The 54,593-nt window shown below is 67.3% G+C and carries 63 protein-coding genes (1 of these 63 cut by a window edge); 21 read left to right on the top strand and 42 right to left on the bottom strand.

Annotation, left to right across the window (positions count from 1 at the left end; all coding sequences use genetic code 11):
• Nucleotides 1–84 carry the beginning of a DUF4229 domain-containing protein gene (locus LGY53_RS38335; protein ID WP_225731585.1) on the bottom strand. 264 nt of this gene lie to the left of the window's left edge, so only the first 84 of its 348 coding nucleotides appear in the window; it begins with the start codon at nucleotides 82–84; its stop codon lies beyond the left edge, outside the window.
• Nucleotides 85–266: 182 nt separating this feature from the next.
• Here LGY53_RS38335 and LGY53_RS38340 point away from each other — a divergent pair, with 182 nt between their 5' ends.
• From LGY53_RS38340 to LGY53_RS38350, 3 genes are all read left to right on the top strand, one after another.
• Nucleotides 267–476 (top strand): BldC family transcriptional regulator, encoded by a 210-nt coding sequence (locus LGY53_RS38340; RefSeq protein ID WP_040783886.1) that lies wholly within the window; start codon nucleotides 267–269, stop codon nucleotides 474–476.
• A 157-nt stretch (nucleotides 477–633) separates the two neighbouring features.
• Nucleotides 634–840: a hypothetical protein gene (locus tag LGY53_RS38345; protein ID WP_225731586.1), complete on the top strand. Its 207-nt coding sequence runs from the start codon at nucleotides 634–636 to the stop codon at nucleotides 838–840.
• Nucleotides 841–1,060: 220 nt separating this feature from the next.
• Nucleotides 1,061–2,002, top strand: coding sequence for a hypothetical protein (locus LGY53_RS38350; RefSeq protein WP_225731587.1), 942 nt, complete (start codon nucleotides 1,061–1,063; stop codon nucleotides 2,000–2,002).
• 50 nt (nucleotides 2,003–2,052) lie between these two features.
• On the opposite strand, the gene dmpI is transcribed toward LGY53_RS38350, so the two are convergent.
• Nucleotides 2,053–2,235: a 4-oxalocrotonate tautomerase DmpI gene (gene dmpI, locus LGY53_RS38355; RefSeq protein WP_225731588.1), complete on the bottom strand. Its 183-nt coding sequence runs from the start codon at nucleotides 2,233–2,235 to the stop codon at nucleotides 2,053–2,055.
• Nucleotides 2,236–2,413: 178 nt separating this feature from the next.
• Here dmpI and LGY53_RS38360 point away from each other — a divergent pair, with 178 nt between their 5' ends.
• The 5 genes from LGY53_RS38360 to LGY53_RS38380 all read left to right on the top strand — a co-directional run bounded on the left by LGY53_RS38360 (nucleotide 2,414) and on the right by LGY53_RS38380 (nucleotide 6,568).
• The gene (locus tag LGY53_RS38360; protein WP_225731589.1) at nucleotides 2,414–2,959 is read left to right on the top strand and encodes a flavoprotein; all 546 of its coding nucleotides are present in this window, start codon (nucleotides 2,414–2,416) and stop codon (nucleotides 2,957–2,959) included.
• A 204-nt stretch (nucleotides 2,960–3,163) separates the two neighbouring features.
• The gene (locus tag LGY53_RS38365; RefSeq protein ID WP_225731590.1) at nucleotides 3,164–3,613 is read left to right on the top strand and encodes a hypothetical protein; all 450 of its coding nucleotides are present in this window, start codon (nucleotides 3,164–3,166) and stop codon (nucleotides 3,611–3,613) included.
• A gap of 38 nt (nucleotides 3,614–3,651) precedes the next feature.
• A complete protein-coding gene (locus tag LGY53_RS38370) occupies nucleotides 3,652–4,089 on the top strand; it encodes a hypothetical protein (RefSeq protein ID WP_225731591.1) in 438 nt (145 codons plus the stop codon).
• Between the two features lie 312 nt (nucleotides 4,090–4,401).
• Complete coding sequence (locus tag LGY53_RS38375) at nucleotides 4,402–5,349, top strand: decaprenyl-phosphate phosphoribosyltransferase (protein WP_225731592.1); 948 nt, start codon at nucleotides 4,402–4,404, stop codon at nucleotides 5,347–5,349.
• Nucleotides 5,350–5,563: 214 nt separating this feature from the next.
• Nucleotides 5,564–6,568, top strand: a complete 1,005-nt coding sequence (locus tag LGY53_RS38380) for a hypothetical protein (RefSeq protein WP_225731593.1) — start codon at nucleotides 5,564–5,566, stop codon at nucleotides 6,566–6,568.
• 98 nt (nucleotides 6,569–6,666) lie between these two features.
• Here LGY53_RS38380 and LGY53_RS38385 read toward each other — a convergent pair whose 3' ends face one another.
• The 8 genes from LGY53_RS38385 to hemL all read right to left on the bottom strand — a co-directional run bounded on the left by LGY53_RS38385 (nucleotide 6,667) and on the right by hemL (nucleotide 13,435).
• On the bottom strand, nucleotides 6,667–6,957 hold the full coding sequence (locus LGY53_RS38385) for a PIN domain-containing protein (RefSeq protein ID WP_308103066.1): 291 nt from the start codon (nucleotides 6,955–6,957) through the stop codon (nucleotides 6,667–6,669).
• Nucleotides 6,958–7,050: 93 nt separating this feature from the next.
• Nucleotides 7,051–7,257 carry a hypothetical protein gene (locus LGY53_RS38390; protein WP_225731594.1) on the bottom strand — a complete coding sequence of 69 codons (207 nt, stop codon included), beginning with the start codon at nucleotides 7,255–7,257 and terminating at the stop codon, nucleotides 7,051–7,053.
• A gap of 57 nt (nucleotides 7,258–7,314) precedes the next feature.
• Nucleotides 7,315–8,283, bottom strand: coding sequence for a c-type cytochrome biogenesis protein CcsB (ccsB, locus tag LGY53_RS38395; RefSeq protein ID WP_225731649.1), 969 nt, complete (start codon nucleotides 8,281–8,283; stop codon nucleotides 7,315–7,317).
• 2 nt (nucleotides 8,284–8,285) lie between these two features.
• The gene (locus LGY53_RS38400) at nucleotides 8,286–9,947 is read right to left on the bottom strand and encodes a cytochrome c biogenesis protein ResB (protein ID WP_225731595.1); all 1,662 of its coding nucleotides are present in this window, start codon (nucleotides 9,945–9,947) and stop codon (nucleotides 8,286–8,288) included.
• Nucleotides 9,944–10,774, bottom strand: coding sequence for a cytochrome c biogenesis CcdA family protein (locus tag LGY53_RS38405; protein WP_225731596.1), 831 nt, complete (start codon nucleotides 10,772–10,774; stop codon nucleotides 9,944–9,946). The genes LGY53_RS38400 and LGY53_RS38405 overlap by 4 nt, the downstream gene beginning before the upstream one ends.
• Nucleotides 10,771–11,397 (bottom strand): TlpA disulfide reductase family protein, encoded by a 627-nt coding sequence (locus tag LGY53_RS38410; protein WP_167478203.1) that lies wholly within the window; start codon nucleotides 11,395–11,397, stop codon nucleotides 10,771–10,773. Before LGY53_RS38410 ends, LGY53_RS38405 begins: the two co-directional genes overlap by 4 nt.
• A complete protein-coding gene (locus tag LGY53_RS38415; protein ID WP_167479861.1) occupies nucleotides 11,394–12,011 on the bottom strand; it encodes a histidine phosphatase family protein in 618 nt (205 codons plus the stop codon). The genes LGY53_RS38410 and LGY53_RS38415 overlap by 4 nt, the downstream gene beginning before the upstream one ends.
• An 89-nt stretch (nucleotides 12,012–12,100) precedes the next feature.
• Nucleotides 12,101–13,435, bottom strand: a complete 1,335-nt coding sequence (gene hemL, locus LGY53_RS38420) for a glutamate-1-semialdehyde 2,1-aminomutase (RefSeq protein WP_225731597.1) — start codon at nucleotides 13,433–13,435, stop codon at nucleotides 12,101–12,103.
• A 167-nt stretch (nucleotides 13,436–13,602) separates the two neighbouring features.
• Between hemL and LGY53_RS38425 the strand changes: the two genes are divergently transcribed.
• A complete protein-coding gene (locus LGY53_RS38425) occupies nucleotides 13,603–13,974 on the top strand; it encodes a hypothetical protein (RefSeq protein ID WP_167478205.1) in 372 nt (123 codons plus the stop codon).
• 4 nt (nucleotides 13,975–13,978) lie between these two features.
• Here the strand turns inward: LGY53_RS38425 and LGY53_RS38430 are convergent, their stop codons facing one another.
• From LGY53_RS38430 to hemB, 5 genes are all read right to left on the bottom strand, one after another.
• Nucleotides 13,979–14,221 carry a hypothetical protein gene (locus LGY53_RS38430; RefSeq protein ID WP_225731598.1) on the bottom strand — a complete coding sequence of 81 codons (243 nt, stop codon included), beginning with the start codon at nucleotides 14,219–14,221 and terminating at the stop codon, nucleotides 13,979–13,981.
• Between the two features lie 153 nt (nucleotides 14,222–14,374).
• A complete protein-coding gene (locus LGY53_RS38435) occupies nucleotides 14,375–14,608 on the bottom strand; it encodes a hypothetical protein (RefSeq protein ID WP_225731599.1) in 234 nt (77 codons plus the stop codon).
• 36 nt (nucleotides 14,609–14,644) lie between these two features.
• The gene (locus tag LGY53_RS38440; RefSeq protein WP_225731600.1) at nucleotides 14,645–14,911 is read right to left on the bottom strand and encodes a hypothetical protein; all 267 of its coding nucleotides are present in this window, start codon (nucleotides 14,909–14,911) and stop codon (nucleotides 14,645–14,647) included.
• On the bottom strand, nucleotides 14,908–15,390 hold the full coding sequence (locus tag LGY53_RS38445; protein ID WP_225731601.1) for a DUF3093 family protein: 483 nt from the start codon (nucleotides 15,388–15,390) through the stop codon (nucleotides 14,908–14,910). Before LGY53_RS38445 ends, LGY53_RS38440 begins: the two co-directional genes overlap by 4 nt.
• A gap of 331 nt (nucleotides 15,391–15,721) precedes the next feature.
• Nucleotides 15,722–16,699, bottom strand: a complete 978-nt coding sequence (gene hemB / locus LGY53_RS38450) for a porphobilinogen synthase (RefSeq protein WP_225731602.1) — start codon at nucleotides 16,697–16,699, stop codon at nucleotides 15,722–15,724.
• 170 nt (nucleotides 16,700–16,869) lie between these two features.
• Between hemB and LGY53_RS38455 the strand changes: the two genes are divergently transcribed.
• The 3 genes from LGY53_RS38455 (at nucleotide 16,870) to LGY53_RS38465 (ending at nucleotide 19,042) form a co-directional block, all read left to right on the top strand.
• Complete coding sequence (locus LGY53_RS38455; RefSeq protein ID WP_225731603.1) at nucleotides 16,870–17,658, top strand: hypothetical protein; 789 nt, start codon at nucleotides 16,870–16,872, stop codon at nucleotides 17,656–17,658.
• 136 nt (nucleotides 17,659–17,794) lie between these two features.
• On the top strand, nucleotides 17,795–18,658 hold the full coding sequence (locus LGY53_RS38460; protein WP_225731604.1) for a tetratricopeptide repeat protein: 864 nt from the start codon (nucleotides 17,795–17,797) through the stop codon (nucleotides 18,656–18,658).
• A 111-nt stretch (nucleotides 18,659–18,769) separates the two neighbouring features.
• A complete protein-coding gene (locus tag LGY53_RS38465) occupies nucleotides 18,770–19,042 on the top strand; it encodes a hypothetical protein (protein WP_225731605.1) in 273 nt (90 codons plus the stop codon).
• A gap of 13 nt (nucleotides 19,043–19,055) precedes the next feature.
• Here the strand turns inward: LGY53_RS38465 and LGY53_RS38470 are convergent, their stop codons facing one another.
• The 5 genes from LGY53_RS38470 to LGY53_RS38490 all read right to left on the bottom strand — a co-directional run bounded on the left by LGY53_RS38470 (nucleotide 19,056) and on the right by LGY53_RS38490 (nucleotide 24,445).
• Nucleotides 19,056–20,618, bottom strand: coding sequence for a bifunctional uroporphyrinogen-III C-methyltransferase/uroporphyrinogen-III synthase (locus LGY53_RS38470; RefSeq protein WP_167478213.1), 1,563 nt, complete (start codon nucleotides 20,616–20,618; stop codon nucleotides 19,056–19,058).
• Entirely contained in the window at nucleotides 20,615–21,664 is a 1,050-nt protein-coding gene (gene hemC / locus LGY53_RS38475; RefSeq protein WP_225731606.1) for a hydroxymethylbilane synthase, read from the bottom strand. The genes LGY53_RS38470 and hemC overlap by 4 nt, the downstream gene beginning before the upstream one ends.
• Nucleotides 21,661–23,052 (bottom strand): glutamyl-tRNA reductase, encoded by a 1,392-nt coding sequence (locus tag LGY53_RS38480; RefSeq protein WP_225731607.1) that lies wholly within the window; start codon nucleotides 23,050–23,052, stop codon nucleotides 21,661–21,663. Before LGY53_RS38480 ends, hemC begins: the two co-directional genes overlap by 4 nt.
• Nucleotides 23,053–23,055: 3 nt before the next feature.
• Nucleotides 23,056–23,946 (bottom strand): redox-sensing transcriptional repressor Rex, encoded by an 891-nt coding sequence (locus LGY53_RS38485; RefSeq protein WP_225731608.1) that lies wholly within the window; start codon nucleotides 23,944–23,946, stop codon nucleotides 23,056–23,058.
• 238 nt (nucleotides 23,947–24,184) lie between these two features.
• Complete coding sequence (locus LGY53_RS38490) at nucleotides 24,185–24,445, bottom strand: glutaredoxin family protein (RefSeq protein ID WP_225731609.1); 261 nt, start codon at nucleotides 24,443–24,445, stop codon at nucleotides 24,185–24,187.
• A 111-nt stretch (nucleotides 24,446–24,556) separates the two neighbouring features.
• Here LGY53_RS38490 and LGY53_RS38495 point away from each other — a divergent pair, with 111 nt between their 5' ends.
• On the top strand, nucleotides 24,557–25,585 hold the full coding sequence (locus tag LGY53_RS38495) for an HAD family hydrolase (RefSeq protein WP_374111296.1): 1,029 nt from the start codon (nucleotides 24,557–24,559) through the stop codon (nucleotides 25,583–25,585).
• Between the two features lie 10 nt (nucleotides 25,586–25,595).
• On the opposite strand, the gene LGY53_RS38500 is transcribed toward LGY53_RS38495, so the two are convergent.
• The 8 genes from LGY53_RS38500 to LGY53_RS38535 all read right to left on the bottom strand — a co-directional run bounded on the left by LGY53_RS38500 (nucleotide 25,596) and on the right by LGY53_RS38535 (nucleotide 33,241).
• Nucleotides 25,596–26,627 carry a lysophospholipid acyltransferase family protein gene (locus LGY53_RS38500; protein WP_225731610.1) on the bottom strand — a complete coding sequence of 344 codons (1,032 nt, stop codon included), beginning with the start codon at nucleotides 26,625–26,627 and terminating at the stop codon, nucleotides 25,596–25,598.
• Nucleotides 26,624–27,682 carry an NAD-dependent epimerase/dehydratase family protein gene (locus LGY53_RS38505; protein WP_225731611.1) on the bottom strand — a complete coding sequence of 353 codons (1,059 nt, stop codon included), beginning with the start codon at nucleotides 27,680–27,682 and terminating at the stop codon, nucleotides 26,624–26,626. The genes LGY53_RS38500 and LGY53_RS38505 overlap by 4 nt, the downstream gene beginning before the upstream one ends.
• A 273-nt stretch (nucleotides 27,683–27,955) precedes the next feature.
• Nucleotides 27,956–28,057 carry a 30S ribosomal protein bS22 gene (locus LGY53_RS38510; RefSeq protein WP_003402602.1) on the bottom strand — a complete coding sequence of 34 codons (102 nt, stop codon included), beginning with the start codon at nucleotides 28,055–28,057 and terminating at the stop codon, nucleotides 27,956–27,958.
• Nucleotides 28,058–28,253: 196 nt separating this feature from the next.
• Nucleotides 28,254–28,508: a helix-turn-helix domain-containing protein gene (locus tag LGY53_RS38515; protein ID WP_225731612.1), complete on the bottom strand. Its 255-nt coding sequence runs from the start codon at nucleotides 28,506–28,508 to the stop codon at nucleotides 28,254–28,256.
• 204 nt (nucleotides 28,509–28,712) lie between these two features.
• Nucleotides 28,713–29,537: a pyrroline-5-carboxylate reductase gene (gene proC, locus LGY53_RS38520; RefSeq protein WP_167478219.1), complete on the bottom strand. Its 825-nt coding sequence runs from the start codon at nucleotides 29,535–29,537 to the stop codon at nucleotides 28,713–28,715.
• A gap of 24 nt (nucleotides 29,538–29,561) precedes the next feature.
• Complete coding sequence (locus tag LGY53_RS38525; RefSeq protein WP_225731613.1) at nucleotides 29,562–30,452, bottom strand: sugar phosphate isomerase/epimerase; 891 nt, start codon at nucleotides 30,450–30,452, stop codon at nucleotides 29,562–29,564.
• Nucleotides 30,453–30,467: 15 nt separating this feature from the next.
• A complete protein-coding gene (locus LGY53_RS38530) occupies nucleotides 30,468–32,210 on the bottom strand; it encodes a hypothetical protein (RefSeq protein WP_225731614.1) in 1,743 nt (580 codons plus the stop codon).
• Entirely contained in the window at nucleotides 32,207–33,241 is a 1,035-nt protein-coding gene (locus tag LGY53_RS38535) for a Ppx/GppA phosphatase family protein (RefSeq protein ID WP_167478221.1), read from the bottom strand. The genes LGY53_RS38530 and LGY53_RS38535 overlap by 4 nt, the downstream gene beginning before the upstream one ends.
• A 65-nt stretch (nucleotides 33,242–33,306) precedes the next feature.
• Here LGY53_RS38535 and LGY53_RS38540 point away from each other — a divergent pair, with 65 nt between their 5' ends.
• Nucleotides 33,307–34,155 (top strand): hypothetical protein, encoded by an 849-nt coding sequence (locus tag LGY53_RS38540; protein WP_374111298.1) that lies wholly within the window; start codon nucleotides 33,307–33,309, stop codon nucleotides 34,153–34,155.
• Between the two features lie 106 nt (nucleotides 34,156–34,261).
• The gene (locus LGY53_RS38545) at nucleotides 34,262–34,597 is read left to right on the top strand and encodes a hypothetical protein (protein WP_225731615.1); all 336 of its coding nucleotides are present in this window, start codon (nucleotides 34,262–34,264) and stop codon (nucleotides 34,595–34,597) included.
• Nucleotides 34,598–34,634: 37 nt separating this feature from the next.
• On the opposite strand, the gene LGY53_RS38550 is transcribed toward LGY53_RS38545, so the two are convergent.
• The 3 genes from LGY53_RS38550 to LGY53_RS38560 form a co-directional block, all read right to left on the bottom strand.
• Nucleotides 34,635–35,324, bottom strand: coding sequence for a response regulator transcription factor (locus tag LGY53_RS38550; protein ID WP_014988578.1), 690 nt, complete (start codon nucleotides 35,322–35,324; stop codon nucleotides 34,635–34,637).
• Nucleotides 35,321–36,556, bottom strand: a complete 1,236-nt coding sequence (locus tag LGY53_RS38555; protein ID WP_167478223.1) for a cell wall metabolism sensor histidine kinase WalK — start codon at nucleotides 36,554–36,556, stop codon at nucleotides 35,321–35,323. Before LGY53_RS38555 ends, LGY53_RS38550 begins: the two co-directional genes overlap by 4 nt.
• 159 nt (nucleotides 36,557–36,715) lie before the next feature.
• Complete coding sequence (locus LGY53_RS38560; protein WP_225731616.1) at nucleotides 36,716–37,120, bottom strand: helix-turn-helix domain-containing protein; 405 nt, start codon at nucleotides 37,118–37,120, stop codon at nucleotides 36,716–36,718.
• 89 nt (nucleotides 37,121–37,209) lie between these two features.
• Here LGY53_RS38560 and LGY53_RS38565 point away from each other — a divergent pair, with 89 nt between their 5' ends.
• Entirely contained in the window at nucleotides 37,210–37,875 is a 666-nt protein-coding gene (locus tag LGY53_RS38565) for an NADPH-dependent F420 reductase (RefSeq protein ID WP_225731617.1), read from the top strand.
• 68 nt (nucleotides 37,876–37,943) lie between these two features.
• On the opposite strand, the gene LGY53_RS38570 is transcribed toward LGY53_RS38565, so the two are convergent.
• From LGY53_RS38570 to LGY53_RS38605, 8 genes are all read right to left on the bottom strand, one after another.
• Nucleotides 37,944–39,986, bottom strand: a complete 2,043-nt coding sequence (locus LGY53_RS38570; RefSeq protein WP_225731618.1) for a CocE/NonD family hydrolase — start codon at nucleotides 39,984–39,986, stop codon at nucleotides 37,944–37,946.
• 204 nt (nucleotides 39,987–40,190) lie between these two features.
• Nucleotides 40,191–42,242, bottom strand: a complete 2,052-nt coding sequence (locus LGY53_RS38575) for a CocE/NonD family hydrolase (protein WP_225731619.1) — start codon at nucleotides 42,240–42,242, stop codon at nucleotides 40,191–40,193.
• Nucleotides 42,243–42,468: 226 nt separating this feature from the next.
• Nucleotides 42,469–43,203 (bottom strand): S1 family peptidase, encoded by a 735-nt coding sequence (locus tag LGY53_RS38580; RefSeq protein WP_225731620.1) that lies wholly within the window; start codon nucleotides 43,201–43,203, stop codon nucleotides 42,469–42,471.
• Between the two features lie 289 nt (nucleotides 43,204–43,492).
• Nucleotides 43,493–44,233 carry a phosphoglyceromutase gene (locus LGY53_RS38585; RefSeq protein WP_167478233.1) on the bottom strand — a complete coding sequence of 247 codons (741 nt, stop codon included), beginning with the start codon at nucleotides 44,231–44,233 and terminating at the stop codon, nucleotides 43,493–43,495.
• Between the two features lie 121 nt (nucleotides 44,234–44,354).
• Complete coding sequence (locus LGY53_RS38590) at nucleotides 44,355–45,260, bottom strand: ROK family protein (RefSeq protein WP_225731621.1); 906 nt, start codon at nucleotides 45,258–45,260, stop codon at nucleotides 44,355–44,357.
• Between the two features lie 54 nt (nucleotides 45,261–45,314).
• Complete coding sequence (locus tag LGY53_RS38595; protein WP_374111301.1) at nucleotides 45,315–45,791, bottom strand: YbjN domain-containing protein; 477 nt, start codon at nucleotides 45,789–45,791, stop codon at nucleotides 45,315–45,317.
• A 23-nt stretch (nucleotides 45,792–45,814) separates the two neighbouring features.
• The gene (mshA, locus tag LGY53_RS38600) at nucleotides 45,815–47,203 is read right to left on the bottom strand and encodes a D-inositol-3-phosphate glycosyltransferase (protein ID WP_225731623.1); all 1,389 of its coding nucleotides are present in this window, start codon (nucleotides 47,201–47,203) and stop codon (nucleotides 45,815–45,817) included.
• A 108-nt stretch (nucleotides 47,204–47,311) separates the two neighbouring features.
• Entirely contained in the window at nucleotides 47,312–48,133 is an 822-nt protein-coding gene (locus tag LGY53_RS38605) for an alpha/beta fold hydrolase (RefSeq protein WP_225731624.1), read from the bottom strand.
• 65 nt (nucleotides 48,134–48,198) lie between these two features.
• Here LGY53_RS38605 and LGY53_RS38610 point away from each other — a divergent pair, with 65 nt between their 5' ends.
• Together LGY53_RS38610 and mscL are read left to right on the top strand one after the other, a co-directional pair.
• Complete coding sequence (locus LGY53_RS38610; protein ID WP_225731625.1) at nucleotides 48,199–48,933, top strand: SDR family NAD(P)-dependent oxidoreductase; 735 nt, start codon at nucleotides 48,199–48,201, stop codon at nucleotides 48,931–48,933.
• Nucleotides 48,934–49,064: 131 nt separating this feature from the next.
• The gene (gene mscL / locus LGY53_RS38615; protein ID WP_225731626.1) at nucleotides 49,065–49,511 is read left to right on the top strand and encodes a large conductance mechanosensitive channel protein MscL; all 447 of its coding nucleotides are present in this window, start codon (nucleotides 49,065–49,067) and stop codon (nucleotides 49,509–49,511) included.
• 57 nt (nucleotides 49,512–49,568) lie between these two features.
• Here the strand turns inward: mscL and LGY53_RS38620 are convergent, their stop codons facing one another.
• On the bottom strand, nucleotides 49,569–50,807 hold the full coding sequence (locus LGY53_RS38620; RefSeq protein WP_225731627.1) for an Ig-like domain-containing protein: 1,239 nt from the start codon (nucleotides 50,805–50,807) through the stop codon (nucleotides 49,569–49,571).
• Between the two features lie 68 nt (nucleotides 50,808–50,875).
• On the bottom strand, nucleotides 50,876–51,958 hold the full coding sequence (locus LGY53_RS38625; RefSeq protein ID WP_225731652.1) for a UDP-N-acetylmuramate dehydrogenase: 1,083 nt from the start codon (nucleotides 51,956–51,958) through the stop codon (nucleotides 50,876–50,878).
• Between the two features lie 48 nt (nucleotides 51,959–52,006).
• Here LGY53_RS38625 and LGY53_RS38630 point away from each other — a divergent pair, with 48 nt between their 5' ends.
• The 3 genes from LGY53_RS38630 (at nucleotide 52,007) to LGY53_RS38640 (ending at nucleotide 53,921) form a co-directional block, all read left to right on the top strand.
• Complete coding sequence (locus tag LGY53_RS38630; protein WP_225731628.1) at nucleotides 52,007–52,492, top strand: DUF2505 domain-containing protein; 486 nt, start codon at nucleotides 52,007–52,009, stop codon at nucleotides 52,490–52,492.
• A 143-nt stretch (nucleotides 52,493–52,635) separates the two neighbouring features.
• Nucleotides 52,636–53,154 (top strand): DUF2505 domain-containing protein, encoded by a 519-nt coding sequence (locus tag LGY53_RS38635; protein WP_225731629.1) that lies wholly within the window; start codon nucleotides 52,636–52,638, stop codon nucleotides 53,152–53,154.
• Nucleotides 53,124–53,921 carry a class I SAM-dependent methyltransferase gene (locus LGY53_RS38640; RefSeq protein WP_225731630.1) on the top strand — a complete coding sequence of 266 codons (798 nt, stop codon included), beginning with the start codon at nucleotides 53,124–53,126 and terminating at the stop codon, nucleotides 53,919–53,921. Before LGY53_RS38635 ends, LGY53_RS38640 begins: the two co-directional genes overlap by 31 nt.
• Nucleotides 53,922–53,942: 21 nt before the next feature.
• On the opposite strand, the gene LGY53_RS38645 is transcribed toward LGY53_RS38640, so the two are convergent.
• Nucleotides 53,943–54,518 (bottom strand): hypothetical protein, encoded by a 576-nt coding sequence (locus LGY53_RS38645; RefSeq protein WP_225731631.1) that lies wholly within the window; start codon nucleotides 54,516–54,518, stop codon nucleotides 53,943–53,945.
• Nucleotides 54,519–54,593: the final 75 nt, after the last annotated feature.

Below are 54,593 nucleotides of genomic sequence, written 5' to 3' on the forward strand. Positions count from 1 at the left end.
GAGCGCGAGATTGCGGGCCAACCGCCTGCCCGCACCAGCGGGTTGCCGTTCGGGAGCACCTTGCGGTGGAGTTGCGTCACTCACGCCGACCAGCCTATGCGAAGCTGTTGCTCCGCCTCGCTCGGCTCCGCCGGTCGAGGTCGAACGCGTATCCGTTTTGTCTATTACTTCCCCTTTACCAACTGTAGGTAGTTCGAGTACCTGGGGGTCTCAGTGCAACGATGACGCCACTGATGAGGGAACTGTCGAGAACGGAGAGGTTTGCTATGACTGCGATCACCGTCGGCGGCCAGGACACTCTGCTGACACCCGGCCAAGTGGCTGCCCTGTTCCACGTCGATCCCAAGACCGTCACCCGTTGGGCCCATGCCGGGCGCCTCGGGTCGCTGCGCACACCGGGCGGACACCGTCGGTTCCGCGAATCCGAAGTCCTGCAACTGCTCAAGTCGCTGACCACGGAGGCAACCGCGCGCTGACGCCACATCGGCGCGGGCCCGTCGTGCCGGGGCCCGCGCCGATGTGGCGTACCTGCGAGGGACAGGTGCGCCGCGGAGTGGAATCACCACAGATTACGTGTCTGCGGTGTGCGTACCCCACTCACGCGGCTACCCTCGATAGCAGGAGGTGAGCGACGTGACGTACCTGTTGGCACTCATCGCGGTGGTAACCGTCGCGGTGTTGTGCTGGAAGGCGTTCGGCCCCGACAAGGCGGCCGGACCCACCGTCCCACACACGCGTTCATCCAGGCGCAAGCGCGTCATGGGGCCCGATGACGACCCCGAATTCCTCTGGCGCATCTCGCGCCAGCATCGCGACGGCGACGGTTCCAGCGACCGCTGAGCGATCGTTGCGCACATCGGGCGATGTCGTGCGTCCGCAGCAATTACCCGCTGTGACAACCGAATACGTAAATACTCCTTGACGGACCGGCTCCCGATACCGGTCCGTTTATTTTGCCGACGGTTCTCGAGAATCGAAACGATTTGCCGTGCAGTGGGATTCGAGCGGCGCACACTTCAGGAACGGCGGGACCCACCCGTTCCTGATCACAGGGGAAGAAATGTCCGATCCCATACCCCGAACCGACGAATCCGCGCCGCCCACCGACGATCCGGAGATACCCGCGCCGCCGGAGGAAACCGCCCCGACCGCCGCGGAAGAGGAGCAGCGAAAGCAGACCGCTGACGCGACATATGCCAGACAACTCGCCGTCTACGAGCGAATGGTCGAAAGAGGTAAACAGCGCGCGGCAGCTATGCGCGCCGCGGCACTGGCAGGCACCGGGGAGTTGGCTGAGAAGACCAGAAAATCGCGCTACCGGCAGTCCATCTTCGACGCCGAATACAGCCACACCTCGATACCCAAGAAGGAGTCGACCACCGGCCGGGCCGTGAAATCCCTTTGGCGGGGCAAGCGGCGGTGGGACGACGACAGCTCCGGCTACTCGACCACGCCGCTACCGGACCGGGGCGAGTTCTACCTGTGGGAATGCGTGCGCGAATGGCATGCGGACCGGCCCGACGATGACAATGAGGAACTGCACGTCTCCGACGTCTGCACCCACCTTTATCAAATGGCACACACCGGAACCGGGCCGCTGCCGCGGCTGCGATTCATGCAGGTGCAGTCGGCCGAGGCCAATGCCGAACTGGATTTCTACGGGTACATGGGGACAAAGAATCCGACCGGCCTCGGGGTGGCGCTCGGTCTACGACCCGAAGGGTCCGATGATTACTACGCGCTGCTCGGCGCGGCCAATGCGAATGCCGCGGTATTCATGGTGATCGACAGCGGGCACGAACTCGGGATCTCCGGAATCAGCGGTATCGAAGTCCGCACCGGACTGGACATCCGGTACTACTTCACCCCGCGTGCGCAGGGTCTCGGCGCGGGAAGTTCCTCGTCGTCGAGTTCGTCCTCATCAGATTCGTCATCGAAATCCGGGACCAGTTCGAGCATGACCTCGGAAGGTATGGGGCACCATTCGGAATCCAGTTCCTGAACATGCGACGGGGCCCGCGCTTCGAGCGCGGGCCCTATCCGATTCGCCGACTACTTGTCCGCGGTCAACACCCCGCCGACACCCCAGCTGTCCGCAGGGGTCTCGTGAATCCACACCTGCACGGCCTCGGCCGGAATCTCCAGCGCCTCGACGAACGCGTCCGTGATCTTGCGAACCAGATCCCGCTTCAGCTCGATGGTGCGCGGTCCCTGCTGCACGGTAACGATGGGCATGATCTTCCTCCTCAGTGAAAACTCTTGTACTCCAGCGGTTTTCGATTTTCAGTCGCTCGAACTCCGCTGTACACAGTTCACTCCGATTCGAGCCGCCGAACAATGACCACTCCGTGTATGCAGTGATCACGAATCGTGATGAACGAACATCGACGACTTCAACTGCCACCATGGGGCAATGAACGATCAGGGAAGCCCGGTCCTCTATGCCATCGTCACCGGTTCGCCCGCCGCCCGCGACGTCGGCGAACTCGTCGACCTCGCCCAGGCCGACGGCTGGGACGTCTGCGTGATCGCCTCACCCGACGGGCGACGGTTCATCGACGTCGACGCGCTCGTCGCCCAGACCGGGCACCCGGTGCGCACCCAGTACAAGGATCCGGGCACGCCGGACGTGCTTCCGCCGGCCGACGCGATGATCGCCGCCCCGATCACCTGCAATTCGTTGGCCAAGTGGGCGGCGGGCATCTCGGACACCCTGCCGCTCGGCCTGCTGGTCGAAGCGGTCGGTCTGGCCCTGCCGGTTGTCGCCGTTCCATTCTCCAGCCGGGCACACCTGAGCTTCCCGGCGATCCAGAACGCCATGCGCAGCCTCTCCGACTGGGGCGTAACGGTTCTCGGCGACGACACCCACGAGCCAGGTTCCGACGAGATCCCAATCCTGCCGTGGGACAAGGCATGGCAGGCGCTACACGCCAACCCGCGACTCACGATCGACAAGTAATCGGCCCGAAAGGTCTGGGCGACAACACGAACCACCGAGCACGATGTCCTGACGCCCACTCACCACGTACCCAGCACCGTTGGGTCCCAAGGATTTGAGAATTGATGGAACCGAACGGCCACCCGCGGCGTCCAACAGTAGTGCAGGGATCCTTCCGAGTGGATTCCGTTTCAAATGAACACCTTTCAACCAGGGGGAAGCCAAATGACGGGCAACACGAAGAGCGTCATCGGTATCGCGGGCGGTGTGCTGATGGTTCTGATTACCGCATCCGTCACGTCACCCGCGGCAGGGGCACAGCCGGGTCAGGGAAATGCGAACTGCCATGTGCAGGCCAATAATCCACACAATTCCAAGGGGACACCTTCAGACATCGTCGGCAAAGGAACCGTCAGCTGCAACCAAGCCATCGACTCCGTATTCATCGAGGTCGAATTGCAGCGGAACGAGGGCGGACAGTGGAAGAAGGTGAGCGGCGGATCGAACAACAAGACCGGCCCCAAAGCAAACGAGAGGCTTGTCGCTCAAGCGACAACGCTTTGCGCTAAGGGCGAGTACCGAACTGCGGCCCGGGGTGGCGGCGTCTACGGTGGAGTACCATCCTCGTCCAAGGCTTGGGAATATTCGCAGTCTGTCACGAATCCTTGCGGGTAACAGCGACGAGAACGTATGCGAGCGGACCGGGAGATCAGGTGGGCGGGACGGAATGGGAGATGTTCTGTTCGGAGGTCGCTGCGATCGTCGAGCGCTACGGCGTCACCATGTACACGTTTCCAGGTGTCGTCACCGTTTCATCCGACGGGCCCGCCTCGGTTGAAGATCAAGCGAGCGGGGCCAACCCCGCTGTCAGCCTCACGGATATGGGTGATTCCGCGGTGCGCATCGAAACCGGATGGTGTATCCGAGCCGTCGCCGACTACGAGATCGATGAGGAACCGTCCCAAGCGATTTCGGCCGTGGAGGCGATAATTCTGGGCAGGGCGGAGGAATACGTCATCACCGACGAAAATAGTCGCTGGGTCGGCTACGGCTGGCGCATCTGGGGTGACGGATTCGAAATGACCCAGGCCGCACAGCAAACTCGCGGCCATAAGGCGGTCCGCCGTCTCCAGGCCTGGCGATCTCAATGATGATCGTCAGCCACCGAGACCAAACCCATTGGCGCGGAGGCAATTACGGCGGGCACGTGAGCGCGGTATCGACGACGATCAATAGATCGTATCCCGATCCAGTTCTTCTCGAACGATCTCCTTGGCCCGCTCACCCAGGTCAGGTTCGGCAGTCCGTCGGATCTTGCCGAAAGATTGACCCGAGACACATGAGCGGGTCTCTGGGAGTATGTCGACGGCGGTGTTGCGGTCGTCACAACGTGGCTCTGCCGAAGCATAGTGCCAGCCGCTGAAAGAGATTCGTCCACCGCCGCAGGAAGCAGTCACGTTGTTATGAGCGAAGAGCCGACCACCATCGAACTCGACGAGGCCGTCCTCACCGGACCGCCCAAGACCCTGGCCGGCGGCCTGGTCAAAGCTGTGCGGCCACGTCAGTGGGTGAAGAACGTCCTGGTATTGGCGGCACCGCTGGCCGCGGGGACGATTCCGGGAACCGACACCTTTGCCATCTCCGACCTCACCCGCGACCTGCACATCGGTATCGCGTTCGTGGTGTTCTGCCTGGCAGCCTCGGGCATCTACCTGGTCAATGACTCCTTCGACGTCGAGGCCGACCGGGCGCATCCGATCAAGCGCTTCCGGCCGATCGCCGCCGGTGTGGTGCCGGTGAATCTGGCCTACGCGGTGTCGGTGGTGTTGCTGACCGGCTCGATCCTCCTTTCGTTCGTGGCGACATGGCAGCTGGCCCTGGTGATGGCGGTCTACATCGGCATCCAGCTCGCGTACTGCTTCGGGCTCAAACATCAGGCAGTGCTCGATATCTGCATCGTGTCCTCGGGCTTCCTGCTGCGCGCGGTCGCCGGTGGTGCGGCGGCCAATATCCATCTGTCACAATGGTTTCTGCTGATCGCGGCCTTCGGCTCACTGTTCATGGCCGCAGGCAAGCGCTACGCCGAGCTGAAGATCGCCCTCGACACCGGCGCCAAGATCCGCAAGTCGCTGCAGTTCTACACGCCCACCTATCTGCGCTTCGTCTGGACCCTGTCGGGTACGGCGGTCGTCGTCTTCTACGGGCTCTGGGCGTTCGAGGCCGATCACAAAGACAACCCTTGGTTCGCAGTCTCGATGATTCCCTTCACGATCAGCATCCTGCGGTACGCCGTCGACGTCGACGGGGCCGGAGCCGGTGAACCCGAAGAGATCGTGCTGAGCGACCGCACTCTGCAGGTATTGGCCCTGGCGTGTGTCGCAGCAATCGGTCTGGCCGTCTACCTGACCTGAGCAGACCACTCGGCGCCTGGTCGCACCACGAGCGGTCCGCACGACAACCTGAAATCGGCAGGTGCGTGCGTTGGAAGACCGTGCCGCTCAACTGATCTGAGCGGTTGATCGACGCGCGCCATGCGGCATTGTGTTGCGTTGCGCCGCGGGCGTGACCCCGTCCATGGTGGATTTTCCGTTGCTGTGGCAGGGGCGTTTTGTGATGATCGTCGGCATGGTTGAGGGGGTGATGAGTCCCGACGAGGCGTTGGTCGCGCTGCACACGTCGTTGGACGCACGCTATCGACCGGAGTCGGTGGCGTTACTCGCCTGGTATTGCTTGAAGGATGTTCTGGGGGAGGCCGAGCGCAGCAGGTTGGCTCGGGTCGCGCGTGCCGCAGGCCGGTGGAACGGATTGAGTTCCATGACAGAGGATTTCGCGCGGCCGGTGGATGGTTCTCGGCAAGTCGCGGCCATCAGCCGGTTGTTCGGGGTCGAGTCGGGTGTCGATGCCGATGCTCCCGCCTCCCTGTTGGCATTCGCGCGGTCGGTCGGTGCGGAAATCGGCTTCGATCCGTATTGGACGGACTTTCTCACCCATCGACTCAACCGGCAAGCCCGGGCGGCTGCGGGGATCGAGATCTCCAAGCGGCAGTACAACCGGAGATTCCGTGCGCTGCAACGGTTGACAGCCAAGGCCGACAAGCTCTCGAGGGAGCAGGACAAGCGGCACCTCACCCTGGTGGCACGGTCCGGGTTCGCTGCCGAGATCACGCTGGGCCGGTTCCGCGCCGACCCGAACGCGGCATGCTTCGTGGCCTATTACACGGCCAACCGCAAGCTCCGCCGCGCGTTCACTTTGTCCGGACGCGACAACCCCTTCGACGAGATCGCCGAACTTCTCTTCGCCCGATGCCGTAACAACCCCGACACCAACTGGTGGATGGTGGCCCAGGCCTACGCGACACGGGAGGTACTCGACCAACTCACCGACGACCAACGCGGTCAGCTGCTGGGCCGGTGGTCCGCGGTGATGCGTCGGACGGGCCAGATGCTGGAAAGTGTGTGGTCGGCAAGCGAATTCGACCGAGTCGGCATGGTGGTGCGCCGCGGCAATGATTCCTCGACATGGAATCTGCTGTGCGGGGCCTACAACACGGCACGGGCGGCGTGGCTGTCGTGCCTGACGGCCAGCGGTGCGGACGGTCTGCTGGAAATCTCCTGCCCAGGCAAGCGATGATGATCGTCAGCCACCGAGACCAAACCCATTGGCGCGGGGGCAATTACGACGGGCGCGCGGGCACGTGAGCGTCTAGACACCGCAGACGCGGTAGATCGCTAAGGAACCAGCAACAGTTGGCCGACCTTGGACCGGACAACGGAGAAATGCTTGCGGTCGAGAGTGGCGACCGCAGTGATCGGGAAGCGTTCGGCTACGGCGATAACGGAGGCATCGACCGTGCCCAACGGCAGATCAGAATACTTGTCGACGAGCTCACAGATCCGCTCCAGATCCTCGGACGTCGTATCAATGACGGTGTACGTTCCTTCGGCTACGTCTCGTAGGAAGGCCGACTCAGCAGTCGTACCGCAACGACGTTCCAGCAAAATGGCCGCCTCCGTGAACACCGGTGCCGGCACGAGGAGCGGGCCGGGTGCATTCGTCAGCAGCTCCCGCTTATTGACCCAGGGCGACGATCGGGCCGGTATCGACGACGATCACTAGATCGTGCCCCGATCCAGTTCTTCTCGAACGATCTCCTTAGCCCGCTCACCCAGGTCAGGTTCGGCAGACACAATGCCGTCGCTGTGGAAAGTACGACGGCCGGATTTCCGGACCAGCTGACGCAGCAACGCGGCCGCGGCCGGTACATGATCATCGGGCACAGCCTCGGCCAACCGGAGGAGTTCCTCATGACTGGCACGCATGATCACAGTGTATGCCGTGCGAAGCCGAGTCCGACGGCCCGGCGGGGTCCCCCTCTCTCAGTTGAGGCCCGCGTACGAGTGCAGGCCGCTCACCACGATGTTGATGATGAACAGGTTGAACAGCATGGCGACGAAGCCGGCGGCGTTGATCCAGGCGGCTTTGGTGTCGCGCCAGCCGGAGGTGGCGCGGGCGTGCAGGTAGGCGGCGTAGAGGACCCAGGCGATGAAGGAGCAGGTTTCTTTGGGGTCCCAGCCCCAGAAGCGGCCCCAGGCGGCCTCGGCCCAGATGGCACCGAGGATGATGCCGGCGCTGAAGAGGGGGAAGCCGATGATGGTGGTTTTGTAGGCGAGGCGGTCGAGGGTTTGCGCGTCAGGGAGGCGACGGGCGATGGCGCCGAACACATTCGAGGATTCGTGGCCGTCGGACTGACGCACCCGGTACAGGAACAGCATGCTGCAGACGCTGGAGAACATGAAGATGCCGCTGCCGACGCTGACGATGGTGACGTGCAGCGGCAGCCAGTACGACTTGAGCGCGGGCACCACGGGGGCGGCGTCGGCGTAGAGCACGGTTCCGGCGAGGAACATCAGGATCAGCACCGGGACGAGCAGGAAGACGAACATCGACCGGAATCGCTGCTCGCGCAGGAAGATCAGGCCCATCACCATTGCCGCGCCGGTCGCCATGGTGACGAATTCGTACATGTTGCCGAGCGGGAAGCGGTGGGTTGCGAAGCCGCGCAACACGATTGCCGCGATGTGCAGCACCACCGCGACGTGCAGCACGGAGAAGCCCATATTGCCGTACCGCTCGGAAAGCGGTGTGCCCTCCGGTGTTTCGACCCGGCCCGGCACCGCGGGATCCGGCGCGGGCCCGCCGGAGCCGACCAGTTCCCGTTCGAGCACCCGTTTGGTCTGCGCCGACGCGTACTGCACGATCAGCAGCACCAGCACGAGCGCGTAGACGACGATCGCGGTTTTGAACGCGAAATCGCTGTAGCGGGCCAGGGTTTCGTCGATCGGCATGGTCATTCTCCCGTGGTTTTCGCCGCGGTCGGCGGGGCGTCGTCGAGCAGCCGGGCGCGCAGGCGGTCGAATTCGCCGCCCCAACCGGCCTGGTCACTTCTGGCCAGCCCGCCCATCTCTACTACAGTGCGTCGTTGGTCGACGGTACTCGCTTCGTCGGCGGCCGGATAGGCGCGCAGCCAGATCCGGCGCCGCTTGACGACCAGCGAGACCAGCAGTCCACCCAGCAGCGTTATCGCGGTGACCAGCACCCAGTTCTGCGCCGGATCGTGCGAGACCTGGAGATTCACGAATTCCTTCGCGCCGTCGAAGCTCACCTTGGTGCCGTTGGACAGCGTGGTCGACTCACCGGGGCGCAGGTTGACCCGCGCCTCCTTCGTCAAGCGGTGCTGACGCTCCAGTTCCGGATCCAGCGCGAAGATCGACTGCGGCCTACCGGTGTCCAAACCGGTGTCGCCGCGGTAGATGTCGACCGCAACCGCCGGATCGTCCATCTTCGGATACGCGGAGCTCAGCAAGGTGCCCTGGGGTCCGCCCAGCAACGCGGTCGGCGCGAACAGACCCTCGATGGCGATCTGGTTCTTGCGCCGCTCCTCGTCGCTGGTGTACATGCCGCCGGGCGGGTCGATGCGCAGCACACCGCTGGACAGGAAGGTGCTCGCGTTATCCGGCCGCCACTGCACGGTCTCGGTGCGGGTCTGGCCGTTCGGGAAGGTCACCGTGAAGGTCGGCGCGAAACCGTGGCCCTGCAAGTAGATTCGGTCGCCGCCGACGCGCAGCGGGTGGTTCACCTGGATGGTGGTGTCGCGCCAGGTATTGCTCCGCAGATCGCCGCCGGCCTGGTAGGAGATGTTCGAGGTGAACATCTCGGCCTGACCGTTCTTCAGATAGTCGGCCTTGAAATCCTTGACCCGCACGCAGATCGGGGTCATGCCGGTGCCGTCGTTGACATTGCCCGCCCGGAAGGAGTCGAACACCGCGGGCGAGGTGGTGCAGAAGCCGGGACCGTTGTCCGCGATGACGATGACATTGCCCTCGTATCCGAACAGCTTGCCGGCGGCGAAGGCGACCAACAGCCCGACCAGCGACAGATGGAAGACCAGGTTGCCGAATTCGCGCAGATAGCCCTTCTCGGCGGAGAGCGTGACCTCACCGTCCCGCTCGCCCGGCCGCACCTCGACGCGCCAGCCGCGTAATTGCTTGCGCGCGTTGCCGATAACCTCATCCGGCGATCGCTCGGCCGAGGTGGCGAAATGGTGCGGCAGCCGGGAAAGGTTGCGCGGGGCCCGAACCGGCGGTGTGCGCAACGCCCGGTAATGGTCGTAGACGCGCGGCACGACACAGCCGACGAGCGAAATGAAAAGCAGCACATAGATTGCCGTGAACCAGAAGCTGCCGAAGACGTCGAACAGCTGGAACCGGTCCATCCACGGGCCGAGCGTCGGCCGGTCGGCCAAGTACTGCGCCACCTTCTGCGCGTTGAGGCTGCGCTGCGGCAGCAGGGCGCCGGGGATGGCGGCGAGCGCGAGCAGGAACAGCAGCACCAGCGCGGTCCGCATGCTGGTGAGCCCGCGCCAGGTATTGCGCACCAGCGCCCAAGCCCGGCCGGGCAGCGACTGCCGAGGGGGTGTCGGTCGGATGTCGGTTCGGTCCAGCACGGTCATATCGGCAGGGTCACCTCGGAGACGAACGCATCACGGATCCAGGCCACGAACTGATCCCAGGCGCCGGTCACCAGCGCGACGCCGACCGCGACCAGCAGCAGGCCGCCGATGATCTGGATGATCCTGGAGTTGCGGCGCAGCCAGCCGACCCCGCGCAGCGCGCTGGCCGAGCCGAAGGCCAGGATCACGAACGGCAGCCCGAGGCCGAGGCAGTAGGCGACGATCAGTGCGACGCCGCGGACGGCGGTGGTGCCCTGGGTGCCCGCGGACACCGCCATCACACCGGACAATGTGGGCCCGAGGCACGGTGTCCAGCCGAGTGCGAATACCGCGCCGAGCAGCGGCGCGCCCGCGATGCTGGTGAGCCTGCGCGGTTCCATCCTGGTGTCGCGCTGCAGCGCCGGGATCAGGCCGATGAACACCAGTCCCATCAGAATGGTGACCACACCGCCGATGCGTTGCAGCAGTTCACGATTCACGTTCAGCGTCTGGATGACGCCGAAGACCGTCGCGGTGGCGAGGACGAACACCACGGTGAAGCCCGCGACGAACAGTCCGGCGGCGCCCGCCACCCGCAGCCGCCCGGACCGCTGCGTATTACGAACCGCCACAGTGTTTTTCGCCTCGGCAACGGTGACGGGCGGCGCCTCCGCGCCGACCAGTCCGGCCAGATACGACAGATATCCGGGCACCAGCGGCACCACACACGGCGAGGCGAACGACACCAACCCCGCGAGCAGGCAGGCGCCGACGGCCAGCAGCAGCGGCCCGGTGGCCGCCGTCTGCTGGAACGAATCCCCAACGCCCGCAAGCACTGTCACGCTCATGCCGGACCCTCGTCGGCCAGCCGCCGCACCACCGGATCGAGATCCTGCGGCAGCAGCGTCTTCAGGAAGACCGCGGCCACCCGATGCTGCCGATCCAGTACGAGCGTGGTCGGGATGACGCTGGTCGGGAAGTTACCGCCCAGTGCGAGCAGGGTGCGCATCGACGGGTCGTAGATCGACGGATAGCCGATCTTGTTGCTGACCACGAAGTCCTGCGCCTTGTCCTGCTCGGGATCGCGAATGTTGATGCCCAGGAAGGCAACTCCCCGGTCCTTGTTCTCCGAGTAGACCTTCTCCAGCGCGGGCGCCTCGCCGCGGCACGGCCCGCACCACTGCCCCCACAGGTTCAAAACCACGACCTGGCCGGGAAAGTCGTCGACGGAGGTGGTTTTGCCCGCCGTCATCAGATCGGGCCCGGCCAACTTGCCGATGGTGCCGCGCGAGGACGGCGGATCGTAGAAGATCTCGGTTTTCCCGCCCGGCGAAACGAATTGGAAGGTGCCGCCGCCGGTGGCCACCGCGTCTTTGCCGGAGCAGCCCGCGAGCGCGGCGACCAGCGCGACGCACGCGAGCAGAACCGGCGCGAACCGCCGGGCCGACCGGGACACGGTGGCGGCTCTCATGCGCCGTGCACCGCGGGATCCGAACCGCCCGCCGGCTCCGAATACACGATGTCGACCAGCGTATCCCCTTGGTAGACAAGGGAAGTCAACGACGCGAGGGAGCACTGCCTGCTGCGCGGATCGTGCCAGAGCCGCTGCCCCTGCAGGAATCGGCGCAGCGTCCACACCGGCAGCTGATGTGAGACGAGCACCGCCTCGCGCCCGGCCGCCTCCACCCGCGCCTTGTTCACCGCGGCCAGCATGCGGTGCGCGATCTGCAGATACGGCTCGCCCCAGGACGGAGTGAACGGATCGCGCAGCTTCCACCAGTGCCTCGGCTTGCGCAGCGCGCCGTCGCCGACCGAAACCCGCAGGCCCTCGAAGGTATTGCCGGCCTCGATCAAATTCTCGTCGGTGCGCACCAGCAGTTTGTGCTCGGCGGCGATCGGCTCGGCGGTCTCCTGCGCGCGCTGCAGCGGCGAGGCGATCACCAGGGCGATGTCGTGGTCGGCGAGCGCGCGGGCGACCGCCGCGGCCTGCGCGCGGCCGGTCACCGACAGGCTGAAGCCCGGAAGACGGCCGTAGAGAATGCCTTTCGGGTTGTGCACCTCGCCGTGCCGGAGCACGTGCACGATCGTCTCGACGGGTTCGGATTCCGGCTGCGGGGCGTTATCGGATCCGAGCGCTGGTTCACGCTCGGATCGGGAAAGTTCGTGCTCGGAACTCACGCGATTCCTTCGGGGGTGGCGGCCGCGGCCGCGTGTGCGGCCGCGGGCAGAGCGGCGGCGATTCGGTCGAACGCGTCCTCGTCGAGCGCCGCGGAGACGAACCAGGTCTCGAACGCGCTCGGCGGCGCGTAGACACCGCCGTCGAGCAGTGCGTGGAAGAAATCCGGATAGCGCCAGGTCTGGCTGGCCTTGGCGGATGCGTAGTCGGTGACCGGGCGGTCGGCGAAGGACACGCTCACCATATTGCCCGCGAACTGCACCTGATGCTCGACCCCAGCGGCCGAGAGCGCCTCGTGGAACAGACCGCCGAGCCGCTCGGCATTGCGGTCGAGCGCCGCGTACACCGCGTCGTCGGCGGCGCGCAGCGTCGCCAGACCCGCGGCCACCGCGACCGGATTACCGGAGAGGGTGCCCGCCTGATAGACCGGCCCGAGCGGGGCCAGGTGGTTCATGATCTCGGCGCGGCCGCCGAACGCGGCGGCGGGCAGACCGCCGCTCATCACCTTGCCGAAGGTGTACAGATCGCCCGCGACCCCGTCGCGCCCGAACCAACCGGAGCGGCTCACCCGGAATCCGGTCATCACCTCGTCCATGATGAGCAGCGCGCCGTTGGCGGCGGTCAGCTCGCGCAGGCCGGCGTTGAAGCCGGGCAGCGGCGCCACCGTGCCCATATTGCCCGCGGCCGCCTCGGTGATCACGCAGGCGATCGCACCCGGATGCGCGGCGAAAGCGGCGGCGACGGCGTCGAGGTCGTTATACGGCAGCACGATGGTGTCGGCCGCCTGCGCGCCGGTGACACCGGGCGAGGTGGGCAGGCCGAGGGTCGCGACGCCCGAACCCGCGTCGGCGAGCAGCGCGTCGACATGCCCGTGGTAGCAGCCGGAGAATTTGATGACCTTGGCGCGCCCGGTGAATCCGCGGGCCAACCGGACCGCGCTCATGGTGGCCTCGGTACCGGAGTTGACCAGCCGCACCCGGTCCACCGGCGCCACCCGCTCGGCGATGAGCTCGGCCAGTTCGATTTCGGCCTCGGTCGGCGCGCCGAAGGACAGCCCGCCCGCGGCGGCGCGCTGCACGGCCTCGACGACGGCCGGGTGCGCGTGGCCGAGAATCATCGGACCCCAGGAGCACACCAGGTCCACGTATTCGTTGCCATCGGCGTCCACCAGGGTGTAGCCGTTCGCGGCGGCAATGAATCGCGGTGTGCCGCCGACGGATTTGAATGCCCGGACCGGGGAGTTGACGCCGCCGGGAATAACCGAACAAGCCCGTTCGAAGAGCTGAGCGGAAACCGGTACCGATGCCCTGGTCGCGCGCGGAGAAGAACTCACGCGAACCAGTCTGTCAGCTCACCGCGATCGAGTCGACGACAGGGTGTAGTGGAGGTGACCCAGACCGCAACACGCCGAACCCGATTTGGGCGGAATATTGATCGCTGATGGTTTGCCAATGCGTAAGGTTCCGGTCCGTACGCAAACCATCGGCCGGGAGGGACACCATGCGGATCGCCATTGTCAGCGCGGCCTTCGTCGCATTAGCCGCCAGCTTCGGCGCGGGCGCCGCCGCGGCGGCCGACCCGGTGAGTCAGCCGGATCGCGTCGGGCTGCGGTTGAGCCACGGCGAAACCCTGGGGCTTTCCGACGGACCGCTGCCCGCCATCGTGACGATGATGGTGCCGCTCAACCGAATCGGCGCCGGCCTCAAGGGCGACACCAAGATCTTCCGCGACGATCAGGGCGGCGTGCACGCATCGCTGCGCCAGATCATCATGGAGGCGGCCGACCACCCCGACGGCACCGTCACCATCTACCTGAACGCGCCCGGCACCCGCAACGGACGGGTGCTGGACGTTTACCAAAACTGGCAGTGACCCGCTACGTGTACATGCACGGCACCGAGGGCAGCACCGAATGCAGCATGCACATGAACTGGTTGTACGGTCCCGCCGAACCCGATTCGGGCACGAAGTCCAGGGTCGGCCGCGCCGACTGAACGGCCTGGCCGCCCGCGGTCCGCTCCAGCGGCAATCCCGGATTCGCCGCGGCGGGGCCCGCGCCTATCCCGATCACGGCCGCCACCGCGACCGCCGCACCCAACTGACCGACCAACCGCTTCACCAGGTAAACCCTTCGTTTGCCGCTTGACCATCGCGCGGCCGAAATACACACGGCCGCACGGATATTCCGGAAATCGCAGCGGCGGTGCCGCGGCGATCACGTGCACGCTACCCGTGATCGCCGGACGAATGAAGTGGCAATTTCGCACCGCGCTCAGCTCTGCGCGGTGATGCCGACGCACCACAGTGCGAACCCGGTGGTGAACAGGCAATCCAACGGTGCGGGCAGCACATGCAGCAGCGGTGCGGGCGGTGCGAGGTAGACGACCGGCGAGCGGGCCGGGCCGGCAACTGGATCAGCGGCCGCCGGAGCCGCACAGGCCGCGCCGAGTAGACCGGCCGCCACCACCCCGATCAGGTATTTCCGTACATGGGCTGTGGACTTCATGGATTCGATATTCCCGCGAACCCGGCGCGAAAACGATCAAATGCGCGTATCGGCCGCTACGTCGGAGCGAACAATCCGGGCCGCGCGGGCGATACCGTCGATCGCGACGACGCCGCCGACCGTCACGAGTACCGCCGCCAGCAGCAGCCACGGCGCGGCATACCGGGTCGCCTCGAAGCCGGGCGTGTCGCCCGACCGCGCGAACACCGTCGTATGCAGGCCGCAGCGCCAGCTCAACACCGCGCCCACGAGGCACAGCACCGCGACGACCACGTCCGTCGCGAGCAGCAGCGAGTTCCTCACCGGTCGACTCCGTTCCGCTCCAGCGCCTCGGTCAGCGCGGCACGCAGGCCGCGGTGGTCGCGCGCCCACGCCTGCACCAATCCGCCGTCCGCGAGTCGCAGCCCGATACCCTTGCGCCGCCGCGGCACCCCGGTGAGCTCACCGAGCGCCCGCGCCGACTCCCATTCCGCATCCTTCTTGGCGTGCTCGTCGCGCTCGGGCAGCACCTCGGCGATCGTATCGAGCGGCAGCGTCTCGGTGCCATCGCGCAGCGCGGTATCGGTGAGTTCGACGCTGACGTGCCTGCGCCCGGCGACCACCTGCAGCGCGACGAATCCGGCGATCAGCGCGGCGCAGAAGATCAGCGCGAACCAGTGGATATCGGTGCCGGTGGCCACCTCCATCAGGAGTACCGCCAGGCATAGCAGCGGCCCATAGGCCACCGCGCGCCAGCGGGCGCCCGGCTCGGAAAATAGGACGACGGAGGCGGATTCGGTCACACGGCACTTCCGGGAACCGGCACGCGGCGATCCATCGAACGAGGGCTCAGCGAGTCAGACTCGGCAGCAACAACACCGCAATGGTGACGAGACCGAAGAGGACCAGCAGGCTCAGCACGGCCAACTCCCGCCGAATGCTCTGCGGCTGTTGAATGACCACGCGCATCGAAGCCTCCGATCATCCGGAGCGTCTGCCGAACAAACGACTTCCGGTACACCTGTCCCCTGTGACAACCCTCACGATACATGGTGGCGTGTCCTGGACAAATTCGATACCCGATCCGTTCGGACGACGCCGAGCCTGCACCCGTAGGCCGCAGGCGGGACAGGTTCAGGACAACCAGTTCGCCGCCTCGGTCGCCCAGTAGGTGAGCACGAAATCCGCACCGGCCCGGCGAATACCGAGCAACGATTCGAGCACCGCGGCCCGCCGATCGATCCAGCCGCGCTGCGCCGCGGCGGTGATCATCGAGTACTCGCCCGAAATCTGGTATGCCGCAACGGGAACGTTCGAATTGTCGGCGACGTCGCGCAGGATGTCGAGATACGACATGGCGGGCTTCACCATCACGATATCCGCGCCCTCGGCCAGGTCCAGTTCCAGTTCGCGCAGCGCCTCCCGCCGGTTCGCCGGATCCTGCTGGTAGGTGCGCCGGTCCCCCTGCAGCGATGAGCCGACCGCCTCGCGGAACGGTCCGTAGAACGCCGAGGCGTATTTCGCGGTGTAGGCCAGGATTCCGGTATCGGTGCGGCCCGCCGCGTCCAGCCCGGCCCGGATCGCGCCGACCTGACCGTCCATCATGCCGCTCGCGCCGAGCAGGTCGGCACCCGAATCCGCTTGTGCCAGCGCCATTTCCACGTATAGGCGCAGGGTGGCGTCATTGTCCACCGCACCGTCGGGCCCGAGCACGCCGCAGTGGCCGTGGTCGGTGAATTCGTCCAGGCAGGTGTCGGCCATGATGACCGTCGCGTCGCCGACCTCCTCGGCGAGCGCGCGCAGGCCGCGATTCAGGATGCCGTTCGGATCGATGGCCTGGCTGCCCTCGGCGTCCTTGTCCTGCGGGCGCGGCACACCGAACAGCATCAGGCCGCCGACTCCCGCGCCGACCGCCTCGGCCGCCGCCTTGCGCAGCGAATCCATCGAATGCTGTACGACACCCGGCATCGACGCGAGCTCGCGCGGCTCGTCCAGACCGTCGGCCACAAACATCGGCAACACCAATTGCCGTGGCTGCAAGGAGATTTCGGCTACAAGACGGCGTAACGCCGGGGTGCGGCGCAACCGCCGCGGGCGGTCCATTCCGGTCATATCCGCGAGCCTACGCCGGTGACCGAATCGTGCCGACGGCACATCGCGTCCCGACAGATCAGCAATTGCGGTCCGGCGCGGTGACCAGGTGCGAGTCACCGACAGTGAGCGCGAGCACGTTCCCATGGCGCATACTTCACTCGCAGGGCAACTTCCGGGGGGCCGCAGGCATGACCGATCCGCAGACCGACGCCTCGCTGGCCCGTGCCGCCGATTTCGAGTCATGGGCCGCGGTGGCCCTCGCGCAATGGTGGCCGCTGCTCACCGGCGGTCTGGCCCCGCCGGCGACGGCACTGCGCGCCTGGCGCGCCATCGACGGCAGCGGGCGCGAATTCCGGGTCGGCTTCATCGCGCGCAAACTCGCCGGTCCGGAACTCATGCCGGTGGCGCGCAACGCATTCGATCGCTTGGGTATGACACCGGACGAACATGAGTGGCGGCAGTCGCAGGGCAGGCATCTGGTCGGCAGCACCGAGGACGCGGTGGTGCGGGTGCGCTTCTCCGATACCGCGCACACCGTTTTCATCCGGCTGGAGAGCAGACCGTGCGAGGTGTCATGGGCCGCGGGCCGCAGGCTGCTCGGCACACCGGACGAGAACGTGCCGTTCCCGAGCACGACGGTCGGCCCGCTGGATGTGCGGGTCGCGCGCAACAGCGCAAGGCATCTGCTGACCCAGCACGGTGCGGCGCTCGCCGAACCCGACGATCCGTTCCAGCTCGGCCCGCCCGATCACGTCTTCGACGTCGGGTGGGCCTTCATATTTCCGTGGTCGACCACGTCCTGGTACGAGGCGGGCAGGCCGCCGCGCCTGGCCGCCGACAGCGGCGGGCCCATCGTCGTCGTCAAGGACACCGGACATGTCTGGCTGCTCGGCAGCATCGGCAGTTTCGACGCCCAACTCGCCGCTTACGCCCGTGATCAGGGCTACCACCACACCATCGGATATCCGTCCGGGTAACTGGGGTCATGACAGCGCGGCCGCGCGGGCCGATCATGGATGACGGGGAGGGGACGCGTGCGCATCGATCGGCCCGGCGACAACTGTGCGACCACCAGTCCCAGCACTGAAACCGCTACCTCCAGGACCGCCGCTCATGTTCAGTGATCCACCAGATCCGACGGGCATCGCCAACGAGCGAAAGCTGAACGCGTTGCGCGGGCTGGCCGCCGACGGCGACCCGCGCGCCATGGAACAGCTCGGGCACATGCTGTGGGACCGCGACGATCTGACCGGCGCCGAACACTGGTTCCGCCGCGCCGCCGACCTCGGCAGCGGCACCGCCATGGCGAATCTGGGCCTGCTCACCGGCACCGACGGCCGGATCGGCGAGGCCATCGGCTGGTTGGAGTCGGCGGTCGGGGCCGGCTGTCCCGGCGCCGATCAGCAGCTCGGGCTGCTGCATCTCGAGCGCGGCAATCTGGACGAGGCCGAACGCTGGTTCCGGCCCGCCGCCGAGGCGGGCGTGCCGGAGGCGCTGTGCAATATGGGCGTCATCGCGAACCGGCGGGGCGACGACACCGCGTCCGAGGAGTGGTACGAGCGCGCGGCCAGCAACGGAAACCCAACGGCCATGCGAAGTTTGGGGCTGCATCTGGCCCGCCGCGGCGAACTGGGCCGGGCCGTCGCACTGCTCACCGAGGCGGTGCGCCGCGGCCGCATCGACGCCATGGCCATCCTCGGCTCGATCCACCTGGACCACGGCGATGCGACGGCGGGCGAGGACTGGTTGCGGCGCGGCGCCGAGGCAGGCGATCCGGATTCGATGTTCCATCTCGCACTTTTCCTGCGGGAGCGCCACATTCAGGTGCCGGGCACCCTCGACGACCCGGATACCCTGCGCACCGTCGCCGGCATCATCACCGGCGCGCTGTCTCCGCATCAGGAGGCGCAGGACTGGCTGGAGCGCGCCGCCTCCCTCGGCCATCCGCAGGCCATGCAACTGCTGCACGATCTTTGACCCGCTGCGGTCGGGAAACCCTTCGTACGCAGCGGTTTTTGTCGGTGCCGCCGAGTACAATCGAAGACGTGTTCGAGGGGGTTCGGACACGTGCTCGATGGGAGGACACTCGTGCCCAAGCCGAAGACGGTTGTCATCGACCGGCCCTATGTTCCGTTGGAGAAGAAGTCGCTGCCCGCCGGGCGGCCGCGGTCGTGGTATGTCACGCACAACCGGCGGCTCAAGGCGATGCGGCTGGCGATCGCGCTGCTCGATTCGGGGGTCTACCGGGCAAGTCAGGCGGATAACGAAAAGATCAGGCGCACTGCGGAATTGGTCGGCATCCGGCCACCGTCCAACACCACCTGCCGCCTGGTCCGCGACATGATGCGCACCCGGCGCTGAAAAGCCAGGTGCGCTACCGGCTGCGGCGGCTCTTCTTGCGCGGCGGCGGCAGCAGACCCTCGGCGCGCAACCTGGCCGCATGTTCGGCCAGCGCCTCCACCAGCGGGCCGACCTGCGCGACCTCCGGTTGCACATCCACTCGCAACCCGAATTCGATTGCCGTCTCAGCGGTTTTCGGGCCGATGCAGGCGACGATGGTGCGCGCGTGCGGCTTACCCGCGATGCCGACCAGGTTGCGGACCGTGGAGGACGAGGTGAACAGGACCGCGTCGAAACCGCCGGTCTTGATCATCTCGCGGGTTTCGGCGGGCGGCGGGGATGCGCGCACCGTCCGGTACGCGGTGACGTCGTCGATTTCCCAGCCGCGATCGCGCAGTCCCTCGGCCAGCGTCTCGGTGGCGATATCGGCGCGCGGCAACAGAACCCGGTTCACCGGGTCGAAAACGTCGTCGTAGGGCGGGAAGTCGGCGAGCAGGCCCTCGGAGGACTGTTCGCCGCTGGGCACCAGCTCCGGATTGATGCCGAACGAGCGCACCTTGTCGGCGGTGGCCTCGCCGACGCAGGCGATCTTCACACCGGAGAACGCCCTTGCGTCCAAACCGAATTCGGCGAACTTCTCCCACACCGCGCGCACCGCGTTGGTGGAGGTGAACACCACCCACTGGTACCGGCCGTCGACCAGCCCCTTGACCGCGCGCTCCATCTGCGCCGGGCTACGCGGCGGCTCCACCGCGATGGTCGGCACCTCCATCGGGATGGCGCCGTGGGTGACCAGCCGCTCGCTCATCTCGGCGGCCTGATCCTTGGTGCGCGGCACCAGCACGGTCCAGCCGTACAGCGCGCGCGACTCCCACCACGACATCTTCGACCGCGCGGCGACCACCTTGCCGATGGTCACCACCAGCGGGCCGACCAGTTCGGATGCGGCGCTGTTCAGCGTGGCCAGGGTGGCCTCGATGGTGCGCTGCTGGCGGGTGGTGCCGCGCACGGTCACCGCGACCGGCGTCTGCGGGGCCATTCCGTGTTCCACCAGGGCGCTCGCGGTCTCGGCCAGATGGCCCGAGGTGGCGTGCAGCACGAGCGGGCCGGGGGCGGCGGCCAGCGCGGCCCAGTCGACCTCGCCGCGCACATCGGCCTCGGTATGCCCGGAGCCGAGCGCGATACCCGCGTAGCTCGGCACCGCGGATCCGGTGGGCAGCCCCGGCAGCACCTCGAAGACCACATGCGACCGGGTGACCGCGTTGACCTCGGCGATCACCGAATCGGCCGTCAGCGGATCGCCGGCGACGACGCGCACCACATCGTGGCCGTTGCGCGCCTCGGCGACCAGCGTCTTGGCCACCTCGGCGGGTTCACCGAGCGCCGGGCGCACATCGACCGGGCGGGTGCCGTCGGGGTCCTCCTCGACCGCGGTACCGATCAGGGCCAGCACACCCTTGTCGACATCCGGGTCGGTGAATGCCAGCGTCGCGCGGCCGAGCACCTCGCGGGCGTGCACTGTCAGCAGTGCCGGATCGCCGGGACCCGACCCGACGAAGAGGATCCGACCGGGATGCTTTTTGGTGGCTCGACTCATTCGAGGTTCTCCATTGGACTGGGGTTGGCAAAGTCTGCGGGCGGATTCACCGCCTGGGTCGAGCCATTCGGCTCCGGTGTGCCGAGCAGCTCGCGAGCACCCAGCTCGAGCAGCTCTCTGGCCAGCGCCCGACCGAGCTCGGCGGCCCGTTCCGGCGCGCCGACCACGGAGGCGCGCAGCACCTCGGATCCGTCGACGGCGGCGGCGCACGCGCGTAGCGAAAGCTCGTCGACGATGCGGCCGTCGTCATCCAGCGACTCGACCACCTCGGCCAGCGCGCCGATCGGCGCGGTGCAGCCGGCTTCCAGCTCGGCGAGCAGTGCCCGCTCGGCCAGCACCGCGGCCCGGGTCGCGGCATCGTCGAAGCGGCTCAGCGCGCTCACCAATTCGGTGTCGTCGCTGCGGCATTCGATCGCCAGCGCGCCCTGCGACGGGGCGGGCAGCATCTGCACCGGCTCCAGCGCCTCGGTGACCGCGTCGGTGCGGTCGATCCGGGCGAGGCCCGCTCGTGCCACGACCACCGCGTCGAGTTCGCCATCGGCGACCTTGCGCAGCCTGGTGTCCAGGTTGCCGCGCAGCGGGACGATCTCCAGGCCGAGCCCGAGCGCGCGCAGCTGCGCGGCCCGGCGCGGCGCCGAGGTGCCGATCCGCGAGCCGGGCGGCAGTTCGCCGAGCACCAGGCCGTCGCGCGCCACCAGGGCGTCGCGCGGATCCTCGCGTGGCGGGATGGCGGCGATGGTGAAGCGCGGATCCTGCGCGGTGGGCAGATCCTTGTACGAGTGCACCGCGATATCGATTGCGCCGGCGGCCAATTCGTCACGCAGCGCCGAGGTGAACACGCCGACGCCGATCTGCTCCACCGGCTCGCTCGACAAGTCGCCCGCGGTTTTGACGACGACCAGCTCGGCCGGATGTCCGGCGGCGATCAGCGCGTCGCGGACCGTGCCCGCCTGGGTGAGCGCGAGCAGGCTGCCGCGGGTGCCGATCCGCCACGGCGCGCGGGTGCCCGCGGTCGTCACGTCCTGCTCCTCCCGCACCATCGTCATACCTGCCGCTCCTGTCCGCCCGCTTGATGCCCCGCGGTGAAATCGTCGGCCAGCTCGCCGATCGAGCTGATCTCCATCGGCGCGGCAACCGCTTGTGCCGCACCGGGTTTCAGCTCGAACAGCTCGCGCAGCGCCTCGGCGTAGCTGTCCCCGCCCGGGGTGGACGCCAGCTGCTTGACCCGCACCGTCGGCGCGTGCAGCAGTTTGTCCACCACCCGGCGCACGGTGCGCGCCACCTCGTCGCGCTCCGGATCGGCCAGGCCGGGCAGCCGCGAATCCAGTCGCAGCAGTTCGGCCTCGACCACCTCGGCGGCGCGCTGACGCAGCGCGGCGACGGTCGGGGTGACCTCCGCCATCCGTTGTCCGGCAAGATATTTCGCGAGTTCCTCGGCGACGATCGCGCGGGCCGCCGCGGTATCGGCGGCGGCCGCACCCGCGGCCGGATCGCGCTGCAGCGTCTCGATATCGATCACGGTGACGCCGGGCAGTCCGGCCACCGCATGCTCGACATCGCGCGGCAGCCCGAGGTCGCAGAGCACGAGCGGCCTTGTCGCACTTCGGTTCTGATCGGTCAGCGCCCGGTGCACATCGGCAAGGGTGATCACGGTACCGACCGCGCCGGTACAGGTGAGCACCACATCGGCGGTGGCCAGCGCCTCGGCCAGCCGGGAGAGCTCGAACCCGACGGCCGCGCGCACCCCGTGCGTAAGCGCGGTTTCCGCCAGCCGGTGGGCCCGCTCGATGGTGCGGTTCACCACGGTGATCCGATCCACGCCCGCACGCGAAAGATGTGCTACCGCAAGGCCGCCCATCGCGCCCGCGCCGACGACCACGGCGGACTTGCCGGTCAGGTCGCCGAGCAGCTGCTGTGCCCGCTCCAGCGCCACCGAGACCACCGAGGCGCCCGCCCGGTCGATCCCGGTCTCCGAATGCACCCGCTTGCCGACCCGCAGCGCCTGCTGGGCCAGCTCGTGCATGGTGCGCCCGACGGCCTGCTGTGCGTCGGCGGCGGCATACGCACCGCGGATCTGGCTGAGCACCTGCTGCTCGCCGACCACCATCGAATCCAGCCCGCTCGCCACCGCGAACAGGTGCTCGGCCGCGGCCTCGCTGTAGCGGACGTACGCGTGCTTGGTCAGATCCGGCAGCGGCAGTCCGGAGTGTTTGGTCAGCAGCTCGCCGACCTCGGCCAGGCCGCCGTGGAAGGCATCCACCACCGCGTACACCTCGACGCGGTTGCAGGTGGAGACGATCATCGCCTCCGAGATATGGCTGGAGGCCAGCATGCGGTCGATCAGCTTCGGCCGGTCGGCATCGGTGATCGCGACCTTCTCCAGTACCGCGACGGGCGCGCTCCGATGCGAAATCCCGACTAGCAGAACACTCATGCCCTAAACCACCGATCCCTTGCTGGAAGGCTCCGTTGCCGAATGGGAGGCTGCGGCGTGCTTTGCCGTCGCATGCTGGGTCGTCGAATGCTTGAGTGCCGGATGCCCGTTCGCGGCGTGTCCAGCCATCCCCCGATGTCTACCGTCGGCCGTTACGCCGGGGAGGGTGATCCTGCCCGGGATCGCATGGGTCACCTCGGGCAGTTCGGCCGCCGCGGTCGTCTCCGCGACATTGCGGGCGGTCTCGAACGAGAGCATCTGCAGTTCCGCCGCCAGATCGACGCGCCGCACCTCGACGGTGCCCGGCACGCTCAGCTCGCACGGCGCGAAGCTCAGAATGGATTGCAGCCCGGCGGCGACCAGCCGGTCGCAGACGTCCTGGGCCGCGTCGTCGGGCACGGTGATGACGGCGATGGTCGGCGCGAGCGCGGCGACGGCGGCGTCCAGATCGGCGACATCGCCGACGGTCAGCCCGGCCACCTCCAGCCCGATCACCGCGGGATCGCTGTCGAATATGCCGACGACGGTGAACCCGCGCCGCGGGAACCCGCCGTAGCCGACCAGCGCGCGCCCCAAATTCCCGGCGCCGACCAGTACCACCCGGTGTCCCTGCGAGAGCCCGAGCACATCCTCGATCCTGGTGTGCAGCTTGACGACGTCGTAGCCGACACCGCGCACGCCGTTGGGTCCGAGGAAGGACAGATCCTTGCGCAACTTCGCCGAATTGACACCCGCCGCGACAGCCAGTTCCTCACTCGATACGATGGCAACACCGTCGTCGGCCAACATGGCGAGGACCCGGAGATAGGTGGCCAACCGCGCCACCGTGGCCTGCGGGATGTCCTTCTGCAGAGCCCTGGAGACGCCACCTGGCGCCTCATGCTGCTCTGTCACGTCGTCGGCTCCTCGTCCGGCCCGTGCGCGGTCCGGGTCGTCTGTCGACCTGCGGCCGGAAAACGGTCCGGTGCCACGGTCGATGTGTCGGATTTCAGGGGTGGGTTCGCGCCTCGGCGCTGCGGGTCGCGTGCCACCACCGTAACTGCTTGTGAAGCCCTGCACAAAGTCGGTGAATTGCGCCTCATTTTCCGCCGCAACCCGCCGTGTGGGGCAAAGCGACACGACCCTGTTTGGGTCAGCGACCCAGATCCGCGCGCAATCGGGGCTCGTCAACGTCGAAATAGCTGTGCTCACGACCGTTCAGCAACACCACGGGCAACCTGTCGCCGAACTCCGCGCGCAGCGCCGGATCGGTGGCGGCCGCCACGTCGACGTCGACGGTTTCCGGCTCGATCCCGAAATCCGCGCAGATCATCCGCAGTTGATCCAGTGCGACGGCGCACAGGCCGCAGCCCGCCCGGGTCAGCAGGGTCACCGAATGTGTGGCATTGGTCATGACGGACATTAAATCCCCTCTCCACATACCGGTTGGTCCACGCGGACCGGGTATAGGTGTCATCGAATCCGGTTAATGTGGACGTGGTTCGCGCGACGGGCGGAGGTACTGGTGCCGGAACGATCGAAGGTGGAGAGGGCCGGATTCATCGCGGGACGATTCGGCGAGTTTCCGGTGCGCTGGAATTTCGGGCCACTCGGCCAGAACCTGCAGGATCAGCTGGCGCGCATCTCGCGCAGCCCGTTCGGTCCGAGCGAGGAGGAGGTGCGCGCCAACCTGGCGGGCGAGGCCAGCGCCGATGCGGCGCTCGCGCTGCACGACGCCGAATTGGCCGCCGCCGATGCCGAACCCACCGGTCCGGAGGCCCCGCGCGATCTGACCGCCGCCGCATTCTTCGATGTCGACAACACGATGGTGCAGGGTGCCTCCATCGTGCACTTCGCCCGCGGGCTGGCCGCGCGCAAATACTTCAAAACCTCCGACCTCGTCGACATCGCGTGGAAGCAGGTGAAATTCCGGGTCACCGGCAAGGAGAACAGCACCGATATGGCCAGCGGCAAGGAGAAGGCACTGGCCTTCATCGCCGGCCGCTCCACCACCGAATTGGCCGCGCTCGGCGAGGAAATCTACGACGAGATCATCGCCGACAAGATCTGGCCGGGCACCCGCGCGCTCGCGCAGATGCATCTCGACGCCGGACAGCAGGTGTGGTTGGTCACCGCGACGCCGGTGGAGCTGGCGCAGGTGATCGCCAAGCGGCTCGGCCTCACCGGCGCGCTCGGCACGGTGGCCGAGAGCGTCGACGGTAAGTTCACCGGCCGCCTGGTCGGCGATATCCTGCACGGCCTCGGCAAGGCACATGCGGTGCGCACCTTGGCGATTCGCGAGGGATTGAACCTCAAGCGGTGCACCGCGTACTCCGACAGCCACAACGATGTGCCGATGCTGTCGCTGGTCGGCACCGCCGTGGCGATCAATCCGGATTCGGATCTGCGCGAGGTGGCCAAGAACCGCGGCTGGGAGATTCGCGATTTCCGCACCGGCCGCAAGGCGGCAAAGGTCGGCGTGCCGACGGCGCTCGCTCTGGGCGCGGCGGGCGGCGCGGTGGCCGCCGTGATCACCCGCCGCCGCGAGCACTGAGCCGAAAGCCTCAGCCGGTGAACGGGTTCCGGCGCTTGTTCAGCAGCTTGTACAGGGTCTGCTGGATGGTCTCCCGAACCTGATCGGTGACCTCGAACATGGTCATCGGGTCGTCGGCCGCCTCCGGTTCGTAACCCGTTGTCGGGATGGGGGTTCCGAATTCGATGTACCACTTCGACGGCAGCGGTAGCGCGCCGAGCGGCCCCAGGTGCGGGAACAGCGGCGTCACCGGGAAGTACGGCAGCCCGAGCAGCCGGGCCAGCGGCTTGATATCGGCCAGCTTCGGGTAGATCTCCTCGGATCCGACGATCGAGCACGGGATGATCGGCACACCGGTGCGCACCGCCGCGGCGACGAAACCGCCGCGCCCGAACCGCTGCAGCTTGTACCGGTCCGCGTAATTCTTGCCGACACCCTTGAAACCCTCGGGAAATACGCCGGTCAATTCGCCTGTGCGCAAAAGCCTTTCGGCATCGGGACGGCAGGCCAGGGTGTGCCCCGCCTTGCGGGCGAGCATGCCGAGCAGCGGCATCTCGAAGATCAGGTCGGCGGCGAGCAGCCGCAGCGCGCGCTGCTTGGGATGGTGGTCGTGCACGGCCAGCTGCAGCATCAACCCGTCGAGCGGCACGGTGCCCGCGTGGTTGGCCACCAGCAGCGCACCGCCGACCTCGGGAATGTTCTCGATTCCGCTCACCCGCACCCGGAACCAGATATCCGAAAGCGGCCGCAGCGCGGGCAGAATCACCGATTCCAGCAGATGTTCGTCGAAACCGAATTCGTCGATCTGGTAATCGCCGGTGAGCCTGCGCCGGGCGAAATCGGCTGTCCTGCCGATCTGTTTGCCGATCGCACCGCGCACCAGGTCCGAAAGTGATTGCGGCGCGGGAGGTTCCGTCGCGGTCAGCCGATCGGTGAGCGAGGTGACCGGGCTCGGCAGGAAATCCGCGTCGGGCACCGTATCGAGCCTGCGCCGCGCCGCCGGTCGCTGCCGCGCCTCCAGCTGTGCGTCGTGGAGTTGAATGACCTTCGCTACATCGTTCATGAGTGTGCTCCCGTATCGGCCCCGACCAGGCCGAGCAGTTTTCGTTCTGCGACATCGATCCACGCGGGATCGAAGACGGGCCGCAACGCTGCGCCCCCGATGAAGTCGTCGAATGCCTGCACCGTCGTCCAGCGCGGCTGGAAGCCGAGCTCGGTGCGCATACGGGTGGTGTCCAGACCACAACCGAAGTGGAAGTAGTCCAGCTGTTCGCCGCTGAAGTCCCGCATCACCGGGCCCATCAGCGCGCGGCCGATGGTGCGGAAAACGATGAACGGGACCGGTACCTCGATGCGTCCGGCCCGGCGCACCGCCTGCGACAGGGCGAGCGCGCCGTCGCCGGCGATATTGAAGGTTCCGGCGCGTCCGGCCGTCGCCGCGGTCGCGAGCGCCGCGACGGCGTCCTCCTCGTGCAACAGTTGCAGCCGCGCGTCCCGGCCGAAGACGGTCGGGGTGATCGGTGAACGTAAATACTGCGCGCCCCGCGCGGCCGACCGCGGACCGACAATGGGCGCGAAACGCAGAATCGTCGTAGCGATATCCGGACGACGCCGCGCCAATCCTCGGACGAATCCCTCGATTTCGATCATGTCCCGGGCAAACCAACCGCTCGGTGGTTGTCGTGCGCCCATTTCTTCGGTGAATTTCGCCGGATCTTTCGCACTGCAGCCGTACACCGCCGACGACGAACGCACCACAACTCGCTCTATGTTCGGCGATTTCTGGCATACCGCGAGCAACTGCATGGTGCCGAGGACGTTGAGATCCTTCATCACCGCCCGCGCACCGCCGGCCGGTGGGCGCGACAGCACACCGGCGTGCACGACGGTGTCCACCGCGTTACCGCCGATTACCTTGCGGATCAACGGGTTTCGAATATCGGCCCGGATGAACTCGGCGCGCCCCATGCGGCGCTGCAGTTCGCGGCTCGGGGTCATCGTGTCCACCGCGATGATCCGCTCGATCTCCGGATCCTGGGCAAGGCGCGCCACCGTGTTGCCGCCGAAAAAACGACTGGCACCGGTCACCAGCACCACTTTGGGTGCGCTGCCTCGCATCTCGGATCCCACTGCCACCTGCCTGGCCCTGAAGCCGAATTATTTCGCGTTCCAGAGTAACCGTAGTCATCGGCGGTCTCGAGGGTATTAACCAGCTTCTAACGATGACTTCAATCACTCGATACACGGCTTTGCGACCCTGCCCCGCAAGGAATTTCAATGCCGGTGATTTAAACGAAAGTTCGTTGCGCCCCTAGACGCGGCAGGGGCGAATCGTCACATGAAAGAGGCCCGGCACTGCGTACAGTGCCGGGCCTCTCCGCTCTCGCGCGCTTACTTGCCGAGTTTGCGCCGCTGAACACGCGTGCGGCGAAGCAGCTTGCGGTGCTTCTTCTTCGACATGCGCTTGCGGCGCTTCTTGATCACAGAACCCATAGGGTTGTTCCTCGCGTTCTCTCTACTCGGCACGCGCATACGTTCGCGCGCGTTTGCTGTCCGGTCGTTCGGCAAGCCTCACGCCCCATGTCCGCGCCGCCGGATACCACGGCGCACCGACTAGCGGTGCGGCCGGCGGGCGAACACGAACCGAGGGTCTATCGTACCGGGACGTCCGGGATGGGCTCGAACCGGCTCAACCGGCGTCGAAGTAGGACGTCTCCAGGTAGTCGTGCACCGCCTTGGCGTGTACCCGGAACGAGCGGCCGACCCGCACCGCCGGCAGTTCGCCGGAGTGCACGAGCCGGTACACCGTCATCTTGGATACCCGCATCAGATTCGCTACCTCGGCGACGGTGAGGAACTGCGTTCCGCCGCCGATCACCGGTTGACTCGCCCTGCTCGATGAGCCGGAACCGCTGCCGGACGACCCACCATTGTTCGCAGACATCTTGTTCGAAGACATCATTGCACCATTGACCTCCGGCACGTCCGCGCCGCCGGCTTCCCCACCGGCGGAACAGACACGCACGTGCTCCTTGAAGCTTAGCGGGGCCAGTGGGATTACTGCGACGGGAGTGAGAAATCGGGTTTTACGATTGGGAACCGACCGGTCACGGTGCGTTTACTGGCTTGAATCGGCTCGTAAGGTTCGCTACCGGTCCTCACCGGCCTGGCCCAGCTCCGCCGATCGATCCCGCGCCGCGTGCAGCGCCTCCAGAAAAGCCGAGCGCACCCCGTGACGCTCCAGCTCCCGCATCGCCGCCGCCGTGGTCCCGGCGGGTGAGGTGACCGCGGCGCGCAGCTCGACGGCGCTCTGATCGGCGTCGTCGAGCAGTGCGGCCGAACCCACCAGCGTCTGCACCACCAACTGGGTGGCCACCTCACGGTTCAAGCCCAGTCCGACGGATGCGTCGATCATGGCCTCGACCACCAGGAAGAAATAGGCGGGCCCCGATCCGGACACCGCGGTCACCGCATCCATCTGCGCCTCGGCGACGGTGGCCACCTTGCCGACCGCGCCGAGCAATTCGGTCACCTGGGCCAGTTGCTCGGCCCTGACGTGGCGTCCCGGCGCCAGCACGGACATGCCCTGACCGACCAGCATCGGGGTGTTCGCCATAACCCGGACGACCGGGAAACCCGCAGGCAGATGCCGTTCCAGCCGCGCGATCGGCACGCCGGCGGCCAGCGAGACCAGCACCTGGTCGCGCTCGCCGCCGATGACGGCCTTGCTCAGATCGGTCATCACCGATTCGACGTCGCCGGGCTTGACGGCGATCACCACCAGATCGGCGCCGGTCACCGCGTCGGCGACCGCATCGGTGACCCGGATGTCGAGGCGGTCGGCGAGCAGCAGCGCCCGATCCGGATGCGTCTCGACGACAACGAGATCCTTGGCCTGCCGACCCGATTCGAGCAATCCGGCGAGCAACGCCTCACCGATCCGGCCGCCGCCGATCACCGCAATCCTCGTCATGGAATCCAAGGCTAGAGGCGGCTTTCAGCCGTGGTTCGCGTGGGTGGGCTCGGCGGCGGGCGCCGGGGTCATGCCGTTGAGGTGGGTGCGCGCGAAGGTGAGCGTGCGGCGCAGCATGGCGGCGCGGTCCGCGGTGGTGCGCGCGTTCTGCGTATTGATCTCGGCGACAGCGTGTCCGGTGAATCCGGAACGCACCAGCATCGCGCACAGTTCGACGCACGGCTGGGTGCCGTCGCCCGGCACCAGATGTTCGTCGTGCGCGGCGCCGCGGCCGTCGGCCAGATGCAGGTGGGTCAGGTTGTGCCCCATCCGCGCCGCCAGTGCCAGCGGGTCCGCGCCCGCGGTGGCGGTGTGCGAAAGATCCAGGGTGTAGTGCCGGAACCCAGTATCGGTCGGATCGTAGGACGGGCTGAAGGCGGTGAGCGCCAAGCCGGGACCACCGCGGCGCTCCAGCCGCTTCACCGAGGCGCCACGCCGCCCGAACAGCGTGTCGGCCCGCATCGGGAACATATTCTCCACTGCGACCGCGACCGGGCTCGACTCCTCCAGTTCGGCCACCTGCTCGGCGAACCCGTCGGCGTATCGACGCTGCCAGCGGAACGGCGGATGCACGACGACGGTATCCGCGCCGAGCGCCTCCGCGGTGCGCACACTGCGCTCGAGTTTGGCCACCGGATCGGCGCCCCAAACCCGTTGCGAGATCAGCAGGCACGGCGCGTGGATGGCGAGCACCGGCACCCCGTATTTGTGCGCGTATGCCTGCACGGTGGAGATGCTCTGGCTGGCCGGCTCGGCCCACACCATCAATTCGATGCCGTCGTAACCGATTTCGGCCGCGTAGCGGAAGGCCGCCTCGGTGTTCTGCGGGTAGACCGAGGCCGTCGACAAGCCGACCCGAATCCCGTTGTCGCCCACTGCCCGCTCCCCGGCTCAGCTGGTACTGAGGAGAAAGGCCAGCGGTCCCAGCGTGACGAAGCTGCCGACAACGACCGCGATCACCGTGCTGAGAATGTCATCGGTGCGGCGCAGGATCCGGACCAGCGCGACCAGGCCGAGGATCACCACCATCGCCAGGATCAGCGCCACCCACGGAAGCATCTCCCACATCCGCTCGAAACCCTTGAACAGCAGCATGCCCGCGACCGCGGCACCGGCGCTCTGACCGCCGAGGATCATCCACTGCCTGCGGTTGGCGTCCTCCTCGGACAGGCGCGAGGACCGCGCGCGCCGCGAACCGGCCCTGGTCGCGGTGGCGAAGGTCCGGGTCGCGGTGGCGAGCCGCTTGGGCCGCGAATCGGCTTCGGCGACATCGTCTTCCGCCTCGTCGACGGCGCGCTTGCCCATGCCGACCGGTGCGTAGACGTCGGTGTGACCGTCGTCTATCCCGAGCTCGTCCAGCTCGTCGTCCGGTTCGGCATCGCGTTTACCGCGACCGAAGCCGCGGCCGGATTTGCCGCCGTCCCGACCGGATTCGGCCCGGTCGAAGCCGCGGCCGGACCTGCCGTTGCGACCGGCGCGCTCGGCCCGTTCGGCCTCGGCCCGGTCGACGCCGTCGCGCAGCAGATCGCCCGCGACGGTGTGGCCGGAGATGAGCTGTTGATCCTGGCTGGCCAGCGACCACGCGGCCGTTGGAATGCCGCCGGGTTCCGGTGCGTGCTCATCCGGCGCGGCGGGCTTATGTCTTCGCGCCGACCAGGCGGGCAGGCCGCCGTCACCGGGGCCGCGCTTGGCCGGTCTTCGCGTATCCGGTTGCGGCGGTTCGGGATTCGCCGGGCCGGCGGCGCGACCGCGCGGATTCGGATCGGCCGGGTAGTCGGGTGCCCAAGCCGCAGTCGACGGACCTTCCTCGGCCGCCTCCTTGGCGCGGCGGCGGGCGGCCCGGCTGCCGGGTTTGGGTTCGTCATGGTTCGGCGCGCCGCGCCTGCTCGCCGGGCCGGGCGGCGCATCGAGTTCGCGCAGCCGCTGCACCTCGGTGGTCGCGTCGTCCGGGTCGGGGCGGTGTCTGCGGCCGGATCCGCCCGAGGGCGGCGCGCCGTTCGGCAGCGGATCGGCGTTATAGAGATCGGCACCATAAGCGGCCGGGGCGAGCGGATCGGCGTTATGGGCGGCCTGGGCAAGGGGGTCGGCGTTATAGGGGGCCGGGGCGAGCGGATCGGCGCGTCGCCCGGACCTGCCGTGCGGAATCTCGGTGGCGCCCGGCATGTCCCGGCCGGGCAGGCCGCGCGCGGGCGATTCGGGCATCTCGCGGCCGGGCATGACCCGGGCGGTGTAGCCGGGCTGCGGATCCGGCGGCGGCACGTACGGCTCGGGCGCGGCATAGGAGCGCAGCGGGTCGTACATGGTGATCGGCCCGGACATCGGCGAGTAGCCGGCGGGCTCGGGGGCGGGCTCCGGCGGGTGGTACGAAACCGGCTCGGCGGCAGCATAATTCGACAGCGAGTAGTCGAAAGGCGATGGTTCCGGCGCGGATTCGGCGGGCTCGTCCTCGGGTGCGGCATGCGCGGAGTGGCCGCGACCGACCGGGACGACGGGCAGATCGCCGGTGAGTTCGGCGACGGAGATACCGCGGCCGCCGCGCCTGCGCCGACCACCGCTCGAAGAGGGCGCCGCACCCTGCTGACCGTTGCGGGCCAACAGTTCCGCGACCGAAAGCTGTTTCGACTCGTCCGTCACGAGGGCACAACTCCAATCGGCCCCGATAGTGCCGCGTCACCGCCGGGCCTCGGCTTGCCGCTACCGGCCGCCGGGCCCGGGGAGCACTTGGCCCGGGGTCCGCCGTTCATATCGGTATCCAGTTTGCGCAGGATCAGTCCCTCTCGCAGCGCCCACGGACAAATTTCGAGGGTATCCAGCGATAGTGCCCGCATACTCGCCTCCGCGACCAATGCGCCAGCCACCAATTGCTGTGACCGATCCGAACTTACGCCTTCCAATTCTGCACGGTCGGCGGCCGTCATTCGCGATATGAACGCAATCAGTTGGCGCAGACCTGAGCTGGTGAGTGTACGACGCACCCTGGCGCCCGCCCCGGAGGGTGCCGCCCCGGTCAACCGGGCAAGCGACCGGAACGTCTTGGACGTGCCGACGGCGAGATCCGGTTTACCCACCTCGATCAGCTGTTTCGCCGGGGTCACCAGTTCGGCGTCGAGCCAGTCGCGCAGCACGGCGACCCGGCGCTTGCCCGGCGGATCCTCGCGCAGCCACTCCCGCGTCAACCGGCCTGCGCCGAGCTGCAGCGAGAGCGCGACATCGGGTTCCTCGTCGCCGCCGTTGGTCATTTCCAGCGATCCGCCGCCGATATCGAGGTTGAGAATGCGGCCCGCGCTCCAGCCGTACCAGCGCCGCACCGCGAGAAAGGTGAGCCGGGCCTCGTCGACCCCCGAAAGCACCTGCAGATCCACCCCGGTTTCCCGGCGCACCCGGTTGAGCACCTGGTCGGAATTGGTGGCCTCGCGCAGCGCCGAGGTCGCGAACGGCATCAGCTCGACGCATTTGGAAGTCTCGGCGATGCTGGCGAATTCGGCCACCGTATCGATCAGCCTGCGCGCACCCGCTTCGGTGATCCGGCCGTGGTTGTCCATATTCTCCGACAGCCGCAGCGTGGCCTTTGTCGAGCTCATCGGCATGGGGTGGCCACCACGATGAGCGTCCACCACGAGCAGGTGCACGGTATTGCTTCCGACGTCGAGTACCCCTAGCCGCACAAGAACACGGTACTGGGTCGACCGGCGCTTCAGGTCACGCGATCGAACTGTTAGCGTCTCGCACTGTGACGGAAGGCGCAGCTGCGAAGACCCGGCGCAAGCCCCGACCAGCGGGAAAAATCGATCCGAGCCCGGAGGTGGCTCTCGATTTCCCGCGTGAGTGGATCGAATTCGTCGATCCGGCAAACGATGAGCATCTCATCGTCGCCGACCTCACCTGGCTGCTGTCGAAGTGGACATGTGTATTCGGCACGCCGGCGTGCCAGGGCATCCTCGGCGACCGGCCGGATGACGGCTGCTGCTCACACGGCGCGTTCCTCTCCGACAAGGACGACCGCAAGCGCCTGCAGAAGGCTGTGAAACTGCTCACAGCCGAGGATTGGCAGCTCATGGACGAGGCAAAAGACGCCGACGGCAAGGTCACCAAGAAGGGCTACCTGGAGGTCGACGAGCTCGAGGATGAGCAGGCGCTGCGCACCCGCCGGTTCGACGGCGCGTGCATCTTCCTCAACCGTCCGGGTTTCGCGGGCGGCGTCGGTTGCGCGCTGCACACCATGGCGTTGCGCACGGGCGTCGAACCGCTCACGGTGAAGCCGGATGTGTGCTGGCAGTTGCCCATTCGCCGGACCCAGGAGTGGGAGGACCGTCCGGACGGCGTGCAGATCCTGCGCACCGTGATCACCGAATACGACCGGCGCGGCTGGGGCCCGGGCGGTTTGGATCTGGATTGGTACTGCTCCGGCTCCCCCGACGCACATGTCGGGGCCCGTCCGGTCTGGCAGTCGTACGCGCCGGAATTGACGGAGCTGATCGGCGAGCCCGCGTACGCGGAATTGGCCAAACATTGCAAGCGCCGAGAGGGGTTGGGGCTCATCGCGATCCACCCCGCGACGGCCGCGGCCGAGCGGTCCTGAACAGGCCGTCCAGTCCGTCTACCTGCATGTCCGGGATATGAAAATTGCATTACGAGCCATTCGCGCGCAATGCGCTTTTCACCGTGATCCGGTTTGATGGGCGGTCATGTTCACCAAAGCCATCACCTTCGCCACCATCGCCGTCGGCGCCGCGCTCACCGTGACCGGTGTCGCGCACGCGGACGACGCCCCCGACCCCACCCAGTACTCCGACCACACCGCGGACTTCGTGAACTCGACCGATCCGGCGGCGCTCAACGCCAAGGCCGACGGCAAGCAGCTCATTGTCAGCCCGTACGGCACCCGCAGCACCATCGCCTGTCGCGGCGACGGCGTCGCGCTCTACGACTGCAAGCAGGCCGACCCGTACGGCTTCGGCTGGATCGTCCTCGACAAGCAGGAAACCCCGCTGGGCACCGCATGGGTGCACATCGTCCCCTGAGTCGCCGATCCAGGGGCCCGGACGACCGGGCCCCGGATCACGCCTCCAGCTTGTAACCCAGCCCGCGCACCGTCACCAGGTGCTCCGGCTTGGCCGGATCGGCCTCGATCTTCGAGCGCAGCCGCTTGACATGCACATCGAGCGTTTTGGTGTCGCCGACGTAATCGGCGCCCCACACCCGGTCGATCAGCTGGCCGCGGGTGAGCACCCGGCCGGAATTGCGCAGCAGGTACTCCAGCAGGTCGAACTCCTTGAGCGGCAGGGTGACCGGCTTGCCGTTGACCAGCACCGTGTGCCGGTCAACATCCATCCGCACCGGGCCCGCCTCCAGCACGCCGCTCTCGTTGCCGCCGTCCAGCTCGTCACCGGCGCCACGGCGCAGCACCGCCCTGATGCGGGCGATCAACTCGCGCGCCGAGTACGGCTTGGTTACATAGTCGTCCGCGCCGAGCTCCAGCCCGACCACCTTGTCGATCTCGCTGTCCCGCGCGGTCACCATGATCACCGGGACACCGCTGCGGGTGCGCAGCTGCTTGCACACGTCGGTGCCGCTCATACCGGGCAGCATCAGGTCGAGCAGCACGATATCGGCGCCGGACCGGTCGAATTCGGCAAGCGCGGATGGTCCGTCACCGACCACCGTTACCTCGAATCCCTCCTTGCGCAGGAGAAACGCGAGCGGATCGGCCAGCGACTCCTCATCCTCGACGATCAGAACACTCGTCATCTGCGTGCCTCCACACCGTTGGTTCGGCCCGGACCCGTGGGACGCGGGCTTGTTTCTCTCGTGCCCACCCCGGACTCGGCGGAATCCTCATCTCCGTCGGCCTCGTGGTGGGCGGGTATTCGCAGGGTGAACGTCGATCCGGTACCCAGCTTGCTCCACAGGGTGATCTCACCGTTGTGGTTGGCCGCCACATGCTTGACGATAGCCAGCCCGAGGCCGGTACCGCCGGTGGCGCGCGAGCGGGCCTTGTCCGAGCGGAAGAACCGCTCGAACACCCGCTCCTGGTCTTCCTTGGCGATGCCGATGCCGCGGTCGGTCACGGCCATCGCGACGTGGTCGCCGCGCAGCGAGCGGCTGACCGAGACGTGCGAGCCGGTCGGCGAATAGGCGATCGCGTTCTCCACCAGGTTGGACAGGGCGGTGACGAGCAGGGTCTCGTCACCGAGCACCTCGAGTCCGCTGGGGCGGTCGGTGCTGACGGTGATGCCCGCGGCCTCCGCCGCGGTGCGGGAACGGTCGACCGCCTGGTTGACGACGGTATCGACGTCGACAACGGATAGGTCGGGCAGTTTCTCGGCGCCCTGCAGTCTGGACAGCGCGATCAACTCGGTGACCATCTTGCCGAGCCTGCGCGATTCGCCGAGCACCCGCTGGCCGAAGTGGCGCACCGCATCCGGATCGTCGGCCGATTCCAGCAACGCCTCGGCCAACAGGCTCATCGCGCCGACCGGTGTCTTGAGCTCGTGGCTGACGTTGGCGACGAAGTCGCGCCTGGTGGCCTCCATGCGGGCCTGCTCGGAATCGTCGTCGGCGAAGAGCACCGTGAAATTGGTCTCCTCCTTGGACAGCGGCCGGGCGACACCGCGCACCGCGATCCGGCTGCGGCCGGGCATCGGGTTCTTGGCGGTCAGGTCGAATTCCGCGGATTCGCCGGTGGCCAGCACCTTTTCGACCGCGGCCCAGGCGCGTTCGTCGAGTAGTCGGTTGCGGACCAGGCCGAGTTCCTCGGCCCGCGGATTGACCAGCACGACGTCGCGGTACTCGTCGACCACCGCGATACCGCTCTCCGAGGCGAGCACGATCAGGTCGAGCACCTGGGACATGGTGAGACCGGAATCGGCCTGCCGTCGCGCGGCCTGCCTCGCATTCATATATGGAATCAGTAGCCCGCCGACTGCCAGGCCCACGACAGCCGCGAGGACTGCCAGCAGGACGGCCTGGGGAACACTCACACTTGAATCGTACGGTCGACTAGCGACATACCAACGCCGGGTACACGAAGTTTCATGCAGGTCACAGGCCCTTTAGCGAGTGTTAGCCATGCGTTTACACAGAATTCCGAGGACCGTGTCCGCATCGTTGACGCAGATCAAGACGGCTTGACCGGGCGCTCAGTCCTCGTCGTCGCCGTCGGCCAATGCCGCGGTGACCGCCGAACCGTGCCGGTCCACCCAATCGCCCAGCGCATAGAGCGGTATGAGCAGATCGAGGCCCGCCTTGGTCAGCTCGTACTCCACCCGCGGCGGGGATTCGGCGTAGCGGCGGCGCTCGACCAGCGTCATCCGTTCCATCTTGCGCAGGGTCTGGGTGAGCATCTTCTGGCTGATGCCGCCGATGGTGGCGCGCAGCTCGCCGGGACGCATCGGACCGTTGCGCAGCGTGTACACCACCACCGGTAGCCAGGAGTTGCCGAAGAGGTCGACACCGATCCTGGCCGGGCAGTCCGAGGTGTAATCGCCGTATGCCGGGAATTCGACCGGTCCGATGGTGATGTGTTCGACGTGCGCCAGCGCCATCGTTTCAGCTTGCCAGGTTTATTGCGCACCCGCAGGTGCCCATCGGAGTCCCTAATTTCGATCGCGTTCCCCTCACTACAGGAGTTGATATGCGAATCGGAATCATCGGCGCGGGCTCGATGGCGGCGGCGCTCGGCGGCGGCTGGGCCGCGGCGGGGCATGAGATCCGCATCGGCGCTCGAAATGCCGGTGCCGCAAGCGAATTGGCCGCGAATATCGGTTCGGGCGCGACCGGCGGGTCGATCGCCGAAGCGGCGGCGTTCGGCGATGCGGTGCTGCTGGCGCTGCCGCCGAGCGCGATGGACGCGGTATTGCGTTCGGTGCCAGGCGGTTTCGCCGGTAAGACCCTGATCGACTGCTCCAACGCGTTCATGCCGGACGAGGCCGCGCCGGAGGGCACGTTGGCGTTCGTCCTCGCCGAAGACGCGGTGGCCGAACGGATCTCGGCCACCGTGCCCGACGCGCACGTGGTGAAGGCGTTCAACCTCCTCGCCGCCGAGGTCTTCGCCGCGGATACCAGGGAATTCGAGGGTCGCACGCTGGGCATGCCGTACTGCGGCGACGATCCGGCCGCCCTACGCCTGGTGGCCGGTCTGATCGAAGACCTGAAGTTCCAACCGATCCCCGCGGGCGGACTGCACCGGGCGCGGTACCTGGAGGCCACCTCGGTCTTCGTCGTCGGGCTGTGGTTCGGTGGCCAGGACGCCAGGGCGATGTTCCCGCCGGTCGAGGCCACCTACGCCGAAGTCGATTGAGCGACGACACATCCGAGGTTGTTCGCCTGGATGCCAGGACGGCACCCCGGCGAACGCCACCTGTCGGGTCACCAGCCGGGATTGCCGGACACCGGGATGTTGACGTAGCTCGGTTCCGCCGGGTCCAGCAGCAGATGCTGGGGGCGCAGACCGGTGTCGACGGTGATCGGGGTCGGTGTCAGGCCCTTCGGGAAGTTGGCGGCGAATACGTCGACGCGCAGGCGGTGTCCCGGTTGGAGGACGGCGGCGATGCCGGGCACCGAAATATCCAGTGCGGTCGGTTGTCCCGGCACCGTCTGCTGTCGGGTGTCCAGCGAGAGGTCGGGCACCGGATCGGTGTAGTCGCCGTCGGGCGCGCGGGTACTGCGCGCCTCATCGATCTTCCGCAGCGAGGCGACGAGCTGGCCGGAGGAGAGCACCGTCGACTGTCCGTCCGGCGCTACGTCGTTCACGGTGGTGACCCAGTAGCCGTCGGCGGCGTCCTGAACGGTGTTGAGGTGCACCGCGATCGGGCCCGACAGATTGGTCGGCGAGGCCACCGGGGCGCTGGTGAAGGTGAGCGCGGCGACCTCGGCCACCCGTGAATCCTTCGCGCAGCCGTCGATGATCGAAAGGATTCCGGCGGATTCCTGCGCCGCGTCCCTGGAGCAGATGGTGGAAAGGCCCGGTGCGACGGTGAGTTGATCGGTGCCCGGATCCGGTTGTGGGATAAGCGATCCATCGTGTGCGCTGACGCCGGAGGTGCCGCTGGACGTGGCCGAGAGGTACATCCGCCGGTAGTCGACGCCCGGTTCGGGGAAGGAGGGCGCGGTGATCCAGCCGCCGCCCTGCTGACGCACCGTCACCGGGCCGTATTCATCGATGCCGTTGTCGATTCCCTTGAGCCACTTGTCGAACCAGGCTCGCTGCAGCACGTCCATGCGCGGCGGCAGACCGGGCTTACCGGATTCGTTGCCGTTGCTGATGTGGTAACCGTCGCCGATCAACAGCTGTTTGCGCCCGGGCGGCAACGGCATTCGCCGGTAGACGTCGGCCTGCGAGTTGACGAAGACATCGTGCCAGCCGCCGGTGATGAAGGCGGGCACGGTGATTCGGCTCGGATCGTTCTCCCACGCCTGGCGGATCGGGCTCGCGGCGTGCAGCAGATCCTGCACCTTCGGGTCGAGTTGGTCGATCTCCGGCGTGACGAACACATTGACCAGCGCGTCCATAAAGGTGAACGGGTCGGCCATCCGGTCCTGTAACCATTTGAGGTCGAACCAGCCGCCGGCCAGCGCGGACAGATCCGGCACCAGCTTCGCGCCGTTCACCGCGAGCAGCCAGGCGGGCATGAACGCGACACCGACGGCGCCGCCGGGTGCGACCAAGTCGCGGAACGGATTCCGGCTCGGCACCACCGGAAAGATGGCCTTCAGGGCGGGCGGATTCTTGGCCGCGGCCTGCAACTGGTTCAACGCCGAGTAGGAGACGCCGCTCATCCCGATATCGCCGGTGGACCACGGCTGATGCGCGGCCCAGTCGATCACCTCGACGGTGTCCTGCTGTTCCCGATCGCGCAGCAGATCCCAATCCCCTTGGGAGAAGCCGGTTCCCCGGACATCGACCACCACCTGGGTGTAACCGCTCTTGATCAGCTGCCGGTCGACCGAGAAATTGCGGATCAGGCCGCCGCTGAGCGCCTTGGTCAGATCGGTGATGCCGGAGAACGGCGTGCCGGATAGGTCGGTGTCGCGCGCCACCTGCATGACCGCGTCGGACAGCCACGGAATGGAGATGAGGCTGTCGGCGATCATCGAGCCGAGTTTGGTGTACGGGGTGAGGTTCACGATGGTCGGTGTCGGCGCCGAAATCGGTTGTCCCACAGCATCGGCCGGACGGTAGACATTCGCTTTCAGCACGGTGCCGTCGCTCATGGTGATCGGCACGTCCCAGTCGATGTGGACGTTCGGATACTGCTGTGGATCGTCTTCCGCGGCCGCCCATGCCGCGCCCGCGGCGCCGCCGTCCGGTCCGGTCGGTGCCGGCTCGGCCGGAGCCGTGGCGGGAGATAGGAAGGGCGCCAAGGCGATTGCGGCGAACAACGCGACGGCACAACGCAGAGTGGACCGCATCCGACTACTTTCTATGAAAAGGCGATCTTTTCGGAATGACCCTAAAAGTAGGTCGAACGGTCGGAACTGTCCGCGAATCCGGCGTGCGGGCCGGAAATTCGTGCAACCTCACAACGTTCGGAGCTGCGGCTACGGCATCCGCACACAGAAAAACGCCCCCGCCCGACACCGTTGTCGAACGAAGGCGCTCTTCCCTTCTCGCCGTTACCAGCCCGGGTTGCCCCGCACCGGAACATTGACGAAGCTCGGCCGCTGCGGATCCAGCTGCACATGCTGCGGGCGCAGTCCGGTATCGAGCAGCATCGGCATGATCGGCAGTCCCTTCGGGAAGTTGCCCGCGTACACGTCCACCCGCAGGCGGTGTCCCGGCTGCAGCACCGCCTCGGTCGCGGGCAGCGCGATATCCAGCGTCGTCGCCTCGCCCGGCACGGTCGGCTGCCGATAATCGATCGAGGTGTAGGCGCGCGGATCGGTGTAATCACCATTGGCCGAACGGGAACTGGCGGCCTCATCGACCTGCCGCAGCGAGGCCATCAGCTGGCCGGAGGACAGCACCGTCGACTGTCCGTCGGGGGCGACATCGTTCACCGTGACGACCCAGTAGCCGTCCGCCGCGTCCTGAACGGTGTTGAGATGCACCGCGATCGGACCCGACAGGCTGGTCGGCCCGCCGACCGGCGCACTGGTGAAGGTGAGCCCGCCGAGCTCCTCGATTCTGGAATCCTTTGCGCAGCCGTCGATGATCGACAACACGCCCGCACTGCCCTGTGCGGCGTCGTTGGAGCACAGGCTGGCGAGCCCGGGTGCGACGGTGAGCCGGGCGTCATCGGAAACCGCTGTCGCACTGAGTGATCCGTCATAGACACTGTTCGCGGTGCCGCTGCGGGCCGCCGACAGGTACATCCTGCGATACTCGGCCTCATCGGTGCCGGTGGCGGATTCGCCGAATCCGTTGCTGGTGACCCAGCCGCCGCCCTGCTGGCGCAGGGTCACCGGACCGTATTGATCGATGCCGTTGTCGATGTCCTTGAGCCATCTGTCGAACCACGCGCGCTGCAATACGTCCAGCCGGGGCGGCAATCCGGGCTTGCCGTATTCGTTGCCGGAATTGACGTGGTAGGTATTGCCCATCAGCAGCTGCTTCTGGCCCGCGGGCAGCGGAATATCGTTGTAGATCTTGGATTCCGAGTAGGTGAACAGGTCGTGCCAGCCGCCGGTGACGAAGGTCGGCACCTGGATCCGGCTCGGATCGCCGAGCCACGCCTTGCGCGGGCCGGAATTCGCGGTGAGCAGTTCCTTAGCGCGCGGATCCAGGTCATCCATCTTCGCGGTGGTGTAGACGTTGAGCAGTACGTCCATGAATGTCAACGGATCTCGCACCCGATCGGCCAGCCACTGGGTGTCGAACTGCCCGTTGAGCACCGAGGCCAGATCCGGAACCAGCTTGAGCCCGTTGATCGCGGTGAGCCACAGCGGAATGAAGTTGAAGCCGAAGCCGCCACCGGGCGCCAGCACGTCGTCGACCAGATCGCTACCCGGCACGACCGGGAAGATGGCCTGCAATGCGGGCGGGCGTTTTTCGGCGACCTGCACCTGGTTGATGCCCGAGTAGGAAATGCCGTTCATGCCGATGCGCCCGTTGGACCATGGCTGGTGCGCCGCCCAGTCGATCACCTCGACGGTGTCCTGCTGTTCGCGATCGCGCAGCATATCCCAATCCCCTTGGGAGAAGCCGGTTCCGCGCACATCGACGACCACCTGGGTGTAGCCGCTCTTGATCAGCTGCCGGTCGACGGTGAAGTTGCGCAGCTCACCGCCGCCGAATGCCTTTGTCAGATCGGTGATTCCGGACAGCGGGGTGCCGCTCAGATCGATCTGGCGGAACAGCCCGAGCAACGCGTCGGATAGGCCGGGTATGGACTGCGCGTGGTCGGCCAGGTTGGAGACCAGCTTGGTGTAGGGCGTCAGGTTGACGACCGTCGGCGTCGGGGTGTCGATCGGCCGCCCGGCGGCGTCGGCGGGCCGGTAGACATTGCCCTTCAGCACGGTGCCGTCGCTCATGGTGATCGGCACGTCCCATTGGATGAACACATTCGGGTACTGCTGCGGACCGTCTTCGGTTGCGGTCCAGGCCGCACCGGCGGCGCCGCCATCGGGTCCGGTCGGGTTCGGCGCCGCGGATGCGCCGGATGCGAGGAAGGGGACGAGCACCGCCGTGGCAACCGCCGCCACTGTGGCCCGCAACGCGTACTTCATCGGACGTGATCCACCTCTCATGCTGGTCGAACGCCCGAAACGTAGCATGCTTACCGGTCGGTAAGGAACTCGGGTAACAGTAAATGTGATGAGAATGCCGATTTACATATTCGGTACGGCTCGCGATAGCGGCTGGGTATAGCCGGAAATAGCGCCGTTCGGCGCAGAATCAAGATTTACCACAGCGCGGGTCGACGGCAGTAACCATCGACCCGCGCGACCGGTTTCAGAACGGGCGGAAGCCCGCGCCGATGCCGCCCTGGCGATCGATATCCGCCAGCACCAGCGCCATCGTGGTGGACAGCTCCGGCTGGTGCAGCAGGTCGCCGCCGCCGCTGCACAGCGGCAGCGGCACGGTGATCGGACCCGCCTTGAAGTCCGAGCCGGCCACCACCATGCCGACCAGCTTGTCCCCCATCAGCACCGGCGCACCGGAATCGCCGTGGTTGGCGCACACCTGGCTGCGGAACCACGCCTGCTTGGTCTCCCAGGCGGGCCCGCAGGTGAAGCCGGTGGTGCGGCCGTTCTTGCAGACGATATCGCCGACCTTCGGCGGCGCGCCGATTCCGGCGATCACCGACTGCGCCACCTGCCGGGTCGGCGACACCCGCGCCGGGTCGAGTTCGATTACCGCCCAGTCGTTGTCGACGCTCTTCGCCGCGACCTTGCCGACAACGCCGGACTTGGGCGAATATTCGGCGGCCACCCGCATGCCGATCTCACCGCAGTGCCCCGCCGTCAGCCCGACCAACTTGTTGTCGCGATCGAAACCGATTGCGGTGAGCGTGCATTCGCTGACCGTATCCGGTTCCGAGGTCTCGATGTACAACCCGGAACCGCCGCCGAGCACCGCGGGCCCCTCCGCCGATGCCGTCCCCCCGGAAAATACGCTGGTGGCGGCCAATGCCGTCACCGCCGCGGCGACCCAGTGCACGACCCGGGTCCGCCCCGCTGAAAACATCTCTACTCTTCTCTATTCACCCCGGACCCGCCGGAGCCGGAACTCACACCCACGAACCACCGCACAGCCTCGGCATGAGGACCAAATCCCCCCTGGCGGAAAGCATCTCGACGGCCACACGAGTACGGACGTTGGCACCCTATCAAGTGCCGCCGAGATTCGCGCGGCCGTCGATCCGCGACCGGATACGGCGGTGCGCCGCGGCCGAATCGACCGCGGCGCACCGAATTATTCACCGCTACGGCGCTTCCCAGCGACGCCGCTACGACAATGCTTGTGCCGCAGCGCCCTACCGGCCACCACCCTGATTGGCGACCGCGGCCGCGCCCGCCGCGGCGGCCTCCGGGTCCAGGTAGGCCGCCGGACGCACCGGACGCAGCTGCTCATCCAACTCGTATACCAGCGGAATGCCGGTGGGGATGTTCAGGCCCGCGATATCGGCATCCGAGATCCGGTCCAGGTGCTTGACCAGCGCGCGCAGCGAATTGCCGTGCGCGGCAACCAGAACCGTCTTACCCGCGAGGAGTTCCTTGGAGATGGTCGACTCCCAGTACGGCACCATCCGGTTCACCACGTCGAGCAGGCATTCGGTCTTGGGCACCTCGATGCCCGCGTAGCGCGGATCGCCGTCCTGGCTGTACTCGTCGGCCGGATCGATCGGCGGCGGCGGGGTGTCGTAGCTGCGCCGCCACAGCATGAACTGGTCGTCGCCGTACTCGTCGCGGATCTGGGCCTTGTTCTTGCCCTGCAACGCGCCGTAGTGCCGCTCGTTCAGCCGCCAGTCGCGGACCACCGGGATCCAGTGCCGGTCGGCGGCGTCCAGCGCGATATTGGCGGTGCTGATCGCGCGGCGCAGCAGCGAGGTGTAGACGACGTCCGGCAGCACACCGTGTTCGGCGAGTAGCGCCCCGGCCCGCTTGCCCTCGGCGATGCCCTTATCGGTCAGGTGCACGTCCACCCAGCCGGTGAACAGGTTCAGCGCGTTCCATTCGCTCTCGCCGTGGCGCAGCAGCACGAGGGTGTACGTCATGGCGGCCATTCTTGCAGGTCCGCCGGTAACGGTGGCAGCCGTGCGGGCTCGATGCCGGACAACTCACACTCGCCGGGACCGAGCGCGCGGGCGGGCGAACACCGGCGGTCGGGGCAGATGGTCAGTCGATGGTGTCGGCGGTCGCGTGCCCGGCCGCGAGCACACCGGCGCCGACGAGCGTGGCCCCGTTGGCGATTCGCGACTGCACCACCCGCAGCTTGCTGAGGAACCCGAGCCGGGCGTGCTTGGCGACGGCCGCGCGCAGCGGGGTCCAGAGCGGATCACCCGATTTCGCGAATCCGCCGCCGATCACCACCAGATTGATATCGAGCAGCGCCGCGGCCGAGGCGATGGCCTGGCCGAGCGCGGTGCCGGCCCGCTCCAGCGCGGCCAACGCGATGGCGTCGCCGATATGGGCGGCCTTGGCCAGCTCGGCCCCGGTGGTTCCGGCCCAGCCCTGCGCGCGCGCCCAGCGCACCGAGGACATTCCGCTGGCGACCGCCTCGACACAGCCGATGCCGCCGCAACTGCACGGCGTATCCCAGCCGGGGACGACGATATGCCCGACATGTCCGGCATTGCCGGTGCGGCCGAGCACCACCTTGCCGTCGACGATCAGCCCGCCGCCGATTCCGGAAGACACCGTCATGGCCATTCCGTCCGGCAGCCCGCGCAACGCGCCGACATGGTGTTCGGCCAGCGCCAGACAGGCTCCGTCGCTGGCGAATCGGATGGCGGCCGCCGGAAACAGCTCCTGCACCTTCCCGACGATCGGGAAGCCGGACCGCCATTCGGGCATATTCAACGGCATCGTCTTGCCGTGCGGCACATCCACCGGACCCGCCGACCCGATGCCGACCGCGGTCACCGGCTCGTCGCCCGCCACCTCCAGCAGCAGCGCCCGGCACACCTCCCAGATGCCGTCGGGCGGCACGTCGACCTGACGCACCTCGCGCACTCGCCGTCCGGCGTGCACCCGCCCCGCGGCGAATTTGCTCGCGCCTATATCCAGGGCAAGAACCGTCATCCATCTACCGCCTCTCGTGCTCGTGCCAGATCATGCCCGAGCCGAGCGCGAACTTCAGTGCTGTTCGGTGGACTCCACCAGATGTTCGAAGGCGCGCAGGTTCTTCAGCGACTCACCGCGCGAGACCCGCCACTTCCATTCCTTCCGGATGGATTCGGCGAAACCCAGCTCCAGCAGGACATTGAAATCGGCGTCGACGGCCTCCAGGACCTGGCCGAAGACCCGATCCAGTTCGTCGGCGGTGACGGCGTGCGTCGCGATCCGGCCGACGAGGTAGATATCGCCGACCCGGTCCAGGGTGTACGCGACGCCGTAGAGCCTGCGGTTGCGGCGCAGCAGGAATTTGTAGACGCCCTCGAAGTTCTCATCCGGTTTGCGGCAGACGAAGGATTCGATGCGCACGCCGTGTTTGCCGACGGTGAGCATGACGGTGGTCTTCAGTTTGCGCTCACCCGGCAGGATGACGACGAAGGTCTCCGCACTGGGGTGGGTGTATTCGATTTCCCTGTCGCGCAACGTCTCATCGATCAGCTGCGCGGTGACTCGCAGCTCGCTCACCTTTTGACTCCCATCCGTCGTCGCAGCAGCGCCCGCGGCGCACTGCGTTCCAGGCTAACCCGCTCACCCGGACGCGCGTTCGCGCCGCGGGAGATCGCGCCGCGGAACCTGGCGTGCTCGGGACGGAATCCGGCCAGCGCGGCCGAATAACTGGCGAGCAAACCGTCCGCGGTGTGCTCCCAGGAGAAATTCGCCGCATGATCGACGGCCCGGATTCCCATGCGCCACAGGCGAATCCGATCGGCGAGCAGGTAGGTCAGCGCATCGGCCCATTCCTCGGCGCGGTGCCCGGGCACCAGCAGGCCGGATTCGCCGTGCCGCACCGCGGTGCCGAGCCCGCCGACATCGGCGGCCAGCACGGGGGTGCCGCTGGCCTGCGCCTCGATGGCGACCAGGCCGAAGGATTCGTTATAGCTGGGGACCGCGACCAGATCCGCCGCGCGATACACCTGCACGAGCCGGTCCGGCGGCTGCGGCGGCAGGAAGGTGACGCGGTCGGCGATGCCGAGCGCGTCGGCCAGTTCGATCAGCGAATGCGGGCGTTCCAGGCCGGTGCCCGACGGCCCGCCGACGATGAGCACCCGCAGGGCGCGCTCCGGTTCCCGGCGCAGCACCTCGGCCGCGGCGCGGATCAGCACGTCCGGCGCCTTGAGCGGCTGGATCCGGCCGACGAACGCGACGATCTGCTCCGTCTGGGAAAGCCCCAATGCCGTTCGGGCAGCGGCCTTTTCACCGGGACGGTAGCGGGCCAGGTCGGCGCCGGGCGGCACGACGTCGATCATTTCCGGATCGGCGCCGTACAGCTCGATCAGCTGCCGCGCCTCCTCGACGGTGTTCGCGACCAGCCGGTCGGCCTCGCCGATGAGCTGCTGCTCACCGATCTGCCGGGATAGCGGCTCCGGACAGTCGCCGTCGGCGAGCGCGGCATTCTTCACCGCGGCCAGCGTGTGCGCGGTGTGCACCAGCGGGACCCGCCAGCGATCCTTGGCCAGCCAGCCCACCTGGCCGGATAGCCAGTAGTGCGAATGGATCAGGTCGTAGTGGCCGGGCAGCTGCCTGGCCTCCTGGCGCAGCACCTCCGCGGTGAACGGGCACAGCTGGGTCGGCAGATCGCGCTTGTCCAGCCCCTCGAATGGTCCCGCGACCACATTGCGTACCAGGACACCGGGCGCGGCCTCCTGCACCGGCGGCACATTCGACGAGGTGGCACGGGTGAAGATCTCGACCTCGATGCCGCGCCTGGCCAGTTGCACGGCGGTTTGCAGCACGTAGACGTTCATTCCCCCGGCGTCGCCGGTGCCCGGCTGAGCAAGTGGTGAGGTGTGCACCGATATCACGGCGATCCGACTGGGCCGTATGTCCGGGCGTTGACTCACACTCTCCATAGTGCACGGGGAATCGCCGGACTCAGACACTGTCACCGGGCGGAGTGACAGCCATCACAGCCCGTCCGTGAGTACTGTCACCCGCCGCGGCGCAAGGGATTTATTCGGTCAGAGTCGTTCTACGAAGGCCGTCACCTCGGCGACGAATCGCGGCCGGTCCTCGATGAACAGGCCGTGCTGCGCACCGTCCCAGAACGACGAATGCGCGTACGGCGCGGCCTCCAGGATGTAGCGCGCATTCTCGATCGGCACCACCGGATCCGCGGTCCCGTGCAGCACCAGCACCGGAATATCAAGGGCGCGAAGGGTTTCGGTATTGTCGACGGTTCGGTAGAACAGCGCCTTGCGCACCGAGGGCAACGTCGCGAGGCTGGTGCCGAACATCCGCTGCGCCTCGACACCCTTATCGGCGCCCGGCCCGGTATTGGCATTGCCGAAGGAGCTGAACGCGCGCACCGCGGGCCCGGCATGTTCGTCGAAGACGGCGGGAATCGCCGCCTGCATGGCCGGTCCGGTGGCCGCACCCGGCACCCCGCGGCCGATATTGGCCATCGAGCCGCTGTAGATGACGCCCGCGATCGCGCCCGAGCCGTACACGGTCAGATAGTCCGACAGCACGATGCCGCCGTACGACCAGCCGAGCAGCACCGCGCCCGCCGTGATCCCCTCGGCCGCGAGCACCGCCGCGATATCCGCGGCCCAGTTCTTCGGATCGTCGTAACCGGCGGCGGGCGCACCGGAATAACCGTGCCCGCGCAGGTCCACCGCGATCACCCGGAAGCGGGCGGCGAGATCGTCGGCGGCACCGCCCCAGCAGCGCAGGTTGGCCGACCAACCGTGCAGCAGCACCAGCGGGCGAGCCTCGGCCGGACCGGTGACCTGGTAGACGATGGCGGTGCCGTCCGCGCTGGTTACTTCCCGTATAGCCATGTCGCCAGGCTAACGGTGAGAAGGACAACAGCGTCGGTTCTTGCGGCCCACCTAGGATTGCGCACATGAGCATTCGCACCGCCGTCGTCACCGGAGCCAGCTCGGGTATCGGGGAGGCCACCGCCCGGGAACTCGCGAAACAGGGCTACCACGTGATCATCGGCGCGCGGCGGCTGGACCGGCTGGAGCGGCTCGCCGACGAAATCGGCGGCACCGCACTGGAACTCGATGTCACCTCGGACGATTCGGTGCGCGCCTTCGCCGAGGCGATCGAGCGGGCCGATGTGCTGGTCAACAATGCGGGCGGCGCGAAGGGTCTGGCCACGGTCGCCGATGCCGACCTGGACGACTGGCGCTGGATGTGGGAGACGAATGTGCTCGGCACCCTGCGCGTCACCAAGGCGCTGCTGCCGAAGCTGATCGCCTCGGGCGACGGGCTCATCGTCACCATCACCTCCGTGGCCGCGTTCGTCACCTACGACAACGGTTCCGGCTACACCTCGGCCAAGCACGCGCAGGCGGTACTGCATCGCACGCTGCGCGGCGAACTGCTCGGAAAACCGGTGCGGCTCACCGAAATCGCGCCCGGCGCGGTGGAAACCGAATTCTCGCTGGTGCGTTTCGGCGGGGACGCCGAGCGCGCCGCGAAGGTGTACGAGGGCATCGACCCGCTGGTCGCGCAGGACATCGCGGAGATCGTCGGATTCGTGGCGAGCCGCCCATCGCATGTGAACCTGGACCAGATCATCGTCAAGCCGCGCGACCAGGCCGACGCCGGGCGTTTCGCCCGTCGCAACTGAGTCGTCAAGCGCGCATTGATATTTCGTAAATAACCCGGCTTTCGCGAATCCCGATAATTAGACGACTCGACGTCTCGTCATTAGCCTCTGATGTTTGAAAGGCAAATAAATCTGATTGGAGTCGTCGAATCATGCTGAAGGGGTTCAGAGATTTTCTGATGCGCGGCAACGTCATCGAACTCGCGGTGGCGGTGGTGATGGGTACCGCGTTCACCGCTGTCGTGACCTCGGTGACGAAGGGGGTCATCAATCCGCTGCTCGCGGTGTTCGGCGGCACCAACCAGCTCGGCCTCGGCTTCCAGTTGGTGCCGAGCAAACCGGCCACCTTCATCGCGGTCGGCCCGATCATCACCGCCGCGATCGATTTCCTCATGGTAGCCGTCGTGCTGTATTTCGTGCTGATCCTGCCGATGAAGACGATCAAGAACCGCTTCGGCACCGCGAAGGCCGCGGAACCGACCGCCGCGGAATTACTCATCGAGATCCGCGACCTGCTGGCCGAACAATCCGGCGGCCGCGAACCGGAGAAGGTGGCCGCGGATCGTAAAGCGGAAGAAGAGAATTCGGAAACCAGCTGATACGGAATTGGCCCGCGACATCAAATGATGTTGCGGGCCAATCGAATCGGAAGGCTCTCAGCGTCCGCCGGCGGGCTGCGGCGGCACCGGGGTGGCGGTAACCACCTGCGACGGTTCACCTTTCAGCGCCGACATGGATTTCCAGGTATTCCAGTCGATGGTCCAGTCGTAGAGGTCGCCGTCTGCGGCCGAGAGCGGAATCGATGTGCCGGTCACCTCGACCGGATCGCCGTAGAGCGCGGTCGGGAAGTACTTCTGCGCATCACCGGGCGAGAGGTTGATGCAGCCGTTGGTGACATTCGCCGAACCCTGTGACGCAACGGATTCCGGGTTCGCGTGGATGAATTCACCGTTGTTGGAGATACGTACCGCCCACCGTTCCCGAACGTTGGTGTAGAACGGCGGATTCGACATCATGAAGTCCTCGTACTTCTCGGTGACCACATGGACGCCGGAACGGGTCACGTTGCGCGGCTCGTTGCCCTCGCCGTAGCTCACCGCGAAATCGAAGATGACCTGACCGTCGCGCACCACCTGCATGCGGTGACTCGGCGCGTTCGCCTTGACGATCTGGCTGCGGCCGATCTTGAAATCCGAAGTGAGATCGGTATATCCGTAGTTGCCGTTGCCCAGGTCCAGGCCGTACAGCTTGGCCGCGACGTGCACGGTGGTGCCGGGAACCCAGTAATCCTTGGGCCGCCAGTGCAATCGGGAGCCGTTGTCGTCCGGGAACCAGGCCCACGCCCCCTCGGTGGGCGGATCGGTGGTGACGGTGAGCGCCTTCTCGATCGCCTGCTTGTTCTGCACGGATGCCTTGAACTGCAGGATGATCGGCGCCGCGATGCCGACCTCTTGGTTGTCGGCGATATTGATGGTCGCCGGGACGGTGTTCTTGGGCGCCAGCGTGCTGAAGCTGCCCTCGATCGGAATCGGTTTGTGGTCGGTGCCGATCGCGGTGCCGGACCAGGTGTACGTGGCGTTGTAGCCGAGCGCCTCGGTGATCTTGAAGCTGTGTTTGTCCGGTGCGAGCTCGCCGGTGACCTGCTTACCCGCGGCGTTCGTCAGCGCGACCTGATCGATGGTGCCGTTGGCGACGCTGACCGAGACGGGATCGACCGGGTTGACGTTCTTCGCCTTGTCCCCCGGTGCCAGGGTCACCTTCGCGACCGGCTCCGCCGCCGCCGGATTGTCTTTCTTACCGCTTCCGCTCGAACATCCCGCTACCAGCGCGACCACCACGAGCAGTGCGGCCGATACGGCGAATGCCGATCTTCGGATCACTGGACGATTGCTCACTTCTTCGAATTTACGCGGAGCGATTAGTTCGGTCGGCTAGCGAAAAATGTGGTGTCCGTTTCATCCGGTTAGAGGGTTATCCCGACGGTGACCGGCTCAGGCTCCAGCCGGATGCCGAACCGCTCGGCCACCCCGGCCCGCACCGTCCTGGCCAGCGCGATCAGCTCCGCCGCCGTCGCATCACCCCGGTTCGTCAGTGCCAGCGTATGTTTCGTGGACAGCCGGGCCCGCGCGTCCGGCCCCGGATACCCCTTCGCGAAACCCGCGCGCTCGATCAGCCAGCCCGCCGAGAACTTCACCCCGTCCGGCGCCGGATAAGTGGGAATCGTGATATCGCCCACATGGGCGCGGATCGCGGCCAGGACCGCGTCGACGCGCGCGTGCGGCACCACCGGATTGGTGAAGAAGGATCCGGCGCTCCAGGTGTCGTGATCGGCCGGGTCGAGCACCATGCCCTTGCCCGCACGCAAGCGCAGCACCACCTGACGGACCTGATCGGCGGGGCGGGTCTCACCCTCGGCCGCGCCGAGGGCCGCGGCCAGCTCCCGATAGCGCAGCGGCGCGCTCGCACCGCTGGGATCGAGCGCGAACTCGACCGCGAGCACCACCGCGGCGTCGCTGTGCTTGAGCACGCTGGTGCGATAACCGAAACCGAGCTCGTCCGGTGTCGCCCAACGGATTTCACCGCTGGCCCGATCCAGCAGCCGGATCCGGCGCAGCAGCTGCGCGACCTCGACGCCGTACGCGCCCACGTTCTGCACCGGTGTCGCACCCGCCGAACCGGGAATCCCGGACAGGCATTCCAGTCCGCCGAGGCCCGCGGCCACGGTCCGCGCGACGACCGAATCCCAATCCGCGCCCGCCTCGGCAAGCACACTGTCCGCGCCGAGCGTCACAGTGTCGTTGGCCACCCGGACCACGACGCCGTCGAAGCCCGCATCCCCGATGAGCAGATTCGAACCGCCCGCGATGAGCAGCAGCGGAATTCGCGCCGCGTCCAGCGCGCGCACGGTCGCCACCAGCGCGTCCGTCGTCGGACATATCGCGACGGGAGCCGGACCGCCGACCCGCAGCGTGGTCAGCCCGGCCAGCGACACGTCCGGCCGCAGCGTCGCGCCGGTCGCGGCCAGTGTGGCGCGCAGCTCGTCCATGGACACCACCCGAGAAGTTCGCACAGCCAGACGGTAGCGTGTCCGACCATGGCTACATGGTTGGCGTTCACGGCCCGCTACGCTCACTCGCTGGACGCCGTCCGTGCGGCGCTCGCGAACGAGCAGTATTGGAAGGACCGCATCGCCGAGGTCGGCGGGCCGAACGCCCGGCTCGACTCGGTCACCGTGCAGGGCGACCATGTGCGCGTCGAGATGGTGCAGGCGATCGCCGCCGAACTGCTGCCCGCCGCGATCACCGCGGTACGCCCCGGGGATCTGATCATTCCGCGCACCGAGGAGTGGCAGGGCGATTCGGGCACCTTCACCGCGCGGGTCGAGGGTGCGCCCGCCGAGGTCGCGGGCACCATCAAGCTGGAAGCCGACGGCGCGGGCGCGGTGGCCACCGTCAAGGGCAGCATCGAGGTGAAGATTCCGCTGTTCGGCGGCAAGATCGAGGCCGCGATCCAGGAGCGCCTAGTCGAACTGCTCGGCAACGAGGAAGGGTTCACCAACACCTGGTTGTCCCAGCACTGAACGCCCGCGGGCGAGGCGCAGCCACGGCTCGCCGGTAGGAATTCGCAGCCGACGTGGTAACGCTGCTTCGGGCCTGACACTCGCGCCGCGCGGGACACCGCCGAGCGATGCGCCGACGATTCGCTCGCGTAATCTGTGCGCTCATGGCACGCCGACTCGACTACTCAGCCCGCTACCCGCTGCGTACCACCAAGGAGCTCTACGCGGCGCTGTCGAACCGCGACTACTGGGATGCGCGGATGGTGGAGATGAACAAGTACGCGCCGGGTAACGAGGTGGCGAGCTTCGAGGCCGGTGACGACGGCATCGATGTCGTGCTCAACCACATCCTGCCGCGCGAGATGCTCCCCGAGATCGCGCAGACGGTGATGCGCAAAGATATGGTCATCACGCACAAGGAGAGCTTCGGCCCGTTCGGCCCCGAGGTCGAGGGCAAATTCTCCGCTTCCATCCCGGCAGGCCCCGGCAGCCTCGGCGGCACCATGCGGATGTTCCCCACCGACACCGGCTGCACCATGCGCTATTCCTCGGAGGCAAAGGTTTTCATTCCGATGCTCGGCCCGCGGCTGGAACAGCTCATGCTGATCAACCTGGTGGACCTGTTCCGCGGCGAGGCCGAATTCACGATCCAGTGGCTGGACGAGCAAAACCCGATCAGCTGAGCAAACCGGTCGGCGCCATCACCCGGGGCACGACGGGTGTCAACCGGCTGCGGCGCAGCGACCGCTGGCTGATCAACGACGAACTGGTGACCGTGCGCCTGCGCGCCGCCGCCGATCCGCTGGTGGTGGATCTCGGTTACGGCGCGAGCCCGTGGACCACGCTGGAGCTGGCCGCCCGGCTGCGCACCGTGCGGCCGGATGTGCGGGTGGTCGGATTGGAGATCGATCCGGACCGGGTGGTGCCGGGCCGCGACGGCGTCAGCTTCGCCCGCGGCGGATTCGAATTGGCCGGGCTGCGACCGGTTTTGGTGCGCGCGTTCAATGTGCTGCGGCAGTATCCGGAGTCGGCGGTACCGGCGGCGTGGGACACCGTCCTCGCCGGTTTGGCGCCCGACGGCCTGCTGGTCGACGGCACCTGCGACGAGCTCGGAAGACGTTGCGCCTGGGTGCTTTTGGAGCGTTCCGGACCGCTGTCGCTGACGCTGGCCTGGGATCCGTTCACCGTGGCGCGGCCGTCGGATATCGCGGAACGGCTGCCGAAGGTGTTGATCCATCGCAATATTCCCGGCGAGCCGGTGCACGCGCTGCTCACCGCCGCCGACCGCGCGTGGGCTCGCGCCGCGCCGCTCGCGCCGTTCGGACCGCGCGTTCGATGGCGCGCCGCGGCGAATTATCTACGGGCGGACGGATTTCCGGTCCGCGACTACCGCCGCAGGATGCGCGACTGCGTGCTGTCGGTGCCGTGGTCGGTGGTCGCGCCGCGCTGATATCGGGCCGCGTTCGACCCGTCAGCCGAGCGCCCGCGCCAGCCGCGCCGCCGCGCGCGGTGTGAGAGCCGCTGCCGCGGAACGGATTTCGGACGCGCCGCAGCGCCCGATGGCCACCGCGTCGCCCACCACCTCGTCCAGCGAGGTCTGGCCGATCTCCGATTCGGCGAGATCGAGCACCGTGCGCAGCGGCGTCGTCACCAGGAACGGACCCGCCGACTCCACGTCCGGACCGCGCAACCTGCGCCGCAGCACCACCAGCCGCGGCGTCACCGGCGCGCGCCCGACGCCGACCGACAGATGTAGGAACCGCGGCCGGAGCCGACCGAGCCCGTGCAGATCCGCCGCGCTCTGATGGCAGACCACCGCGGCGCCGTCGAACCAGGCCGACCACATGGCGAATTCGTCGAGCGGGCCGACGGGCCATTCGGCTAGTCGCAGCAGCCCGACTCCGGCGCGGGTCACCGAACCGTCGCCGAGCCCCGCACGCACCCTGGCCTCGCACCCGGTGCGCACCACCTGTCTGGTTGTGAAGAAACCGGCATGGCGCCCGGCGTACCGCCGCAGCACCCGCCACCCGTCAACATTGCCGGTCATTCACCCGAGGCTACGCGCCGATTCTGTGCCGCACGTCACATTTCGGAGCCCTCACAGCGTCCTCAGAACCAACAC

Origin of the sequence: Nocardia sp. JCM 34519.1 (assembly GCF_020361265.1) — a bacterium.
GTDB lineage: Bacteria > Actinomycetota > Actinomycetes > Mycobacteriales > Mycobacteriaceae > Nocardia > Nocardia arthritidis_A.

Bases quoted from the DNA above. Each gene is read 5' to 3' on its own strand.
- LGY53_RS38645 (WP_225731631.1), bottom strand. From the start codon at position 54,518: ATGACCGGCAATGTTGACGGGTGGCGGGTGCTGCGGCGGTACGCCGGG.
- LGY53_RS38340 (WP_040783886.1), top strand. From the start codon at position 267: ATGACTGCGATCACCGTCGGCGGCCAGGACACTCTGCTGACACCCGGC.
- LGY53_RS38575 (WP_225731619.1), bottom strand. From the start codon at position 42,242: ATGAAGTACGCGTTGCGGGCCACAGTGGCGGCGGTTGCCACGGCGGTG.
- LGY53_RS38375 (WP_225731592.1), top strand. From the start codon at position 4,402: ATGAGCGAAGAGCCGACCACCATCGAACTCGACGAGGCCGTCCTCACC.
- hemC (WP_225731606.1), bottom strand. From the start codon at position 21,664: ATGACGATGGTGCGGGAGGAGCAGGACGTGACGACCGCGGGCACCCGC.
- LGY53_RS38545 (WP_225731615.1), top strand. From the start codon at position 34,262: ATGTTCACCAAAGCCATCACCTTCGCCACCATCGCCGTCGGCGCCGCG.
- LGY53_RS38550 (WP_014988578.1), bottom strand. From the start codon at position 35,324: ATGACGAGTGTTCTGATCGTCGAGGATGAGGAGTCGCTGGCCGATCCG.
- LGY53_RS38625 (WP_225731652.1), bottom strand. From the start codon at position 51,958: ATGGACGAGCTGCGCGCCACACTGGCCGCGACCGGCGCGACGCTGCGG.
- LGY53_RS38505 (WP_225731611.1), bottom strand. From the start codon at position 27,682: ATGCGAGGCAGCGCACCCAAAGTGGTGCTGGTGACCGGTGCCAGTCGT.
- mscL (WP_225731626.1), top strand. From the start codon at position 49,065: ATGCTGAAGGGGTTCAGAGATTTTCTGATGCGCGGCAACGTCATCGAA.
- LGY53_RS38580 (WP_225731620.1), bottom strand. From the start codon at position 43,203: ATGTTTTCAGCGGGGCGGACCCGGGTCGTGCACTGGGTCGCCGCGGCG.
- mshA (WP_225731623.1), bottom strand. From the start codon at position 47,203: ATGGAGAGTGTGAGTCAACGCCCGGACATACGGCCCAGTCGGATCGCC.
- LGY53_RS38585 (WP_167478233.1), bottom strand. From the start codon at position 44,233: ATGACGTACACCCTCGTGCTGCTGCGCCACGGCGAGAGCGAATGGAAC.
- hemB (WP_225731602.1), bottom strand. From the start codon at position 16,699: ATGACCGGAATGGACCGCCCGCGGCGGTTGCGCCGCACCCCGGCGTTA.
- LGY53_RS38410 (WP_167478203.1), bottom strand. From the start codon at position 11,397: ATGAGAGCCGCCACCGTGTCCCGGTCGGCCCGGCGGTTCGCGCCGGTT.
- LGY53_RS38635 (WP_225731629.1), top strand. From the start codon at position 52,636: ATGGCACGCCGACTCGACTACTCAGCCCGCTACCCGCTGCGTACCACC.
- LGY53_RS38425 (WP_167478205.1), top strand. From the start codon at position 13,603: ATGCGGATCGCCATTGTCAGCGCGGCCTTCGTCGCATTAGCCGCCAGC.
- ccsB (WP_225731649.1), bottom strand. From the start codon at position 8,283: ATGCCGATCGACGAAACCCTGGCCCGCTACAGCGATTTCGCGTTCAAA.
- LGY53_RS38560 (WP_225731616.1), bottom strand. From the start codon at position 37,120: ATGGCGCTGGCGCACGTCGAACACATCACCATCGGACCGGTCGAATTC.
- LGY53_RS38360 (WP_225731589.1), top strand. From the start codon at position 2,414: ATGAACGATCAGGGAAGCCCGGTCCTCTATGCCATCGTCACCGGTTCG.
- LGY53_RS38480 (WP_225731607.1), bottom strand. From the start codon at position 23,052: ATGAGTGTTCTGCTAGTCGGGATTTCGCATCGGAGCGCGCCCGTCGCG.
- LGY53_RS38570 (WP_225731618.1), bottom strand. From the start codon at position 39,986: ATGCGGTCCACTCTGCGTTGTGCCGTCGCGTTGTTCGCCGCAATCGCC.
- LGY53_RS38510 (WP_003402602.1), bottom strand. From the start codon at position 28,057: ATGGGTTCTGTGATCAAGAAGCGCCGCAAGCGCATGTCGAAGAAGAAG.
- LGY53_RS38350 (WP_225731587.1), top strand. From the start codon at position 1,061: ATGTCCGATCCCATACCCCGAACCGACGAATCCGCGCCGCCCACCGAC.
- LGY53_RS38500 (WP_225731610.1), bottom strand. From the start codon at position 26,627: ATGAACGATGTAGCGAAGGTCATTCAACTCCACGACGCACAGCTGGAG.
- LGY53_RS38630 (WP_225731628.1), top strand. From the start codon at position 52,007: ATGGCTACATGGTTGGCGTTCACGGCCCGCTACGCTCACTCGCTGGAC.
- LGY53_RS38365 (WP_225731590.1), top strand. From the start codon at position 3,164: ATGACGGGCAACACGAAGAGCGTCATCGGTATCGCGGGCGGTGTGCTG.
- LGY53_RS38470 (WP_167478213.1), bottom strand. From the start codon at position 20,618: ATGAGTCGAGCCACCAAAAAGCATCCCGGTCGGATCCTCTTCGTCGGG.
- dmpI (WP_225731588.1), bottom strand. From the start codon at position 2,235: ATGCCCATCGTTACCGTGCAGCAGGGACCGCGCACCATCGAGCTGAAG.
- LGY53_RS38490 (WP_225731609.1), bottom strand. From the start codon at position 24,445: ATGACCAATGCCACACATTCGGTGACCCTGCTGACCCGGGCGGGCTGC.
- LGY53_RS38390 (WP_225731594.1), bottom strand. From the start codon at position 7,257: ATGCGTGCCAGTCATGAGGAACTCCTCCGGTTGGCCGAGGCTGTGCCC.
- LGY53_RS38400 (WP_225731595.1), bottom strand. From the start codon at position 9,947: ATGACCGTGCTGGACCGAACCGACATCCGACCGACACCCCCTCGGCAG.
- LGY53_RS38605 (WP_225731624.1), bottom strand. From the start codon at position 48,133: ATGGCTATACGGGAAGTAACCAGCGCGGACGGCACCGCCATCGTCTAC.
- LGY53_RS38435 (WP_225731599.1), bottom strand. From the start codon at position 14,608: ATGAAGTCCACAGCCCATGTACGGAAATACCTGATCGGGGTGGTGGCG.
- LGY53_RS38515 (WP_225731612.1), bottom strand. From the start codon at position 28,508: ATGTCTGCGAACAATGGTGGGTCGTCCGGCAGCGGTTCCGGCTCATCG.
- LGY53_RS38565 (WP_225731617.1), top strand. From the start codon at position 37,210: ATGCGAATCGGAATCATCGGCGCGGGCTCGATGGCGGCGGCGCTCGGC.
- LGY53_RS38590 (WP_225731621.1), bottom strand. From the start codon at position 45,260: ATGACGGTTCTTGCCCTGGATATAGGCGCGAGCAAATTCGCCGCGGGG.
- LGY53_RS38460 (WP_225731604.1), top strand. From the start codon at position 17,795: ATGTTCAGTGATCCACCAGATCCGACGGGCATCGCCAACGAGCGAAAG.
- LGY53_RS38380 (WP_225731593.1), top strand. From the start codon at position 5,564: ATGGTTGAGGGGGTGATGAGTCCCGACGAGGCGTTGGTCGCGCTGCAC.
- proC (WP_167478219.1), bottom strand. From the start codon at position 29,537: ATGACGAGGATTGCGGTGATCGGCGGCGGCCGGATCGGTGAGGCGTTG.
- LGY53_RS38405 (WP_225731596.1), bottom strand. From the start codon at position 10,774: ATGAGCGTGACAGTGCTTGCGGGCGTTGGGGATTCGTTCCAGCAGACG.
- LGY53_RS38455 (WP_225731603.1), top strand. From the start codon at position 16,870: ATGACCGATCCGCAGACCGACGCCTCGCTGGCCCGTGCCGCCGATTTC.
- LGY53_RS38610 (WP_225731625.1), top strand. From the start codon at position 48,199: ATGAGCATTCGCACCGCCGTCGTCACCGGAGCCAGCTCGGGTATCGGG.